Origin of the sequence: Polymorphobacter multimanifer (assembly GCF_014205635.1) — a bacterium.
GTDB classification, from domain to species: domain Bacteria; phylum Pseudomonadota; class Alphaproteobacteria; order Sphingomonadales; family Sphingomonadaceae; genus Sandarakinorhabdus; species Sandarakinorhabdus multimanifer.
Genome location: NZ_JACIIV010000013.1, coordinates 56,466 through 111,731 on the forward strand (window position 1 = coordinate 56,466; position 55,266 = coordinate 111,731).

Consider the following 55,266-nt stretch of genomic DNA (forward strand, 5'->3'; position numbering starts at 1 on the left):
GGGTGGGGGTCCAGTCGGTGCCGCCGAAGACTGCCGGCCAGGCGGGAGCGGCCCAGCCGCGCGCGTGGAGCTTGCGCTGCCAGGCGAGGGCAAGGGGCGGCGGTGCATAGACGCTGGTCATCCGCTGCACGGCGTCGCGGGTGGCTGGGTCGAGCTCGGCGTCGAGGAAGGCGGCGACCTCATCGGCAAAGGCCTTGTCGGCGTCGCTCCAGCGGAGAGTCATCGGGGTGTCGGGCATCGGCATTGTCCTCGGTCTGGGCAGTCTGGCACAGTTTTGCAGCGGCCGACGCTGTCAAAAGCCGGAGCGCTTGCGCGCGCCCCCGGGTTGGGCTTTGCTGCGGTGATGACTGTCGATCGCCATACCGCCGAGGGCGGCTGCCACTGCGGCGCCGTGCGCTTTCGCGTGACCTTCGACAGCCCGCCCGAGCTGCTCGATTGCAACTGCTCGATCTGCAGCAAGACGGGGTTCCTGCATCTGATCGCGGCGGCGTCCGACTTCGCGCTGTTACGGGGAAGCGATGTGCTCTCCGACTATCGCTGGGGCACCGGCACCGCGCGGCATCTGTTCTGTGCGCTTTGCGGGATCAAGAGCTTCTACGTGCCGCGCTCGCACCCGGACGGGTTTTCGGTGAATTGGCGGGCGCTCGACGGGGTGGAGGCGGTGGTGCCGGTGATCAGGGAGTACGACGGGCGCGATTGGGAGGCGGCGCGGGCGGATCTGGGGTGATTTTCGGAGAATCCTTGATTCCGCCTCCTGTTTGTGCATTATAAGTTACATGTTTGAGATCCGTCGAACAGCAGAATTTGCCGCGTGGTTGACAGCTTTGCGGGACATTCAGGCCAAGGCGCGGATCGCAAAGCGCATCGATCGGCTTGCAGACGGCAATTTTGGCGATTCAAAGTCGATCGGTGAGGGTGTCGGCGAGCTGAGGTTCACCTTCGGGCCGGGGTACAGGGTTTACTACACAGTGCGTGGGCAATTGGTGGTGATCCTTTTGTGCGGTGGCGACAAGGGATCGCAGCAACGGGACATCGAGCGCGCCATTTCCATTGCGAAAGAGGTTTGACGATGACGATCGAAACCAAGCCCTGGGACGCGGCGGAGGTGTTGAATACGCCGGCCGACATCGCCGCGTACCTTGATGCCTATCTGGAAGATGGCACGCCGGAAGAATTGCTTGGCGCGCTTCGCACCGTTGCGCGGGCGCGGGGCATGGCTGAGCTGGCGCGGCAGACCGGGGTCAGTCGCGAGGCGCTGTATCGGGCCTTGAGCGAGAGCGGCAATCCGACACTCGATACGCTGGTGCGCGTGCTGAAGGCGCTCGGTGTGCGACTGGCTGTAGCGGCTTAGACCGACTACCGCCCCGTCTGGCCCCGGTGCATCAGCGCCGCATCGGCGAGGACCAGCGCGACCATCGCTTCCATAACCGGGGCGGCGCGGATTCCCACACAGGGATCGTGGCGGCCCTTGGTGAGGATTTCGGTGGCTTCGCCGGCGCGATCGATGGTCTCGACCGGGGTGAGGATCGAGCTGGTGGGCTTAAGCGCCATGCGGACGACGATGGGCTGGCCAGTGCTGATTCCGCCGGCGGTGCCGCCGCTGTGATTGCTGAGGAACTGCGGGCCGTCTGCACCGGGGCGCATGCGGTCGGCGTTCGTTTCGCCGGTGAGGCGGGCGGCGGCGAAGCCGTCGCCGATTTCCACGCCCTTGACGGCGTTGATGCCCATGCAGGCACTCGCAAGCTGGCTGTCGAGCTTCATGTAGAGCGGGCTGCCCCAGCCGGCGGGGACGCCGGAGGCCGTGCATTCGACGATGGCGCCGAGCGACGAGCCGGCTTTCCGTGCAGCGTCGAGGGTCTCCGCCCAACGCTCCGCAGTCTGCGCATCGGGGCAGAAGAAGGGGTTGCGGTCGATTTCGGCGTCGTCGAAGCGGCTGCGGTCGACGGCGATGCCGCCAAGCTCCACGAGACAGGCGCGGATGCGGACTTGCGGAATGACCAGCCGCGCGACGGCGCCGGCGGCGACGCGGCTGGCGGTTTCGCGGGCGCTCGAACGGCCGCCGCCGCGCGGATCGCGCAGGCCGTATTTGGCATCATAGGCATAGTCGGCATGACCGGGGCGATAGGCGCGCGCCACGTCGGAATAGTCCTTCGAGCGCTGATCGACATTCTCGATCATCAGGCTGATCGGGGTGCCGGTGGTCTGGCCCTCATGCACCCCCGAGAGGATGCGGACCTGGTCGGGTTCCTGCCGCTGGGTGGTGTATTTCGACTGGCCCGGGCGGCGCTTGTCGAGCCAGGGCTGGATGTCGGCTTCGGAGAGCGACAGCCCCGGCGGGCAGCCGTCGACCACGGCACCGATGGCGGGGCCGTGGCTCTCCCCCCAGGTGGTGAAGCGCAGGAGATGTCCGAAGCTGTTGTGGCTCATGCCACGCTGATATCCGGCGCGTCTTCGGCCTTCATGCCGATCACATTGTAGCCGGCGTCGACATGGTGGATTTCGCCGGTGACGCCCATCGCAAGGTCCGAGACGAGGTAGAGACCGGCACCGCCGACATCGTCGATGGTGACATTGCGGCGCAGCGGGCTGTTGTATTCGTTCCACTTCAGGATGTAGCGGAAATCGCCGATGCCGCTGGCTGCAAGCGTCTTGATCGGGCCGGCGCTGATCGCGTTGACGCGGACCTTCTGCGGCCCCAGGTCCATCGCGAGATATTTCACGCTGGCTTCGAGCGCGGCCTTGGCGACGCCCATCACATTGTAGTGCGGGACGACCTTTTCGGCGCCATAGTAGCTGAGGGTGAGGAGGCTGCCGCCCTCGGGCATCAGCGGCAGCGCTCGCTGGCAGACGGCGGTGAAGCTGTACACGCTGATGTTCATCGTCTGGGTGAAATTGCCTTCGCTGGTATCGACATAGCGTCCGCGAAGCTCGTTCTTGTCCGAAAAGCCGATGGCGTGTACGAGGAAATCGATTGTCGGCCAATCGGCGGCGAGGGCGGCGAACATGCTGTCCATGCTGTCGGCGTCTGCCACGTCGCATTCGTAGAGGCGGGCGGCGCCAAGGCTTTCTGCCAGCGGTCGCACGCGCTTTTCCAGCGCTTCGCCCTGGTATGAGAAGGCGATCTCGCCGCCCTGCGCTGCGATGGCCTTGGCGATACCCCAGGCGAGGCTGCGATCGTTGGCGACGCCCATGATGAGGCCGCGCTTTCCGTGCATCAATCCGGCCATGTTATCCGATCCAGCCTGTTGTTTCCGAACCCGGCTTTAGCCGGGTTTGGCCTGCTTTCGCCAGTGCTGCGTTGAAATGGGTGCCGAAGACCAGCCCCAGCCCCAGAACCCAGAAGTAGAGCAGCGTGACGATGACCCCGCCGAGCGACCCATAGGCGATCGATGCGCCCATGAACTGGGCGAAGAGAATGGGCATCGCCATTGTAGCACCCACCCACCAGGCGGTGACGAGCAGGGCGCCCGGCCAGAGCCAGTGTGGCCGGCGCAGCCGCGACGGCGTGAGGCCGAACAGCGCCAGCGCCAGCCCGGCGAACAGCAGTGCTGCGGGCAGCAGGCGGTTCAACCCCAGTTCGGCGACGCGCTCGGCGCCCATCGGCAGCAGCCGCAGCATGAAGGTCTCGATGCCGGTGAGCACCACCTGGGCGGCGAGCGCCAGCAGCATCAACAGCACGCCGCCGAGCACGACGAGCAGCGAGAGCAGCCGGTAGCGCCAGATCGGCTGGGTGGGCGCGGCGCCATGCGCGCGGCGGATGATGTCCCGCACCGCTTCGGCATAGCTGCTCACCGTCCAGAGCACGAGAAGCACGCCGAGGGTGACGACGCTGCCCGATGCGGGACGCTCGATGACTTCGCGCGCCGGCGCTTCGAGCAGCGCCGACACATCGGGCGGCAGCGCCGAGAGCACGGTGCCGACGAACCTCGCACCCATGCCGGTGCGGCCGAGCGCACCGGCGGCGGCAGCGACAAGGACGAAAAAGGGCAGCAGGGTGAGGAGCGCGAGATAGGCGAGGTTGCCGGCATGGGAAAAGCCCTCGCGCCACACCGAGCCGACGGCGGCACCCAGCGCCTGGAGGCCATCCTTCGCCCAGGCCAGCCAGAGGATGCGCCGGCTCAACTGCGCCTCGTCAGACGCCGAGGGCGGTGCGGAGCGGCCGTGGGTCGTGCCAGCTGCCGATGAAGGCCTTGAGTGCTGCATCCTCGGCAGGCACGTCGATCAGCACGGTGACGAGCTGGTCGCCCCGCGCGCCATCGGGTCGGCTGAAGCCGCGGCCCTTGAGGCGGAACACCCTGCCCGAGGCGGTGCCGGGGGGCAGCGTGAGGCTGACTGGGCCTTCCACGGTGGGCATCCGCACCTTGGCGCCCTGCACGGCTTCGACAAGGCTGATCGGAAGATCGAGCCGGATATCGTCGCCATCGCGCTTGAAGAACTTGTGTGATCCCACGTCGAGCGTGATCAGCGCGTCGCCGGGGCCGCCGGGGCCGGTTTCGCCCTTGCCGGCGAGGCGCAGTTGCACACCGGGCCTGAAGCCGGCCGGCAGGCGTATCTCCGACGTCTTGCCGTCTCGCAATGTCACCCGCTGCGGCGCCAGCGTGGCGGCATCCTCGAAGGAAATCGTGAGCTTGTAGGTGACGTCGGGTCCGCGTGCTGGCGCGCTGCGGAAGCCGCCGCCGCGCGCCCCGCCCGCCCGGCCGCCACCCAGGCCGCCGAACAGCTCAGAGAACAGATCGTCGGCACCGCCGAATTCGAAGCCGGCGGCGCGGCCGCTCGAGGCGCCGCGTGCAAAGGGATCCCCGCCGCTGCCCGAGCCGCCGCGGAAGCCGCCGGCAAACGGCGAAGTGGGATTGCCCTGGGCGTCGATCTCGCCGCGATCGAAGCGGCCGCGCTTCTCGGGATCGGAGAGGATTTCATACGCCGCACTCGCCTCCTTGAAGCGTTCGAGGGCGGCGGCATTGTCGGCATTGCGATCGGGGTGGTTTTCCTTGGCAAGCTTGCGATAGGCTTTCTTGACATCGCCTTCACTGGCGCCGCGCGCCACACCGAGCACCGAATAGGGATCTCGCATTGTCATTCCTGTGTTTGCCCTCCGCCGGTATTTGTGGTCCCGGCACCGCCACTGCAAGGCGCGTGTGACATCCATAGCACGGCGGCGGTCTCTCACCAGCCTGTCGCCATCGGGACATGGATGCGGCATAGGAATGCCCCATGCGCATGTTGTTCGCCCTGTTGATCGTTTTGACCCCGGCGCCCGTGCTGGCCTGGGGAGGTTATGCGCACAGGATGACCGCAAGCATCGCCATGGCAGCGCTCACACCCGAAGCGCGCGGCGAGGTGCGGCGGATCATGGCCGGGGCGGCCAGGGTGGAGACGCCGGAGTGCGAACTGGCGAGCATCGAGGATGCCTCGGTGTGGCCCGATTGCGTGCGCGCGCTGGGCCCTCGCTTCGCCTTTTCCGCGCCCTGGCATTATCAGAACATCAACATCTGCCGGGCGTTCGACATCGGCACCAAATGTCCTGACGGGAATTGCGTGACGGCGCAGATTCCGGTGCAGCTCGACATTCTGTCCGACCGGCGCCGCAGCCCGAAGGCGCGCGCCGAAGCGCTCGCTTATTTCGTGCATTTCATGGGCGACATGCATCAGCCGCTGCATGTGGGCGAGAAGGACGATCTCGGCGGCAACCGGGTGCTTGCAGACTATGGTGCCAAGGACATGCCGCGCATGAACCTGCATCGCATCTGGGATTCGGATCTGGCGGAACGTGCGCTGACGACGCCGCCGGCGGTGGCGCCGGTTCGGCAGGTTGCACCACCACTTGGCGGCGATGTTGCCACACAGGTGGCGGGCTGGGCGGAGGAGAGCTTCGCCATCTCGCGCGAGCTCGCCTATCCGCTGCTGGGTGGCGATGCAGCGAGCTGCGTCGTGGAGGCGGAACGCGACGTGCGGTACCGCGTTGACGAGGCCTATATCGAAAAAACCAGTGCCGCGGTGCGCCAGCAGGTGCAGCGCGCCGGGCTGCGCACGGCAGCGCTTCTCAACGCCGCTCTCGGCCAGAATATTCCAGACAAGCAGGATTGATCGCATGCGCCTCGATGACCAACGCGAAAGCTCCAATGTCGAAGACCGCCGCGGGATGGGCGGCGGCGGCGGGCGGGGCGGCGGCAATCTGCTCGGCGGGCTGATTGGTGGCCGCATGGGCATCGGCGGGCTGATTGTGGTGGGCATCATCGCGCTGGTGCTCGGCATCAACCCGCTGACCCTGCTTGGCGGTGGCGGTGGTGCGCCGGGGGGTGGTGCGCCGCGCGAGCAGATCGGCCAGCCCAACCCTGCCTCGGGCCCTGCGCTGCAGCCGGCGAGCGACATGGACCGGTTCGTTGCGCGGGTGCTCGCCACCACCGAGGACAGCTGGGGCGAGGCCTTCCCGCGGGAAGTCGGCGCGCCCTACCAGCCGCCCACGCTCGTGCTGTTCAGTGGCGGGGTCGATTCGGCGTGCGGGAGCGCCAGTTCGGCGATGGGGCCTTTCTATTGCCCGGGGGACCGCAAGGTCTATCTCGACCAGAGCTTCTTCGACCAGCTGGCGCAGCGCTTCGGAGCGCCGGGCGATTTTGCCGCCGCCTATGTGATCGCGCATGAGGTGGGGCATCATATCCAGACGATCACCGGCATTTCGGAGCAGGTGCGCGGCGCCCAGGCGCGCGCCAGCAAGACCGAGGGGAATGCGCTGCAGGTGCGGATGGAGCTGCAGGCCGATTGCCTGGCGGGCGTGTGGGCGCAGGCGCACAAGGACCTGCTCGACGAGGGCGATGTCGATGAAGCACTGGCCGCGGCCAATGCCATCGGCGACGATACGCTGCAGCGCGCGGCTCAGGGAACGGTCGTTCCAGAAAGCTTCACCCATGGCAGCAGCGCGCAGCGCAAGAGCTGGTTCATGAACGGTTTCCGTGGCGGCACGATCGCGAGCTGCGATACCTTTGCGGCGCGGCGCCTCTAGCTGTCCTCGCGGACCCGGAAAAGGCCGGCGGTTCCGCGACCCGACGGGCGTGCTGTCAGCTCGAATGCCTTGCCTTCGGTGGTGCGACCGAGGAGACGGTCACCACGTCTCTCGAAGCGCGTCCCCTTTTTACCAAACTCGCGCTCATACCAGTTGATCACGGTGCGCGGTGGCGCTGGTGCGTCGAAGCTCATCTCGACCTGCGCGCGTTTGTTATCGCCACTACGGCCGCGGCCATCCTCGAAAGCACGGACCCGCAGTCCGTTCATGCTAGCACCGGGGAACGGGCCGACTCCATCGACCTTGAACCTGTCGGCGTCGTCCATCTTTTCGTTGAAGGGCACCTTGATCCCGAAACCGCCGGGAAGGTTCAGCGCCATGCTGTTCCTGCTGCCGGCGCCGGTATCGAGCGCAAATACTGTGTTCTCTTCATCGTTCCAGGCCGGATCATCCCAGTCGATCGCAGCTGCGTCGGCGGCGGCAGCACGCGCCCGGCTGGCAGCGTCGAGCACATCGGCACGGGCGTTTGTGGCGGCATCGAGCGAATCGGCGCGCGCGTCTTCTGCCGCCTGGCGGGCATCGGCAATTGCCTCGCGGCGGGTATCTTCCATTTCGTCCATCGCGGAGCCTGATCGATCGAACAGGCGGCTCGGCACTTCGTAATAGGCTCCGGCCGCCGAAAGCCCGAGGACGACGACGACGGCAGCGGGAACCCAACGCATTCTGTGCACTCCTGTGGTATTGGTGCAATACAGCTATTCTCCGCAGGGCGTAAAGCCCTCAGTGCTGGCCGGCGGCAGATTCCCTGTTCGGAAGGAGGTGCATCGCCGCGACAATAATACCGCCGAGCAGCACGCCGAAGACCCCTGCCCCGGTCGCTCCCGCCAGCCATCCGAGGATGGGGCCGAGGACACTGCCGCCGATGCGGGTGGCCCCCACCGCCAGATCGTGGAGTGCATGACTGGGCCAGCCGAGGCCGAATGTCTCGAGCCCGTGGAGAACGATTCCGCCGCCGACCCAGAGCATGGCCGCCATGCCGATGGTGGCGAGCGCGCTGAGCATTTTCGGAACGGCCAGCACGATGGTGCGGCCGGTGCTGCGACCGAACTGGCCGGTGAAGCCGGGGTTGCGGTAAAGGGCGACGCCCATGTCGTCCGCTTTCACGATGAGCGCCACGACGCCGTAGACGAGGATAGTGATGGCCACAGCCACCACCGCCAGCACCAGTGCCTGCTGGCCGATCTCGGCATCGGCGACGGTGCCGAGCGAGATGGCCATGATCTCGGCGGACAGGATGAAATCGGTGCGGATGGCGCCAGCCACCATCATCTTCTCGCGCGCCACCGGATCGGCATCGAGTATTGCGGCCTCGCCGTCATCGTGTGGGCGGATGAGTTGCAACAGCTTCTCCGCCCCTTCGTAGCAGAGGTAGGAGCCGCCGAGCATGAGCAGCGGCGTGATCGCCCAGGGCGCGAAGGCGGACAGCGCGAGGCAGCCGGGGAGCAGGAACAGCAGCTTGTTCTTGATCGAGCCGGTCGCGATCTTGGCGACGATCGGCAGTTCGCGTGCCGCCGAAAAGCCGGTGACATAGCGCGGCGCCACGGCGGCATCGTCGACGACAACGCCGACGGCCTTGGCGCTGGCCTTGGCGGCCATGCCCGTGACGTCATCGACCGACGCCGCCGCCACCTTGGCGATGACCGCGATATCGTCCAGCAGTGCAAGCAATCCGGCGGCCATCGAACACTCCTGTTTCAACATGCCGTGTTAGGGGCGCCGGTGTCGCACGGCAAGCGGCCTGCTCTTGCCGATGGCGCCGACTCGCGGCACATCGCCGCCATGACGATGCCCGCCCTCGCCCGCCTCCTCGGCCTTGCCGGGCTCCTGCCGCTGCTTGCGCTGGTGGTGCTGCTTTCAACTGGTGCAGCGCCGGCGTGGCAGGGTGCGGCGGTTGCGCTGGGGCTGGGCTATGCGATGCTGATCCTGAGCTTTCTGGGCGGGCTGTGGTGGGGGCTGGCGGCGGCCACGCAGCGACCGGTGCCGGGATGGGTGTGGGTGGTGGCGGTGGTGCCGTCGCTCCTCTGCTGGGGGGTGATGGGGCTGGTCGGGCTGCAGGTCATCGCCGTGCAACAGGGGTTGGCGATCACCGGTGGCGGGCTGCTGCTGGCGCTGCTGGTGGACCGGGCGCTGGCGGCAGAGGGGCTGGCGCCGGCATGGTGGCTGGCGCTTCGCTATCCGCTGAGCCTGGGACTTGGCGGGTTGAGCCTGGCGGCGGCAGCGCTCGCCTAGAGGATTTTTCCGGGATTCATGATTCCGAGCGGATCGAGCGCGGCCTTGATCGCACGCATGGCGGCGAGATGGGCGGGCGGCAGCAGCCGCGCGAGATCGGCGCGCTTGAGCGTGCCGATGCCGTGCTCGGCACTGATGCTGCCGCCGGCGGCGGTGACGAGATCGTGCACCAGCCGGGTGATGGCGGCGGCCTGATCGGGATCCCAACTGCCGCCGGCGGGGGCGCGGACATTGAAGTGGAGGTTGCCATCGCCGAGATGGCCGAAGGCGATGACGCGGCTGCCGGGAATTCGCGACTCCACCTCGGCGGTTGCCGCGAGGCAGAAATCCGGCAGCCTGGCGACCGGGACCGAAATGTCGTGATGGACCGCGGGGCCATCGAGGCGCTCGGCGGGGGGCAGGTTTTCGCGCAGGCTCCACAGGGCTTCCACCTGCGCGCCCGATTCAGCGAGGGTGGCGTCGGCGATCAGCCCATCCTCGAGGGCCGCGCCGAGCGATTCGGCAAGCACCTGCTGCAGGGTGGCCGGACCGGCGAGCTCGATCAACGCATGCCAATCATGGGCGTCGGCGAGCGGCGCGCGCTGGCCGGGGATGTGCTTCAGCACCAGAGCGAGGCCGCTGCCGGGCACCAGCTCGAAGCTTTCCACCTGGCCGGCCGAGGCGGCGCGGAGCCGGGCCAGCAATGCCAGTGCCGCTTGCGGGCTCGCGAGCCCGGCCCAGGCAACGGCGCGGTGCGCCGGGGCCGGAACGAGCTTCAAGGTGACTGCGGTGACGATGCCGAGCGTGCCCTCGGCGCCGATGAGGAGCTGCTTCAGATCATAGCCGCGATTGTCCTTGGGCAGGCCGGCGAGCTGATCGAGCAGTTCGCCATCGGGAAGCACGGCCTGCAGCCCCGCCACCAGCGCGCGCATTGTGCCGTGGCGGAGAACCTGCACGCCGCCTGCGTTGGTGCTCACCAGCCCGCCGATGGTGGCGCTGCCGCGCGCTGCCAGGCTGAGGGGAAAGGCAAGGCCATGGTCGGCGGCGGCTTCATGGACCGTCTGCAGGATGGCGCCGGCCTCCACCACCATCGTCAACCCCGCCGGATCGATGCTGCGGATCGCGGCCATGCGCTTGAGGCTGAGGAGCACGCCGCTGCCGTCGGCGCTGGGGATGCCGCCGCCGACCAGCCCGGTGTTGCCGCCCTGCGGCACCAGCGGCACCCCATGGGCAGCAGCCGTCCGCACGATCGCCTGCACCTGGGCCGTGGTGCGTGGCATCAGCAACAGCGCCGAGCGGCCCTGATGCTTGCGGCGCCAATCGATCAGATGCGGTGCCAGCTCGTCGGCATCGGTGCTGCTGTTGCCGGGGCCGGCGGCAGCGGCAAGGGCTACCAACGCCTCGGGGGCTTGCGCGGTGGCGGGCGTGGAAGGGCTGATCGGCGCAGAAGCGGGCATCGGCGCAGCATAGGCACTTCCTTTGCGCGGCTCAAATCGAAGGGCATGGGGGTGGACTTGACGGGGGTGGGCATGACGCGGATGGGCTAGACGGGACGGCGCGATTTTCAAGGGGTTCAGCCCGGGTTCAAGCGGCGCGGGGCAGTCGCTCCGCTTTTGTGCAACACGAGATGGTGAATGGCTGTTCCGGCGAGGCGAATGATGGCGATGGGGGTGCCAGCGGTGGCGCTGGCCCTGCTTGCCTCCGCGCTGGCGCCGGCCCTGGCGCAGCGACCCTCGGCGCGCAGCAGCTTCCAGGCGGAACGTGGCCGGCCGGCACCGCAGCCCGCCGAGAGCTTCGACGTGCTCTCGCCCTGGGAGCGGATGAACGTGGAGCCTGGTGCCCCCCTCAATGTGCGGCCGGAACCGCCGACCGAGGGGCGCAAGACTTGCATCCGGGTCGATGGCATCGCCGGTGCACAGATGTTCGGCGACACCGCGATCGAGCTGACGATGCGCAATGGCCAGCATTGGCGGCTGTTCCTTGCCAACCAGTGCCCGGGGTTGAGCTTTTACCAGGGCTTCTATTATCGCCGCGGCAAGGCTGGGATGCTTTGTGCGGGCCGCGATACAATCGGCGCGCGTTCTGGCGGAGAATGCGCGATTGCGAGCATTGTGCGCATCGCTGGCAACTGATGCATTAATGCAACGCTGGCGTCGGATTGTCGCACTTCTGAAATAATCGCCGAGGCTCACACTTTAGCCGAGTGGACAGGCTTCGATCGCCGCAGCAGACTGACCCCCGTTGGTATGGGAGTGCCAATATCGCGACCGGGCGGAAACAACGCTGGCGTGATGAAAGGGCCAATGGGGAGGATTGATAAATGGTGCGCATTTTGGGAGCCCGAGTCCGTCTGGTTGCCGGTGTTTCGGCAATTTCGTTGATTTCATTGCCGGCTTTTGCACAGACAAGCGCGCAGGCGCCCCAGGACACGGGGATCGAGGAAATTGTCGTTACCGCGCAGCGCACAGCACAGAGCCTGCAGGATGTGCCGATTGCCGTGAGCGCCTTTTCGGCTGAAGCGTTGCAGCGACAGCAGATCAACAATCCGCTCGATATCCAGCTCACCCTGCCCAACATCACCTTCACCAAGGGCAACTTCACCGGATCGAGCTTCACCATCCGCGGCATCGGCGATCTGTGCGTGGGCGTGACGTGCGACAGTGCCACGGCCATCCATGTCGAGGGGATGCCGCTGTTCGGCACCCGGCTGTTCGAAGCCGAATTCTTCGATCTTGAGCGCGTGGAAGTGCTTCGCGGTCCACAGGGCACGCTGTTCGGCCGCAACGCCACCGGTGGCGTGGTCAACTTCGTCAACGCCAAGCCGCAGATGGATGCAATCCACGCGACGGGTGAAGTGGAATATGGCAATTACAATTCGCTGCGCGTGAAAGGCATGTTCAACCTGCCGATCGGCGACACGCTCGCCATCCGGGTGGCGGGCACCTATCTCAAGCGCGACGGCTTCACCAACAACCTGTTCGACAACAGCCGCATCGATGGCCGCGATCTTTACGCGATCCGCGGCTCGATCCGCTGGGAGCCGACGCCGAACACCACGGTCGATGCCATGGCCTATTATTTCCGCGAGGATGATGACCGCAGCCGCGTCCAGAAGCAGTTGTGCCAGCGTGATCCGACCGGCGTGCTGGGCTGCCTGCCGGGCCGATCCGAATTCGGGACGACGAATGCGAACTCGACCTTTGCGGGCACGTTGAGCAGCCGGGAATTCTTGACGAGCCAGGCCGGGCCGGCGATCGGCAGCATAGGGCTTGGCAGCCTTTATGGCCCGGACGCCTATTCGTCGGCAATCAACCCGACCGATGTTCGCACGGTCAACACCGCTTTCACGCCGAACTACTTTGCCGAGGAGCAGCAGTACATGCTGCGCATCGCGCATGATTTCGGCAGCATGAAGGTGCAGGCGACCGGCATGTACCAGAAGAATGCGGTGGACAGCCAGGTCGACTACAGCCTGGCCGTGCAGAACCGGGCAGTCTATCAACCCGGCATCAACAATCTGATCGGGCTGGCACAGGTGCTGCCGCAGTTCGCGCCGACGGTGGCGGCGATTTTGCCGAACGGCGCAAATGGCGCGATCTGCTCTTCGCAGTCGGAGTTTACCGGCACGGGTGCATTCGGTGGCAACAAGCAGTGCAGCAACGTGCCGCTGGTGTTCGACAGGTCGAACGAGGAGCGGCGCAGCTGGACGGGCGAGCTGATCCTCAATTCACAGTTCGACGGGCCGTTCAACTTTCTGCTCGGCGGCATTTATGTCGATCAGAACCTGCCTGAAAACAGCTATTTCGTGAACGGCTTCGCGATCGACTATGTTGCCGGCGTGCTGGGCGCAGCGACGGCGTTGGGCAATCCGGCGCTCGGCAACGTCTATCTGGGCACGCCGTTCTTCCGCAACAACACCGACGAATATACGTTGAAGTCCTATGGGTTGTTCGGCGAGCTTTATTACAACTTCAGCGACTCGGTGAAACTGACAGTCGGCGGTCGTTACAACAATGACAAGAAGTTCGTGCGAGCGCGCTCGACCTTGGCAAGTTTCCCGGTGCCGGCAAACGCGACCAATGCATTCGCTTCGCCTTTTGTCGGCGCGTTCGATGCCGATCCCGGCACACCGGGCAACCAGTTGTTCCAGGAGCGCCGGGTGAGCTTTTCGGAGTTTACCGGCCGTGCCGTGCTGGACTGGAAGATCAGCGACGACAGCCTGGTCTATGCCTCCTACTCGCGCGGCTACAAGTCGGGGGGCATCAACCCGCCCTTGCAGCCGATTTTTTCGGTGCCGGACAGCTTTGCACCGGAATTCGTGAATGCCTTCGAGATCGGCTCGAAGAACACCTTCCTCGACGGCGCGCTACGGGCGAACATCACGGCTTTCTATTATCAATACAAGGGCTTGCAGCTGAGCCGGATCGTGGCGCGGACCTCGGTGAACGACAATGTCGATGCGACTGTCTATGGTCTGGAAGGCGAGTTCATCGTGCAGCCGACGCGGGGCCTCGCGTTCAATTTCGGCGCCAGCTACCTCAAGACCGAAGTGAACCAGGACAAGTTCCTGTCCAACCCGCGCGATCCTTCGGGCGGGCGGTCGGATGCGGTGATCATCAAGGACATTTCGAATGGCTCGAATTGTGCGGTGATCAACAATGGCGCCGGCGGGCAGGCGGCCACTGCGGCCTTTGTGACCGGAGCCAACAATGCGATCAACGCCGGGGCTATTCCCGGGTTGCAGGCAGGAGCGGGCTTGCGTGGGCCGACCGCCTTTCCGTCTGACTCCGGCATCAATGGCGCCACGGGTGCGTTCGGGATTTGCGGGGTGTTGCAGGCGGTGGGTGCCGGGACCCAGTTCCAGACGCTGGCAGCCGGCGTCGAGACCAACCTTCGCGGCAACCAGCTGCCGCAGGCGCCGACCTACAAATTCTCGGCCGGCGCGCAATATACGGCCGAATTCGACAATGGCATGAGCATGGTGCCGCGCGTTGACCTGGCGCACACCGGCGAGAGCTTCGGCAACATCTTCAACGGGCTGATCAACCGCATCGAAGGCTATACGGTGATCAATGCGCAGGTGCAGTTGAACGGTCGGGACGACCGCTGGTATCTGCGTGGTTTCGTGCAGAACCTGACGAACAACAATGCGACCACCGGACTGTATGTGACCGACCAGTCTTCGGGGCTGTTCACCAACATCTTCACGCTCGAGCCTCGCCGCTATGGCGTGGCGGCCGGCTTCCGCTTCTGAGGTTTTTGCGGCGCGCGAATGGGGGTCTGTGGCGACGCAGGCCCCCATTTTTTGACGGGCGGCTCGCTTTCTCGCGGAAACATGGTAATGCGATTGACTTTCCCGCACTTTGGCGGGATGCGCCGTGCGACGCGCGCGGTGCGCAGGCATTGGGAAAAGCATGAATTCTACTGAACAGGGCGGCTTCGCTGAACTGGGATTGTCCGACGCGCTGATGCGCGCTGTCGAGGACAGCGGCTATACCGTGCCGACGCCGATCCAGAAGGGTGCCATCCCGTCGGTGCTGATGGGGCGCGACATCATCGGCGTAGCGCAGACCGGGACCGGCAAGACGGCCAGCTTCGTGCTGCCGATGATCGACATTCTGGCCGAGGGCCGCAGTCGCGCGCTGATGCCGCGCTCGCTCATCCTCGAGCCGACCCGCGAGCTCGCCCAGCAGGTGAGCGAGAATTTCGACAAATATGGCAAGTATCACAAGCTGAGCATGGCGCTGCTCATCGGCGGCGTTTCGATGGGGGACCAGCTGGCGGCGCTCGAAAAGGGTGTCGATGTGCTCATCGCCACGCCGGGTCGGCTGATGGACCTGTTCGGGCGCGGCAAGATCATGCTCAACCAGTGCGGGCTGCTGGTGATCGACGAGGCCGACCGGATGCTCGACATGGGGTTCATTCCCGATATCGAGACGATCTGCACCAAGCTTCCTGCCGTGCGGCAGACATTGCTGTTCTCGGCCACCATGCCGCCGCCGATCAAGAAGCTGGCGGACCGGTTCATGACCGACCCGCGCATGATCGAAGTGGCGCGGCCGGCGAGCACCAACACCTCGATCACCCAATGGGTGGTGAAGGTGGAGCCACGTGCCAAGCGCGAGACGCTGCGCGCCATGCTCCGCGACGAGGGGCTGAAGAACGCCATCATCTTCTGCAACCGCAAGCGCGACATCAAGGAACTGGTCGACAGCCTGGGACGCTCGGGCTTTGCGGTGACGCAGATCCATGGCGACATGGACCAGGGCGACCGGATCAAGCAGCTCGACCGCTTCAAGTCGGGCGAAATCAACATCATCGTCGCCTCCGATGTGGCGGCGCGTGGCCTCGATATTCCGGGCGTGAGCCATGTCGTCAATTATGACGTGCCGCACCATGCCGAGGATTATGTCCACCGCATCGGCCGCACCGGCCGAGCGGGGCGCACCGGCACCGCCTTCACGCTGATGACGGCCGATGAGGCCGAGAACCTGCATGAGGTGGAAAAACTGATCGGCCAGAAGGTGCCGGTCTGGGGCGCGGCACCGGCCAAGGCAGCACCCGCACCCGCACCCGCAGCCGCAGCCGAACCAGTGGCAGCGCCAGCGGCCAGGGCCGCGCCGCGCGCGGTGGAAGAAGATGAAGCGCGGCCCGAGAAGCGCCCGGGACGGCGCCGCGGTGGTCGTGGTCGCAGCGCCAGGCCGGATGCCGCCGCACCGGTTGCGCCGGCGCGTATCGCGCCAGCGGAACGCGAAGCACCGCGCGCCGAAACGCGGTCTCCGCCGCGGACCGAGGCGCCACGCCGGGACTATCCGCCGCTCGACACCCGTCCGCGTGACAGCCGCGGCCGGGATGACCGCAACCGCGACGGGCGACGGCGCCAGGATGACGATGGCGACCGCTTCGTCGGTTTCGGCGAGGAGGGCCTGCCCGATTTCCTCACCCGCAAGGCGACGATCGAATAGACCCGGCGCTGCGGCACGGCTCGCTTCGTACAGCATGGCCCGATACACTGGCGCCATGCCGCACAGCGCAGCCAGCCTTGCCCCGTTCCGTCGCCACCATGCCACGTTGCGCCTTGGCCTGACGCGGCTCGACATGGCGGACTGGCTCGATTCCGCGCCCGACATGGCGGCAAGACTGGCATTGCGGCGAGCGCGGCTGGCGCGGCACCCGGACGCCTTGCAGGCCCTTGCGCATGCAGGGCCGGCAGTGGCCGAGTTCGCGGCGCGTGTCGGCGCGGCGGCGCCAACGCTCGAAGCGATTGCCACCACCATCCATGAAGATGTGATGCTGCTCGAGCGACACGGCGAGCAGCATCGATTGCTGGCGGGCATCCTGCTGTTTCCATCGGACTGGCGGGTGGCGGACATGATCGGCAAGCCGGTCGCGGCGATCCATGCGCGGGTGCCGGGGTTCGGCGATCGGCTGGCGGCGCCGATCGAGCACATCCTTGGCAATCTGGACCAACCGCTGCAGCGCGCCAATTGGGCGATCACCGAAACGCCGGATCTGGTCTATGCGCCCGATCTGGCGCCCGCCCTGCGGTTCGGGCACATCACCCCGGAAAACGCCGGATCGGCGCTGGCGTTGCGGGTGGAGCGGCAGACGCTGACCAGGATGCCCGAGACCGGCAGCATCGCTTTCACCATCGGCATCCATACCGCTGCGCTGGACTCGTTGCCGCTCGATCTGCTGCCGGCGCTGCTCCACGCGCTGGGTGCCATGCCGGCAGCCGAAGCGGCGCGGCGCGCGGTCGCAGCCTTTGCGCCAGCCATTCGCGGCTGGGCGGCGCAGCGGATGAACGCTTGAGAAGTGCTCGCCAACGACTAGAGTTGTAGCATGCCAGCCATGCTCTCCCCGGCCGTTTCGGTCAGCCCGCAGATCATGCCGGAGGATTGCGCCGGTCTCGCGGCGCAAGGTTTTGCCTTCATTGTGAACAACCGGCCCGATGGCGAAGCGCCCGGCCAACCGGCCGGCGAGGCGATTGCCGCGGAGGCGGATGCGGCGGGAATGGGATATGCCTTCATCCCCATCGATCACAATGGCTTCGCGCCCGAGCAGGTGCATGCGATGGCCGACGCGCTGGCGCGGAGTCCGGGGCCGGTGCTGGCCTTTTGCCGTTCGGGCACACGGTCCTGCCACCTCTGGGCGCTTGCCGAGGCCTCGGTGGGGGCTGATGCGCGGACGCTGATCGAGGCAGCGGCGGCTGCGGGCTATGACATTGCAATGATGGCAGGAACGCTGCGCCATATTGCCCAGGGTGCTGCGGCGCGATGATCTGGACGTCGCTGCTGGGCATTTTCACGTTGGTCGGGCTTGCCTGGGCGCTTGGCTTTCGCAAGAGCGCGTCCCTGACCGATGCCGGAATGGCGGCGGCCGAGGCAGCGGTGGCGATCGCGGGCTTTGACCCGGCAGAAGCCGTGGTGTCGGACTCGGCGGATGCAGCAATCGTGGTGGCGCGCGATGGGCGGTTGGCGCTGGTGCGTTGCTTCGGAGACAGGTTCGTGGTGCGGTTGCTCAAGGGGGCGCAGGCGCGGGTGGAGGGGGGCACCTTGCACCTGCGGCTTGCCGAGCCCGGCTTTCCGGACGCGGCGCTGGTGCTTGGTGCGGATACAGCGCGATGGGGGGCGCGAGTATGACGTTTCCCGATCCGGTGCAGCTTGCCGTACCGGCTTTCATCATTGCCATGATGCTGGAAATGTTCATGATTCGCGCCGGCGTGCGTGGGGGCCAGCGCGGGCAGTACGAGTGGCGGGATACCGGCACGTCCTTGGCGATGGGGTTTGGCAACACCATGGTGGCCGTGCTTGTGGGGGGTGGAATCGTCGCCTCGATGCGCTGGCTGGCGGGGTTTGCGCTCTTCGATATTCCGCTGGTGTGGTGGGTCGTGCCGTTGTGCTTCGTGGCGGAAGACTTTGCCTATTACTGGTTTCACCGGACCGCGCACCGGGTTCGCTGGTTCTGGGCCAGCCATATCATCCACCATAGTTCGCAGCATTATAATCTGAGCACCGCCCTGCGGCAGACCTGGACGGGGTGGCTTTCGCTGAGTTTCGTCTTTCGCATGCCGTTGCTTCTGTTGGGTTTTCCGGTGGAGATGGTGCTGTTCTGCGCAGGGCTGAACCTGGTCTATCAATTCTTCATCCACACCGAAGTGATCGACAAGCTGCCGTTCGGGATGGAGGGCTGGCTCAATTCGCCGTCGCATCACCGGGTGCATCATGGCACCAACCCGCAATATCTCGATCGCAATTATGGCGGGGTTTTCATCGTGTGGGACCGGATGTTCGGCACGTTCGAGCCCGAGGTCGAGAAGCCGCGTTATGGCATCATCCACAACCTGGCCAGCTTCAATCCGCTGTGGGTGGCGGTGCATGAATGGACAGGAATTGCGCGTGACGCGGGTCGTGCGCGGTCGGTCGGGGGGCTTTTCAGGGCAGTTCTGGGTCCTCCTGGGGCAGTTTCCGGCGAAACTTCGGACACGATCCGGGCAGCTTCGGCCAGTTCCGGGGTGCGCCCGGCCGCTGTTCCGGCTGAATGAGCCTCAGCCGCCGTCAGGCGATCGGTTTGGGGGTTGGCGGGGCGGCTTCGCTGCTGGTTGCGCGCGCGGTCGACCAGGGGGTGATCCCGATCCTGGGCAGCCCGGCGCTCAAAGCCTGGGAGGACTGGAACCGTCGCCGGCATTCGGGGCCGCTGGCGCTGGTGGCGGCGGGGATCCTTTCGGCCAGCCCGCACAACACCCAGCCGTGGCGATTTGCGGTGGGGCGGCTGGGGGTCGATATCTTCGAAGTGCCCGAGCGGGCGCTGGGGGCAATGGACCCGTTCGGGCGCGAGCGGCTGGCGGGGCTTGGGGGGGCGATCCATACGATGGCGCTGGCCTCGACGGGCATCGGACGGCTGGGGACGGTGCGGCTGCTGCCCGACCCCGAGCATCCGGGTCATGTGGCGCGGATCGAGCTCGATACCGAAAGTGCCGGGGCGCCGCCGCCGCACCCGCTGCTGCCCGCCATCGGGCGGCGCCATACGCACCGGGGGGCCTGGACGGGGGCGGTGCTGACGGCGGAGGAGATTGCAGCGCTCATGGCGTTTCCGCGGCCGCCGGAGATCGGGCTGCGGCTGTTTGCGGCAACGAGTGCGGACGGGCAGCGGTTCGCGGCGGCCACGACGGCGGCGACGCAGGCGATTGCCGAGGATGCGGCGATGATGGCGGCGTCGCACCGCTGGTTCCGGCACAGCCGCAGCGAGCAGGACCGGCACAAGGACGGGCTGACGCTGGCGACTTCGGGGACGCCGCCGCTGCTGGCGGCGGCGGCCGCGATGCTGCCGGCGCCTTCGGCGGAGACCGAGGGGCGCTACTGGCTGGAGGCGACGCGCGAGGTGCATCTGCCGACCGCGTCGGTGTTCGGCGTGATCACCGCCGCCGACCCCTGGCACCGGCGGCAGGGGCTGCTGGCGGGGATGGCGTGGCAGCGGCTGCACCTCATCGCCACATCGCTCGGGCTGGTGGCGCAACCGCTAAACCAGTTGCCGGAGATGATCGACCGGGCGCGGCAGCTGGGCGTGGCGTCGCCGTTTGCGCGCGATGCCGCTTTGCTGGCGGATGCGCCGATCACGTTCGCGTTCCGGCTGGGCCGCGCGGCGGAGGCGGCGGGGGCGGCGCTGCGGCGGCCGGTTTCGGAAGTGATCGGCGCGCCGGCGCGGCTAGGGTTCGAGATCGACCGGGCGAAAGCGGAGACGGCGGTGCGCGATGCGCAGTTCGATGCGCGCTATCCGGGGCGGCGCTGATCCTGCACGTTGCGGCGGAACCAGTCTGTCAGCGCGTCTTCGGTGAGGTCTCCGGCGGCGAGGGCGAGTGTTGTCAGGATGCTGTCGGCATCGCTGCTCACCAGCTTGAAACCGTTCAGGGCCAGGAAGATTTCGGCGACGACATAGGCGGTGCGCTTGTTGCCATCGACGAAGGGATGATTGCGTGCCAGCCCGAAGGCATAGGCGGCGGCGAGCTGGCTGATGTCGGGCGTGCCATAGGCGGCCAGATTGACCGGCCGCGCCATGGCGGACTCGAAAGCGCCGGCATCGCGCACGCCGGCAGCACCGCCATGCTCGGCGAGTTGCTCATCGTGGATCGCCAGCGCGACGCCGGCGTCCACCCATGTCCAGCCGGTCATTTCGCGAGTTCGCGCAGGACAGCGCGACGCTCCTTCATGATCCGCCGCGCCACCGCCATCTGCTCCTCGAACACCGGATCATGCGGGGTGATCCGATAGCCGTCGGGCGTCTCGACGAGATAGAGCGCATCGCCCTTGTCCATCTTGAGACGCGCCAGAACCTCCTTGGGGAGGATGATGCCGGCGCTGTTGCCGATGGCGGTGATCTTGAGGTGGTGCATGGCAGCCTCGAGTGTGTTTGTACGGGCGTTATAACAATTTGCAGGGGCTGCTGCAACACGCCCCTAGAAACTTTGGGGTGCAGGGGACGAATCCCCTGCCCGCCGGAGGCGCTTTTCCTTGCCCGGCAGGTGGCGAGGGAGTTGGAGTATTGCCGGCGGGGTGTCGACCCCCTCACCCCGCTCGCCTTTGGCGAGTCGCCCTCTCCCGCGAGGGGAGAGGGTTTCGTCCCCACCCTCCCCCGCGTTGCGGGAGAGGGGGTTTTTCCGGGTTACTCGGCGGCGTCGGAGAGCGGCGGGAGGTTGTGGCCGAGGAGGCGAAGGAGGTCGGCGGCGGCTTCGACGATGTTGGTGCCGGGGCCGAAGATGGCGGCGGTGCCGACTTCGCGGAGGAAGTCGTAATCCTTGGGCGGAATGACGCCGCCGGCGATGACGCGGATGTCGGGGCGGCCGGCGTCCTTCAGTTGCTGGATGAGGGCGGGAACGAGGGTCTTGTGGCCGGCGGCGAGGCTGCTCGAGGCGACGAGATCGACATCGAGATCGAGGGCGAGCTTGCGGGCTTCCTCGGGCGTCTGGAACAGGGGGCCGACAGTGGCTTCGAAGCCGAGATCGGCAAGCGCCGAGCCCACGACCTTGGCGCCGCGATCATGACCGTCCTGCCCCATCTTGACGATGAGCACGCGCGGCTTGCGGCCCTTGCGGCGTTCGAACGCCTCCACACCTTCGGCGACGCGGGTGTAGGCGGGGTCGCCCTGATAGGCTTCGGCATAGATGCCCTTGGCCATGCGGACGATAGCGACATGGCGGCCGAACACGTCTTCGAGGGCGCTCGAGATTTCCCCCAGCGTGGCGCGGGCGCGGGCGGCTTCGACGGCGGTTTCGAGCAGATTGGCCGAGCCGGCGGCGGCCTCGCGGAGCGCCTGCAGGGTGGCATCGACGCGGGCCTGGTCGCGGTTGGCGCGCAAGGTTTCCAGCCGGGCGATCTGGCTGGCGCGGACGGCGACATTGTCGACATCGAGGATATCGAGCTTCTCCTCGCTCGATGGCTTGTATTTGTTGACGCCGACGATGACGTCTTCCTGCCGGTCGACACGCGCCTGTTTGGCGCTGGCGGCCTTTTCGATTTCGAGCTTGGGCAGGCCGGTGTCGACAGCGATGGTCATGCCGCCGATGGCTTCGACTTCGGCGATGAGCTTTTCGGCGCCTTGCACGAGCGCCTCGGTGAGGGCTTCGACATAGTGGCTGCCGCCCAAGGGATCGACGACGCGGGTGATGCCGGTTTCTTCCTGCAGCACCAGCTGCGTGTTGCGGGCGATGCGGGCGGAGAAATCGGTGGGCAGCGCGATGGCTTCGTCGAGGGCATTGGTGTGGAGCGACTGGGTGCCGCCGAGGACGGCGGCGAGCGCCTCGATGGTGGTGCGGATGACGTTGTTATAGGGGTCCTGCTCGGCGAGGCTGACGCCGCTGGTCTGGCAATGGGTGCGGAGCATGAGGCTGCGCGGGTCCTTGGCGCCCAATTGCGTCATGATCCTGGCCCAGAGGGTGCGGGCGGCGCGGAGCTTGGCGACTTCCATGAAGAAGTTCATGCCGATGCCGAAGAAGAAGCTGAGGCGGCCGGCGAAGGCATCGATATCGAGGCCCTGGGCCTGGGCGGCGCGGACATATTCCATGCCGTCCGCCAGCGTGTAGCCGAGCTCCTGCACTGCCGTCGCTCCGGCCTCGTGCATGTGATAGCCGCTGATGCTGATGCTGTTGAACTTGGGCATGTGGCGCGAGGTGTGGGCGATGATGTCGGCGACGATCCGCATGCTGGGGGCGGGCGGATAGATATAGGTGTTGCGGACCATGAACTCCTTGAGGATGTCGTTCTGAATGGTGCCGTCGAGCTTCGATTGCGGCACGCCCTGCTCTTCGGCGGCGACGATGAAGAAGGCGAGGCAGGGAATGACGGCGCCGTTCATGGTCATGCTGACCGACATCTGATCGAGCGGGATGCCATCGAAGAGGATCTTCATGTCCTCGACCGAATCGATCGCGACGCCGGCCTTGCCGACATCGCCCGAGACGCGGGGATGATCGCTGTCGTAGCCGCGGTGGGTGGCGAGATCGAAGGCGACCGAGAGGCCCTTCTGGCCGGCGGCAAGGTTGCGGCGATAAAAGGCGTTGGAGGCTTCGGCGGTGCTGAAGCCGGCATATTGGCGGATCGTCCAGGGGCGGCCGGCGTACATGCTGGCGCGGACACCGCGGGTAAAGGGGGCGAAGCCGGGGAGGCCCTCGTCGCCGGCATGATCGGCCGCGGTGTAGAGCGGCTTGATGGTGATGCCCTCGGGGCTGTGCCAATCGAGATCGGCGCCCTTCACTTCCCTGGCGGCGAGCTTCTGCCAGTCTTCATGGGTGGGGATAGTCATTGCATGGTCTCCTGCGCCAAGCTTTATGCAGCCTTGGGCGACTCGTGCAACTGCGCGCGCGCGGAACAAAGGTGCTGGCGGGCGGTTGTGCGCGTGAGCAGCAGTGAAGGATGACCATGGCCGAACAACCGATCAAGCGCACGACCGATGACGCCCGCGCTGGCGAAACCCGTGGAAACGTCCGCTGGATCCTCATCATCTCCACCCTGGTTGTGGTTGGAGTGTTCATCTGGATTGCTTTCGGGACGCCCACCGATTCCGACAATGTGGATTCCGGGCCGGCGCCGGCATCTGAAACGAACTAGGGCGCTTGCTGGCGGCGGATGTTCGATCGCATTCTCGAGTTCCTGGGCGAGGCGGGCTATCTCGGGATAGCGCTGCTGATGTTTCTGGAGAACGTGTTTCCGCCGATCCCGTCGGAGCTGATCGTGCCTTCGGCAGGCTATAGCGCGGGGCAGGGTCGACTGAACCTTGCCGGGGTAATCGCGGCGGCGACGCTGGGATCGGTGACGGGAGCGCTCTTCTGGTATTTCGTCGGCAAATGGATCGGTGACGACCGGTTGAAGGCCTGGGCGGCGCGGCATGGGCGCTGGCTGACGCTGCGGCCGCGCGATGTGGAGCGGGTGGACCGCTGGTTCGATGCGCACAGTGGGAGCGCGGTGTTCTTCGGGCGGCTGGTACCGGCGGTGCGGACGCTGATCTCGGTGCCGGCAGGCATTTTCGGGATGGGGCTGGGGCGCTTCCTGCTGTTCTCGACTTTGGGGTCGGCGCTGTGGACGACGCTGCTGGCAGTGGCGGGCTATCAGTTGCAGGGGCAGCATGCGCTGGTGGGCGAATGGCTCAACCCGGTGGCGACGCTGGTGATCGGGGCGATGGTGGTGTGGTATGTCTGGCGCGTGGCCAGCTGGCGGGCGGAGTGAGCGCTACTCTGCGGCCGCGCGTTCCGGCACTGGTGCGGCGACACTGCGCTTCAAGGTGACGCCGGCGGCGGTGAGGAGGCGTTTTTCCAGCGCGGCGAGGCGGGCGGTGTCGATGATCTTCTGGCCGGTGAGGTCGGTCAGGTAGAAGGTGTCGGTGGCGCGTTCGCCCCAGGTGGCGATATGGGCGCTGTGGATGGTGGCCTTGCCATCGAAGAGGGCGCGGGTGAGCGCATAGAGGAGTGCGGGGCGATCGGCGGCGCCGACTTCCACCACCGTGTAGCGGTTCGAGGCGAGGTTATCGAAAATCACATAGGGCTGGACCTGGAAGACCTCGGCGCGGCGGCGCGCCAGCGGGCGGGCGGCGAGGCGATCGGCGAGGCGGATGCGGCCGGTGAGGACATCGTGGATGATGCGTTCGAGGCGGGCGAGCTGCTGCGCCTCGGAAAAGGGCTGGCCGAGCGGATCGGCGATGGTGAAATTGTCGACCGCCTGGCCATCGCGGGTGGTGTGGATGCGGGCATCGAGGATGTTGGCGCCGGCGAGGCTGATGGCGCCGGCGATGCGGTAGAACAGCCCCGGGTGATCGGCGGCGTGAATGGTGACGAGGGTGGTGCCGCTGTCCGGATCGGGGCGGGTTGCGATGGCGAGCGGCTTGCCCGCGGCTTCGGCCTCGGCGATGAGGGCGGCGTTGGCGGCAAGCACATCGGGGGTTTCGGCGATCCAGTAGCTGTCGGTGAAGCGGCGGGCGTGGCGGCTGGCGGCGTCGGGCGACCAGCCCATCGCCTGAGCAAGGGCGGTCTGCCGCTCGGCGATGCGCTCCGCCCTGCCCTTCTGCTTGTGGCCGCGGCGCAGCACCTCCTCGGCGGCTTCGTAGAGCTCGCGCAGCAGCTGGCCCTTCCAGGCGTTCCATACACCCGGGCCGACGGCGCGGATATCGACGACGGTGAGGATGAGCAGCAGCCGCAGCCGCTCGGGGCTGGCGACGGCTTCGGCAAAGTCGAGGATGGTCTTGAAGTCGGCGAGATCGCGCTTGAAGGCAGTGCGGCTCATCAGGAGATGATGGCGCACCAGCCAGGCGACGGTCTCGGTCTCGGCGGCGGTCAGACCGAGGCGGGGGCAGAGCTTCATGGCGATATCGGCACCCAGCTCGCTGTGATCGCCGCCGCGGCCCTTGGCGATATCGTGGAGCAGCACCGCCACATGCAGCACGCGCCGGCTGGCGAGCTGCTGGAGCAGGGCGTGGGTGAGCTTGTGCTCGGCGCGGAGCGTGCCATCGGCGATGCGCGCGATGAGGCCGATGGCGCGGATGCTGTGCTCGTCGACGGTATAATGGTGGTACATGTCATATTGCATGCGCGCCACGATGCGGCCGAAATCGGGGATGAAACGGCCGAAAACGCCGGCTTCGTTCAGCAGGCGCAGCACCTTGTCGGGCTCCTGCCGGTTGCAGAGGATTTCGAGGAACCAGCCATTGGCGGCCTTGTCGCGCCGCACGCGATCATCGATCAGCACGCTGTCCCGCGCCGCCTGGCGCATGGCCTGGGGATGGATGGGGAGCGCCTCGCGTGCGGCCAGCGCGAACATCTCGATGAGGCGGCTCGGCTCGGCGCGGAAGAAATCGTCCGATGGCACGCCGATCTGGCCGCGGCGCAGCGTGAAGCCGTTGAGGCGGCCGGGCTTGCGGGTGAGGCCGGGGAGCCAGGCAAGGCGCGAGGTCTGCTCCTCGAGCTGGGCCAGGAAAAGCCCGGTGAGATCACCAACGGTGCGCACCATGAGGAAATAATGCCGCATGAAACGCTCGACGGCGGCGAGACCGGCACGATCGGCATAGCCCAGCCGGCGGGCGAGCTCGGGCTGGACATCGAAGGTGAGCCGCTCCTCGGCGCGACCGGCGATATCGTGGAGGTTGATGCGCACTGCCCAGAGGAAACTTTCGGCGCGGCGGAACTGGCGCGCCTCGGCGGCGGTGAGCAGGCCCTTGTCCACCAGCGCCGAGACGTTTTCGGCATCATGGACGTAGCGGCCGATCCAGCCCAGCGTGTGCAGGTCGCGCAGCGCGCCCTTGCCCTCCTTGAGGTTGGGCTCGACGAGATAGCGGCTGTCCCCCATCCGCTGGTGGCGGGTGTCGCGCTCGGCAAGCTTGGCGGTGATGAAGGCGCGCGCGGTGCCGGAAACGACCTCGCGGCGGAAGCGCGCGACGGCCTCTTCGTAAAGGGGCTGGTCGCCCCAGACGAAGCGGGCTTCGAGGAACGCGGTGCGGGTGCTGACATCCTCGCGGACGAAGCGGATGAGCTCGTCGATCGAGCGGGTGGCATGGCCGACCTTGAGCCCCAGATCCCAGAGCAGATAGAGCATCGTCTCGATGATCTGCTCGCCCCAGCCGGTGCGCTTCCAGGGGGTGAGGAAGAGCAGGTCGATGTCGGAGAAGGGCGCCATCTGGCCGCGGCCATAGCCGCCGACGGCGATCAGCGCGATGCGTTCAGCCGAGGTGCGGTTGGATGCTGGATAGAGGCGGGTGGTGATGGCATCGAAGGCGATGCGGATGAGCTGATCGATCAGGAAGGCGCGGGCACCGGCGAGTTCAAGCCCCTTGGCGGGGTTTTCATGCAGACGACGGGTGATTTCGGCACTGCCCAGCGCGAGCGCCTCGATGAGCGTTGCGGTGAGGGCGGCGCGGCGGGAGGTATAATCGGGGAGTGCGGCAAGCGTTGTATCGAGGCCATCGGCCAGCGCGCGACGATCGATGATCGCGCGGCGCGTGGTGACGGCCATCAAGGCCGGGGAGACTGCACGACTTGCCATTGCTCCCCGCAGATAGGGCCTGCCGGACACTGTGGAAAGGGCTGTCGCTCGCACGGCAATTGTCACCATCAATCGAGGTTATCGATAAGCTTCACCAATATAATTGAATTTCCTGATATCCCGAGCTGACATACATTGGACCCATCGTGACATTCATCATGATTTGGGGAGCCCGAAAATGACCAGAACCATGATTTCCTTGTTTGCGCTTGCTGTTGCGTCGGTGGCGCTGCTGGGCAGTGCAGCGATGGCCGCCGATACTGTTGCCGGAGTTGACAATACCTCCAACCGTTTCTGGTGGCCGGAGCAGATCAACCTGGCCCCGCTTCGCGCGCATGGCGTGCAGTCCAACCCGATGGGGGCGGGCTTCGATTATGCCGCCGAATTCAAGTCGCTCGATCTGGCGGCGGTGAAGCGCGACATCAACGAGGCGCTGACGACCTCGCAGCCGTGGTGGCCCGCCGATTATGGCAATTATGGCCCGTTCTTCATCCGCATGGCGTGGCACAGCGCGGGTACCTATCGTATCGCCGATGGGCGTGGCGGCGCCGGCGGTGGCCAGCAGCGCTTCGAACCGCTCAACAGCTGGCCGGACAATGCCAACCTCGACAAGGCGCGGCGCCTGCTGTGGCCGGTGAAGGCGAAATATGGCCGCAAGATCTCCTGGGCCGATCTGATGGTGCTGACCGGGAATGTTGCACTGGAGAATATGGGCGTCAAGACCTTCGGCTATGGCGGCGGCCGCACCGATGATTGGGAGGCCGATCTCGTCTATTGGGGGCCTGAGCAAAAGATGCTCGACGACAAGCGCTATTCGGGTGATCGCACGCTCGCCAAGCCGCTGGCGGCGGTGCAGATGGGGCTGATCTATGTGAACCCCGAAGGCCCCAACGGCGTGCCCGATCCGCTCGCTTCGGCGAGGGACATTCGCGAGACCTTCGGCCGCATGGCGATGAACGACGAAGAGACGGTGGCGCTGATCGCCGGTGGCCATACCTTCGGCAAGGCGCATGGTGCGAAATCTCCGGAAGGGTGCGTTGGCAAGGAGCCGGCGGCCAATCCGACCGAGCGACAGGGCATGGGCTGGGACAACAAGTGCGGCACCGGCAGCGGTGCGGATACGATCACCAGCGGGCTCGAGGGTGCCTGGACCGCAAGCCCGGTGGCCTGGTCGATGATGTATCTGGAGAATCTGTTCCAGTTCGATTGGGAGAAGACCAAGAGCCCGGCGGGGGCCACCCAGTGGATTCCGGCGAATGGCCAGGCGGCCGGCACGGTGCCGGACGCGCATGTCGAGGGCAAGTTCAACACCCCGATCATGTTCACCACCGATCTGGCGCTGAAGGAGGACCCGGCGTACCGCAAGGTGTCGCAGGCGTTCCTGAAGGACCCGAAGAAGTTCGAGCAGGCGTTTGCCAAGGCGTGGTTCAAGCTGACCCACCGCGACATGGGTCCGCGCGGCCGCTATATCGGCAATGAGGTGCCCAAGGAGTCATTGATCTGGCAGGATCCGGTGCCGGCAGTCGATCATCCGCTCGTGACGGCGGCGGACGTGGCCTCGCTCAAGGGCAAGGTGCTTGCCTCGGGGCTGACGACGCAGGAGCTGGTGCGCACGGCCTGGGCGTCGGCGGCGTCGTTCCGCGGCACCGACATGCGCGGTGGTGCCAATGGCGCCCGCGTGCGGCTGGCGCCGATGAAGGATTGGGCGGCGAACAACCCGGCCGAACTGACGAAGGTGCTGGGACGGCTCGAAGCGATCCAGGCAGACTTCAACAAGTCTGCGTCGGGTGGCCGCAAGATCTCGCTGGCCGACATGATCGTGCTGGCGGGTGGGGCCGCGATCGAGGATGCGGCGAAGAAGGCCGGGCATTCGGTGAGCGTGCCGTTCACGCCGGGGCGCACCGATGCGACCGTGGCGCAGACCGATGCGGAATCCTTCGCAGCGCTCGAGCCCAAGGCCGATGGCTTCCGGAACTTCTACACCGCGGACAGCGTCTACTCGCCGGTGGAAGCGCTCGTGGACCGCGCCAATCTGCTGACGCTGACGGTGCCGGAAATGACGGCGCTGGTCGGCGGGCTGCGGGCGCTCGATGCCAATGTCGGCGGCGGCAAGCATGGCGTGTTCACCGACAAGCCAGGCCAGCTTACCAACGACTATTTCGTCAATCTGCTCGGCATGGAGACGATGTGGCGCAAGGGCGGGACCGAAGGCCTTTACGAGGGCGTCGATCGCACCTCGGGCAAGGTGAAGTGGACCGCGACGCCGGTCGACCTGGCGTTCGGCAGCCATGCCGAGCTTCGCGCCGTGTCCGAAATCTATGGCGCCAATGACGGGGCGGACAAGTTCGTCGCCGACTTTGTGAAGGCGTGGGACAAGGTGATGTCGCTGGGCAATTTCAAGGGCTGATCGACGCGCCCGGGTTGAGGAACGGCGGTGCCTGCGGGTGCCGCCGTTTTTCTGTCAGCCGCCTTCGGCAAGCCAGCTGGCGAAATCCCGTTTTTCGTGCAGCAGACGCCAGATGACGATCTGGTCATCCTGCTCCATGTAAAAGGCGAGAAACGGGAAACTCGGGATGCGGCGGGCGCGCAATCCGGGAATGCCCAGATCATAGCCGATATGCGCCGATCCGATCCCCGGCGCTTCGGCAATCGCTGCATAACAGGCTGCAAGGCTAGCGAGAAATCGCTGCGCAATATCGGTGCCGACCTCATTCGCGTAATAGGCAAGTGCGCTACGTGCGTCGGCCGTCGCCAACTGGCTGCGGACGACAGGCTTCAACGTCAGCGCTTGATAATTGTGGCTTCGAGATCAGCGAAATAGGCCGCGTCGGCAGGGCCATCGATTGGCGAGCGGGCGCCAGCGAGCAACAGTGCCCGCAATTGCTCGCGATCCTGCTCCTTGCGGATCAGCGAGCGGACATACTCACTGCTGGTGCCGAAGCCGTGATCTTCGACCTGTGCGTCGACGAAGCGCTTCATTGTGTCGGGAAGCGAGATGTTCATCGTGGTCATGGTGTCGAAAATAGCAGTTTGGCAAAATTTGGCAAGATCATCCCCAAAGCTCGGGCGATGGTGGCCAGACGTCGGAGTGTTCGAAGCGCAGGCCGCCGGGGCGGTCTTCGATGAGCAGTGGCCCGTCAAGGTCGGCGAACTCACTCTGGACGGCGATGTGGAAGGCGGGGGCAATGGCGAGCGAGGAGCCGAGCATGCAGCCGGTCATCACGCCGAGGCCGCGCTGGCGGGCGGCGTGGACGAGTGCATGCGCTTCGGTGAGGCCGCCGGATTTGTCGAGCTTGATGTTGATGAAGCGGTAGCGGCCGATGATGGCATCGAGGCTGGCGCGATCGTGGCAGCTTTCATCGGCGCAGAGCGGCACGGGGCTGTTGACGCCATCGAGCTGCGCATCCTGGCCGGCGGGGACGGGCTGTTCGATCAGCTCGACATTGAGCGCGGCAAGCGCCGCGGCGGTGCAGGCGATGTCGGTGCCGCCCCAGGCTTCGTTGGCATCGACGATGAAGCGCGCATCGGGAGCGGCGGCGCGGACGGCGGCCATGCGCTCGATATCGGCCGCCGGGCCGCCCTCGCCACCGAGCTTGACCTTGATGAGCTCGCGGCCGCGCACGGCGGCGGCCGCATCGGCCATGGCGGCGGGGGTGCCGAGGCTGATGGTGAAGGCGGTGAGCAACGGCCGGAACGCCGGCAGCCCGAGCAGCTCGCGGACGCTGGTGGCGGCGGCCTTGGCCTCCAGATCCCAGAGCGCGCAATCAAGGGCATTGCGCGCGGCACCCGGCGGCATCAGCGCGAGCAGATCGGCACGCGACGCGCCCGACGCGATGGCATCGGCCTGGGCGCTGGCGGCGGCGGCGACGCTCTCGGCGGTTTCGCCATGGTAATAGATGGCGGTGGCTTCGCCGCGTCCGCTGTTGGGGCCTTGCGCGATGGTGGCGGTGACGACATCGACATGGGTTTTCGCACCCCGGGCGATGATGAAGGCGCCGCGCACGGGCAGGCGATCGATGGCGACATGAAGGCTGCGCATGGTGGCTGGTTTGGCGGGTTTTTTGGCGCCGTGAAAGCCCCCTTCCCTTTCGGGCTCGCATGCATACACTCGGGTGGATGAGTGACGAGCGTGATGTCGAGCTGGATGCAGTGGCCGCGGTGGCGCGGATAACAGCACTTGAGATGCTGGTGCGGCAGATGATGATCGTGCAGCTTCGGATTCTCGACAAGATGGGCGAGATCAAGCTCGATGGCGATTACATCAAGGGCATGGCGGCCGCCTATTCGGAGAAGGTGGACGAAAGTCCGATCATCGAATCGAATTGGCCCGAGGTGAATTACGAATTCAAGGCGAATGTGCTGCACAATCTCGAGCGGTTTTTCGATGAGCTTGAGGGGCATATAAGAGAACACCCCTGAAGCGGTTGCCAGCCCTCACCCTCCCACCCGCTGAAAGAGCGGGCGGGCCCCTCCCTCTCCCGCGATGCGGGAGAGGGGAAGGGTTTGCGCTACATGCAATCGCTTGTATAACCGAACCAACAATATCCGGGGAGAAGCGCCATGGTCTATGTGCTGGGCGGGTGGCAGAGCGATTTTGCGGCGAACTGGGACCGGCAGGGCATGGAGATTGCCGATGCCTTTGCAGTGACGCTGCGCGAGGGGATGGACGCGGCGAAGCTCGATGCGAGCGAGATCGAGACCGGGCATGTCGGCAATTTCGTGGCCGAACTGTTTGCGCGGCAGGGGCTGCTTGGCGGGTTTTTCGGCCAGGTCGATCCGGCGTTCGATGGGCTGCCGACGTCGCGGCATGAAGCAGCCTGCGCTTCGGGGAGCATCGCCATATTGGCGGCGGCGGCGGAGATCGAGGCCGGGCGCTATGGGCTGGCGGCGGTGATCGGGCTTGAGCAGATGCGCAATGTGCCGGGGCAGCAGGCGGCCGAGCATCTGGGCGCTGCGGCCTGGACGGGGCATGAATTCAGCGAAGCGCGCTATGTGTGGCCGCGAGCGTTTTCGGACCTGGCCGATGAATATGACCGGCGCTACGGGCTCGATTACAAGCATCTGATGGGCATTTCGGAGATCAACTTCGGCAATGCCAAGCGCAACCCCAATGCGCAGTCGCGCGCCTGGGCGTTCACGCCGGAAAGCTTCACGGCGAATGACGACGCCAACCCGGTGGTGGAGGGGCGCACGCGCAAGATGGATTGCGGGCAGGTGACCGATGGGACGGCGGTGGTGTTCCTGGCTTCGGCCGAGCGCGCGGCGGAATATGCGGCGAAGCGGGGCCTGAGCCTTGAGGACCTGCCGCGCATTTCGGGCTGGGGGCATCGCTCGGCGCCGATCTCGCAGTCGACCAAGATGCGCGCCAGTGCGGGCGAGGATTATGTGTTTCCGCAGGTGCGGCGTGCCGTGCTGGAGGCGCGGGCGCGGGCCGGGGTGGAGCTCGACGGCATCGACGCGGTGGAGACGCATGATTGCTTCACGGTGACCGAATATATGGCGATCGACCATCTCGGGCTGACCGCGCCCGGCGAGGCGTGGAAGGCGGTGGAGGACGGCACGATTGCCATGGGTGGGCGCTGCCCGGTGAACCCCTCGGGCGGGCTGATCGGGCTTGGGCATCCGGTGGGGGCGACGGGCGTGCGGATGGTGCTCGATGCCGCCAAGCAGGTGACAGGCACCGCCGGCGATTACCAGGTGGAGGGGGCGCAGCGGATGCAGACGCTCAACATTGGCGGCTCGACGACGACGACGGTGAGCTTTGTCGTGGAGCGGGGGGCGTGAAGTTTTTTGCGGCGGCAATCGCTTTACTGATGGCAACGAGTGCGGGAGCGCAGGACATGAAGCGGTATGAGCAGTTCAAGGCGGTGATCGATGCCTGGGGCAAGAAGGACAAGGCTTTCGTGCTTTCGAAGATGGATGACGACATCGTCTGGCACATGGCGGCGACCGCCAAGCCGCCGCTGATGGGCAAGGCGGCGGCGTCGAAGTTTCTCGATGCGTTTGGTGCCAATATTTCGGACAAGCCGGGAAGCGTGCGCTGGCGGATCATCCACCATTCCGAAACGGCCGACCGGCTGTTTGTCGAGGGCGTGGATGAGTATGATGATGTGAGCGGCAAGACGATCACCGCACCTTATGTGGGGGTGATCGAGTTCAAGGGCGATCTGATCACCGGCTGGCGGGATTATGTCGACTATGGGACGATCGACCGGCAGCGGCTGGGTGAGCCGCTGCCGGCGCATGTGAAGGCGCTGGCGGAAAGGTGAGCGACGTTCCTTTTCGTGAGGCGAAGTTCATGCCCGTGGACCTCGATGTCCGGCGGGAGGGGGGCATTGTCTGGCTGAAGAGCCGCGTGCCGCTGCCGCCGCACGAGGCCAATCTGGCGGCGGCGCTGATGGCGCGCGCCGAGACCCAGGGCGAGGCGGCGGCGTTGCGCTTCCGCGATGGAGACGGCTGGACTTCGGTGAGCTATGCCACGTTTGCCGGGCTGGTGTGCGCTGCAACCCAATATCTGATCGCCAACAAGATGGCGGGGCGGCCGCTGATCGTGATGGCGGGGAACACGCTGCCCGCCGCGGTCTGGGTGTTCGCCTGTTATGCCAGCGGGGCGATCCACACGCCGGTGGGGCTGGCCTATGGGCTGGCGGGGGGTGACTTTGCGCGGCTGAAGCATGTGATCGCCAAGACCGGGGCGGCGATGATCTATGCCGATCCGCACCCGGCCCTGCAGGCCGCGGTGGCGGCGTGCCGGACCCCCGACATGCTGGTGGCGGATTTTGGCGAGGCGGTGACCTGCGAGCCGACCGCGATGGTGGATTTGAGCATCGAGGCCCGCGACGTGGAAGCGGTGGCGAGCTATATGCTGACTTCGGGCTCGACCGGGCTGCCCAAGGTGGTGCCGCAGACGCTGGCGATGATCGCGGCGGGCGGCGCGCAGGCGATTGCCAGCATCGGACAGGCGGCGAACTGGGGGGGCACGATGCTCGACTGGCTGCCCTGGCACCATGCCGCCGGTGCTTCGGTGCTGCGGTGCACGCTGCTTGAAGGCGGCACGCTGCATGTCGATGATGGCAAGCCGATGCCGGGGCTGTTCGACACGACGATCCGCAATCTGCGCGAGGTGTCGGTGGCCTATTTCAACAATGTGCCGAGCGGCTATGCGATGCTGGTCGATGCGCTCGACGTTGATCCGGTGCTGCGGAAGAGCTTTTTCAAGGACATGCGGCTGATGCTCTATGGCGGCGCGGGGCTGCCGCAGGCGGTGTATGATCGCCTGCAGGCGCATGCCATCGCCGAGACGGGCCACCGCATCCACATGACCACCGGCTATGGCATGACCGAGACGGTGACGGGGTGCATGGTGATCCACTTCCCCACGACCAAGGTCGGCATCGGGCTGCCGGCCCCCGGTCTCGAGGTGAAGCTGGTGCCGCATGATGCGCGCTATGAGGTGCGGCTGCGCGGGCCCAATGTGATGAAGGGCTATCTCGATGACCCGGTGAAGAATGCAGCGGTATTCGATGACGAGGGCTATTATCGGACCGGCGATCTGGCGGTGTTCCATGATGATGCCGACCCCGGGCAGGGGCTGGCTTTTGCCGGGCGGCTGGCGGAGGAGTTCAAGCTTGCGTCGGGGGCCTGGGTTTATGGTGGGCAGCTCCGCGAGCAGTTGCTGGGGGCACTCGACGGGCTGGTGAGCGACCTTGTACTCGCCGATGACAACCGGCCGTATCTGGCTGTTCTTGCATGGCCCAAGGGCGGGGCGACGATGGAGATGGTGCTGGAGCGGGTGCGGGGCTTCAACGCGGCGGCGCATGGTGGCAGCTCGCGGATTGCGCGGGTGTTGCTGCTGGAACGGCCGCCGAGCGTCGATGCGCATGAGGTGAGCGACAAGGGCAGCATCAACCGCCGCGCGGTGCTCGATGGCCGGGTGGCGGAGGTGGAGCGGCTGTTTGCCGAGCCTGTAGGCGTTGGGGTTGGCGTGGCGTAGAATGGGAACCGCACCGGCGTCTGCCGGGGGGGAAATGCCATGGTTGCCACCGAACAGGCGAGGATTGCCCCTGCCAGGGTATCGCATGATCTGCAATTGGCGGACCTGCGAGCCGCCCTTGCCGCCGGCTGGCGCGATTACCGCGCGCACCCCGGCTATGGGCTGTTCTTTGCCGGAATCCATGTGGTGTCGGGGCTGCTGATCGGCTTTGTGCTGGTGACGCGCGGTGAGCTTTCGTGGCTGGCATCGGCGGCGGCGGGTTTTCCGATCCTCGCACCCTTTGCGGCAGTGGGGCTGTATGAGGTGAGCCGGCGCCGCGAACTGGGGCTGCCGCTCGGCTGGGGGGTGGTGCTGGGCGCCGTCCGCGGGCGCGGCGACGAGCAGATCCTGTCGATGGGAGTGATCCTGTTCGTGGCGTTCGCCTTCTGGCTGATGGTGGCGCACGGCATCTTCGCGGTGTTCATGGCCGATGCGGCTGTGGGCGGTGATTTGCTGGCGGCGTTGGGCACGCGGGCGGGCGCAATGATGCTGGCGTTCGGCGGCGGGGTGGGGGCGCTGATGGCGCTGGGCTTTTACGCGATCACCGTGATGAGCCTGCCGATGCTCGTCGACCGCGAGGTGGACTTCATCACCGCGATCATCATGAGCCTTGCGACGGTGCGCGCGAACCCCGCAGTGATGCTCGGCTGGGCGGTGGTGATCGCGGTGCTGCTGGTGGTGGCGATGCTGCCGCTGCTGCTGGGGCTGTTCGTGGTGCTGCCGGTGCTTGGCCATGCCACCTGGCATCTGTATCGGCGCGTGGTGCGCTGACCGGCGGACGCGCTTCGCGATTTGCATTCGGTTTCGGCAGCGGGCATGTGGCGGCGTTGCTTGTTGCAAGAGTATCGGCGTTGAGTGTTTCGCAGAAAATTGCGCGGTTCCGGGCGATTGCACGCGATGAAGGCAGTGATGAAGCCTGGGCGGCAATGCGCTTCTGGCTGCGAATGCAGCTGGGACTGCGGGTGCATGATCCGGTCGAGGATCGGCGGGTGGTGCTCGCCCGCCGGATCGAGCGCATTTTCGGTTCGACCGTTGCGCATGGGCCGTTTGCGGGGCTGAAGCTGGCCGGCGACAGCTGGTGGGGTGGTGCCGACCGCGCGGCGATGCTGCTGGGGCTTTACGAGCAGGATCTGTTGCACGCGCTGATAGCGGTGCCCGATCGCTATCGGCTGTTCGTCGATCTGGGTGCGGCCGATGGCTATTACGGGATCGGCATGCTGCTGAACGGGCGCTTCGACACATCATGGTGCTTCGAGATCAACCCCAAGGGCCGCGAGGTGATTGCCCGCAATGCCGCCCTCAACGGCGTGGCGGAGCGGGTGGTGATCGAGGGCGAGGCGCTGCCCGATTTCCACACCCGGCTGAGCGATGCCGAGCGCGCGCAAACCGTGCTGCTGGTCGATATCGAGGGGGGCGAGTTCGGGCTGCTCACCGCCGACGTGTTCCGGGCTTTCTCTGGCGCGATGATCTTCATCGAGGTGCATGATTGGGCCGTGAAGGATGGTGCGCGAAAGCTGGCCGGATTGCGTGCCGATGCCGCGCAAACGCATGATATCAAGGTGATCCGCACGGGTGCTCGCGATCTTTCGGGCTTTGCCGAACTGCAGGGCTGGACCGATACCGACCGCTGGCTGCTCTGCTCGGAAGGCCGGCCGGAGCTGATGCAGTGGCTGCAGCTGACGCCGAGGACCGGCGCCTAGCGCCTGAACAGCTTCGCTTTCGCCACAGAGACGGCCAGCGCTGCATCATACTCGCGGACAAGCTGGTCGGCGATCATGGCCAGTGGCTCGGTGCCGTGGATGGCGTGGAGGCCCTGGCCGGCGGACCAGACGTCTTTCCACCGCTTCTGGACGTCGCCGCCATAATCGCGCGCGATGGGTGCGGACAGGTTTTCAAGATCATAGCCGGCAGCCTTGAGGCTGGGCTTGAGCCAGCTTGCCGCGGTGCCGGTGACGGCCGGGCTGACGACGAGATCGTCGATCGCGCAATCGGCGAGCATGGCCTTGTAGGCGGGCTGGGCGAGGCTTTCTTCGGCCGCGATGAAGCGCGTGCCCATGTAGACGAGATCGGCGCCTGCTGCGGTGGCGCCGAGGATGCCGGCACCATCGGCGATGCCGCCGCCGACGCAGACCGGTCCGTGGAAGAACTGGCGCAGCGCCGATACGAAGGCGAAGGGCGAGAGCTGGCCGGTGTGGCCCCCTGCCCCCGCACTCACGCACACCAGGCCATCGGCGCCGACCACCGCCGCCTTGCGCGCGAGGCTGATGGTGGTGACATCGGCGAACACCAGCCCGCCATAGCCGTGCACGACCTCGATTGCGGGCTTCGGGCTGCCGAGTGCCGTGATGACCATCGGCGGCTTGTGCTTGGCGACGAGTGCGAGATCCTCGGAGAGCCGCGGATTGCTGGCGTGGGTGACGAGGTTGGCAGCCCAGGGGGCATCGCCGACGGCGGCGGTGATCTGCGCCATCCAGCCATCGAGCTCGGCCGCGGTGCGGGCATTGGGGGCGGGGAAGCTGCCGATGAGCCCGGCCTTGCATGCGGCGATGACCATCTCCGGGCCGGAGACGAGGAACATGGGTGCGACGACCACAGGCAGCCGCAGGCGGTGGAGAATATTGCGGAGCATCAGAGCCTTTCCCCGAGGCGTTCAACGATCATCGCGACGCCGACGCCCTGCGCGCCGCTGGCCACCACCAGCCCGTAGCGACCATCGACATGATCGAGCGCATCGAGCAGCGTTGCGGTGAGGATGGCGCCGGTGGCGCCCATCGGGTGGCCGCGCGCGACATGGCCGCCGGCGATGTTCACCCGCGCCGGATCGACCGGAAAATCGCGCAGGAATTTGGCTTGCGTCACGGCAAAGGCCTCCATGAACTCGGTGGCGTCCATCTGTTCGAGGGTAAGGCCGGTGCGGGCGAGGACGCGCTCCATGGCGGTGAAGCCGGCGGTGAGCGAGGCGCGGACATCGCCGCCGGCCTCGGCAAAGGCCAGGATGCGGGCGCGGGGAGGCGGCAGCGCGGCGTCGGCGGGGCCGATGAGGGCGACGGCGGCGCCATCGGCGAGCGGTGGCGCATGGCCCATGGTGTGGCGATGATCGATGGGCGCATCGCCGAGGATCGACCGATATTGCGCGGCGAGGCCGGGGAAGGCGGGCGGCAGCGCGGCCAGCGATGCGGCGCTGGTGGTGCGCGGGGTTTCGTCGGCGGTGAGGCCGGCCATCGGGACCACCGAGGCGTTCATTGCAGCGGGGGCGGCGGCGGCGCGGGACTGGCTGGTGAGAGCGACGGCATCGAGCTCGGCACGGGTGATGCCCTCGGCTTGCGCCAGCAGGTCGGCGGCGAGGGCGACGGGGATGTAGCGACTGAGGTCGGGAAGATCGGTGGCGGTATAATGGGCGGCATTGTCGGCCATGAAGGGCACGCGGCTGAGCATTTCCACACCGCCGGCGAGGCTGTGGATGCTCTGGCCGCTGTCGGCGGCGGCATGGGCGATGCCGATGGCGGTGAGGCCACCGGCGCAGAAATTGTTGAGGCTCTGCGCGGCGGTGGTGGCGGGGAGCCCGGCCTTGAGCTTGGCGACCATGGCGATATGGCCGCCCTGGGCTGCCACCTGGCCAACGCAGGAGAGGATGAGCCGCTCGGCACGCGCGCGGACCGGACGGCCGCGGGCTTCGAGATGATCGATGCAGGCGGCGACAAGCTCCTCGGGCATCATGCCGGCGAGGGCGCCGCCGGGCTTGCCCTTGCCGCGCGGGGTGCGGACGGCATCGTGGATGAAGATTTCGGTCATGCGAAACGGCCCTTCCAGGGCGAGGCGGGCATGTGCGCGAACAGCCCGGGCGGGGCGGCGAGCACATCGGGAATGGCGTTGAGGGCGACCGCGATGGTGGCATCGGAGAGGGCGCGGCTGGGCGGGGCAGCGGGATCGGCCTCGGAAATGTCGAGCGTCATGTGCACATCGGGGCGGCCCTTGATGGTGATGGTCCAGTGGCCGGGGGCAGTGTCGCCGTGGAGGGCGCGGTCGGCGGTCCAGAGGATCGACATGGTGAGGGCAATGCCGTTGCCGTAGTGGCCGGTCCAGCGCCAGCGGGTGGCAGCGACGGTGCCTTGCGCGATGCGGCCGGCGGCGATGGCCATGTCGTGCGGGGCAAGGGTGAGCTCGTGATCGGGATCGAGCCGGTCGAGCGAGGTGCCGAGGGCGGCGGCGGCGTGGTGGAAGACCTCGCTGAACAGCGCCGTGTAGAGCGTGGCGAGCGGGCCTTGGCGAATGTCTCCGGCGGCGGGATCGGAGCCGAGGCCCATCAGATCGAAGACGAAGGCGGGGCTCGCCATCGCGCTGGCGTCGACGGTTTCCTGCATGGTGATGCTTTCGACATGGCTGCAGAGTGCCGTGGCGCCGAGCGCCAGCCGCTCGACGACGAAGCCGGGGGAGACGCCGATGCCCGCCAGGGTGACACCGCCTTCGATGGCGGCGGCCTTGAGCTTGTCGGCATAAGCCGCACCTTGGGCGGCGGGCCAGTGGAATCCCGCGGTGCTGATGACGTTCTTGCCCGAGGCGAGCAGGCGGCAGACATCCTCGGCGAGCGCATCATAGGGCAGCGTGATGCGCGGGGTGTGGATGACGATGTCGGCCGGGGTGGCGAGCGTGGCTTCGATGTCGCTGGTCGCGAGCACGCCGGTGAGCGGGCGGCGGGCAATGGTGCCGGCATCGACACCGGCCTTGGCGGCGCCATAGACATGGACGCCGACGAGCTCGATATCCGGGGCGTCGATGAGGCGGCGAAGCGATGTGCGGCCGAGCGCGCCGGTGGCCCATTGGATGGCGCGAATCATTCTTTGCCCCTCATGGTTGCACCTTGCATTGTCTGCCCGAGTGAGTCGACTTATGAAAGTGGCGGGGAGAGAGCAGCATGTATCTGACGTCGAAAACGCGGATTGCCGACTATGAAGCGCGCGGCTGGTGGCAGGGCCGGTCGGTCGATGCGCTGTTCCAGCAGGTCGGGCTGACCGGCGGTGACGAGCTGGCGCTGTGCGATCCGCTTAACCGCGAGGCGCTCGATGGCCGGCCGGCGGAGCGGCTGAGCTGGGCGGCGCTGCATGACCGGGTGGAGCGGGTGGCGGGGAGCCTGCTGGGCGCCGGGTTGGCCAAGGACGATGTGGTGGTGGCGCAGCTGCCCAACACGGTGGATGCGGTGGCGCTGGTGCTGGCGTGCGCGCGGCTGGGGGTGATCATCTCGCCGGTGGTGATGCAATATCGCGCGCATGAGCTGGGGCATATCGTCGGCAAGACGCGCCCCAAGGCGTTCGTGACGGTTGAGCGGTTCGGCGGGCATGACCATGCGGCGATGGCGGCGGCGCTGGGCGTGCGCGTGCTGCTGGCGCATGAGCTGGCGGCGGGCGATCCCGCGCCGGTTGTCGACTATGTGATGGCACACCCGACCGAGGGCGGCGAGGTGATGACGATCTGCTGGACGAGCGGCACCGAGAGTGCCCCCAAGGGCGTGCCGCGCGACCATAACCACTGGATATTGAACGCGCAGGTGGTGGCGGAAGCGGCGGGGATGGCGGACGGCGATGTGATCCTCAACCCCTTCCCGCTGGTGAACATCGCTTCCATCGGCGGAATGATGCTGCCCTGGCTGTGGCTCAGGGGACGGATGGTGCTGCATCATCCTTTCGATCTGCCGCTGTTTTTACAGCAGATTGCCGCCGAGCGGGTGACTTACACGATTGCGCCGCCGGCGGTGCTGACGGCGTTGCTGATGCAGCCGGCGATTTTGGCGGCGACCGATATTTCCAGCTTGCGGGCAATCGGCTCGGGGTCGGCGCCGCTCTCGCCGTTCCTGATCGGCGGGTGGCGGGACAAGCATGGGATCGAGATCTGCAACATCTTCGGGTCGAACGAGGGGTGTTCGCTGTTCTGCGGGCCGGTCGATGTGCCCGACCCGGAGCTGCGCGCGCGCTATTTCGTCCACACGGGCCAGAAGGGCATTACCGGCGAGGTGGTGCACACGCGGCTGGTCGACGCGGCAACCGAGGCGGAGATCACGGCGCCGGGGCAGGTCGGCGAGTTGCGGCTGGCGGGGGGCAATGTGTTCTCGGGCTATTGGGAAGACACCGAGCTCAACGCCCGCGCCTTTGACGACAAGGGCTATTTCCGCACCGGGGACCTGTTCGAGATTGCCGGCGAAGGTGAGCTGGCGCGCTTCTACCGCTTTGTGGGCCGCTCGAAGGAGATCATCGTGCGCGGCGGGGTGAACATCTCGCCGGCCGAAATCGACGATCTGCTGGTGGGGGCGCCCGACCTGCTCGAAGCGGCGACAGTGGGCATTCCCGACGAGGTGCTCGGCGAGCGCGTGGCGGTGGCGGTGGTGCCGCGCGAGGGGGCGACGCCGTCGATCGCGTCACTCGGCGCCTGGCTGGAGGGCAAGGGCTGCGCGATCTTCAAGCGCCCCGAACGGCTCGTGGTGGTGGAAAAACTGCCGCGCAATGCGATGAACAAGGTGGTGCGCGATGTGCTGCGGGCGGAGGTGGTCAAGCGGATGGGGTGAGTGCGGCTGGCTGTGCAACGCTTCTGTCATGTTTGGCAGACCAGATGGCGGCGTTTTCAAAAGGAGGCAGACCATGCCCTATGTGACCGCAAGCACCGACAAAACGCAGATCCATTATGTCGAGCAGGGCGAAGGCCGGCCGGTGGTGCTGGTGCATGGCTGGCCGCTGAGCCACCGGATGTGGGAGGCGCAGATCGCAGCCCTCGTCGATGCGGGATATCGCGTGATCGCCTATAATCGCCGCGGCTTCGGCGACTCGGGCAAGCCCGGCGGCGGCTATGATTATGACGTGTTCGCGGCCGATCTCGACGATCTTGTGACAGCACTCGACCTGCACGACCTGGCGCTGGTCGGCTTCTCGATGGGGGGCGGCGAGGTGGCGCGCTACATCGGAAGGTATGGAACCGGCCGCCTTGCCAGGGCAGCGTTGCTCGGCGCGGTGCCGCCCTTCCTTCTCCAGACCGACGACAATCCGCATGGCGCGCCGCGCGAAATGTTCGAGGGCATGGTGGCGGGGCTGAAGGCGGATCGGATCGGCTTTCTCGACCAGTTCTTTCCCAATTTCTACAACAGCGACGCCGGCTATCCGGGGCATGGAGCCGACCTCATCGCGTTCAGCAAGTGGATCGCCTGGGCGGCCTCCCCGCTGGCGACACAGGCTTGCGTGATGGCGTTCGGCACGACCGACTTCCGCGCCGATCTTGCGCGGTTCGACGTGCCGACGCTGATCGCGCATGGCGATGCCGACCGGATCGTGCCGATCGAGGGGTCGGCGCTGCTTTCACACGCGCTCATCCCGGGCAGCCGGCTGGAGGTTCTGGAGGGAGCGCCGCATGGGTTTGCCGCGACGCATGCGGGGGCGCTGAATGCGCTGCTGATCGACTTCTTGCGCGATTGAGGGCGCTGCTTTTGGCTTGGGGAACGGCTTGGCGGGAGTGGTGGATAAAAGCGGGATGGATGATTTTCGGAGGTCGATGCAAGCGAAGCGGACGCAGTTTGGCGATATCGGTAATGACCGAAAGCGACCAAATTGCGAACATGCGCGAGCTAGTCGCAAATGTGGATGGTCACTCGCCCCCCTGAGGAGGGTTCATCTGCTTCGGCCAGATAACCTGACCAGGACTTTCCGATCCAGGGAATTGAAAGCCAAGGGAAGTCACCGTATCGAGGACATCGCAAGCAAGGCCCACAACGGCCTTGCGGGTAGCACGAAGAAAGTCAATGTCGACCAAGGTCTCGAAGACTGCCAGCTTACGATTGACGAACTTAGGCAACGTCTTTCCTTGATCATCAGGCTTTCCCCAAGAACCATGACAAAGGACGTTCCGAATGTCTTTCGCATTCATCAAGTTATCGATGAGGCCTTCGTAGTCCTGCCCCTTAGTTTTGTCGTTCTCGGCGAGCGCTTTCTTATATGCGAAGAGGAGACCTCCAAGCTGATCGGTCAGCGTCTTTTCAAGCGTCTTGATCCATTCGCTCAAAGCATCGGGGTCTGCGTCGGGATCGAACTCCTTCATACCCGTGAGCGCAAATATCGCCTTGCCAAGCATCTCTTCTAGGAAGCCAAAAACTGCCACCGTGCGGCCCAATTCCTCCCAAAACTGCGCACTGTGAGCGTTCGTGGGATAATCGTCCGGTAGCTTTTCTCGGGCGATGATATGCCCGCGATGTTGTTCTACGTGTGGCATCTTTGACCTCCGTCGCCTCCACAAATCAACTAACTATCGAACCATGACTTTTCGTATACATAGATACAACCGTCTGGACCAATGCTACTCTTCGCGATGTCAGCTTTACCCAAATTCGGCCATCGAGTTTCTAATCAGTCTCGTCCGCTTTAAGGTTGAAGGCCCGCTGCCGCCCGTCCGTCGGCCAGCTCCTGCCACCATCCAGCCCGCGCTCTGGAGCCGTCGACCCTGCCCAGAGCGGAGTGCAACAGAAGCAAGAACCACCGTCTTCGCCTGATTGACGCGGGGTACCGCTTTGCTTGGGGAGCAAATCGATCGGGATGCGATCTAATGCATTGCAGCGTTGGAGAAGCGGGGCCCCGGATCAAGTCCGGGGCGACGGGTGGGTGATTACCTTGCGCGGTGTAGACCGCCACGCCTGCGGGATGCCTGTCATCAGCGGGGCCGGGTGGCGGATGAGGTCGGGGGTCCAGGCGAAATCGGTGTCGATGGTGACGTGGACGTGGGCGATGGCGGGGATGGCGAGCAGGGCTTCGCGGGCGGCTTGGGCGAAGTGGGGGGCCATGGTGCAGCCGGCGAAGGTGACGGCGAGGTGGAGGTGGAGGGTGCCGGCGGCGTAGCTCCAGCCGCGGACGAGGCCCATGTCGGGGAGCGAAAGGGGGCGGCCGGCGGCGACGCTGCAGGGATCGTGGATGCGGGCAAGCGTGGCTTCGATGGCGGGGCGGAGGCTCATGCGGCGGTCCAGATCGACCATGGGGCTTTGAGGGGGGCACCTGTATCGAAGGCGTCACCGGCCTGGGCGGCGGCGAGGGTGGCGGTGGTGAGCCCAAGCATCCGCGCGTAATTTTCGCCGAGGATCATGCGCTTGACCGCGTCGGTGATCGGCGGAATGCCGTGGCGGTCCTGCGTTTGCGCGCTGAACGCGAACGCCCACATGAGCTCGATGAGGTGCTGGGGGTGGGTGACGGTGCAGCCGGTGCCCCAAAGCAACTTCTCAGGCCCGCCCCATTGCATGAGCAGCGCCAGGGCGGCTTCGAAGCGGCCGGGGGCCTGCCAGAGGAGGGCCGTGGTGGTTTCCAGATTGGCATAGACGTTGGGGAAGCGGCTGATGGCGAGGGCCGTCTCCTCGATGAAAGCCATGCCCGAGTGGACGATTTCGAACGCCATGCCGGGGAAATTGTCGGCCGCGGTCTCGAAATCCTCGCCGATGCGGTAGGGGGCGAGCGGCACCGAGCCGTTGGGGAGCGCCTTGTGGATGGCGACCGACTTCAGCCCGAGCGCCTGGGCGCGCGCGATGACGGCGCTCGCCACTTCGCCATCGGTGCGCCAGGGGCGATAGGGGTCCATCTGGTGCGGGTAGAGCTTGACGCCGACCGCGCTTGGCAGGGCGGCGACCTGGGCTTCGAGATCGTCGAGGACAGCGTTTTTCTCGCCGCTGGGGTCGACGCCGACATAGCCGAGGACGCGGCTGGGCCAGCCGCGCACCATCGCCTCGGTCTTGTGGCGGGCGGCGAAGCCATCCTTGAACCAGCTGTCGAGCGTGAGGGTGTGGGTGGCGACCATGCGCGTGGCGCTCTCCTCGAACATGGTGCGGACGAGCGTTTCGGGGGCCATATCGGTCATGTAGGTGGCCTGGGGGACGTGACGATCGGGCGGGGTCATCATGCAATGCAGGCCGTAGCTCATCTGCCAGAGCTGCTCGCCGTAGCGCGAGGCGATGTTGGCGGGATCGAGGTTGAGCGCATGGACCACGGCATCGATGACGAACAGGTCGGCCGGCAGCGGCGGGAGATTGTCGAGAGCAGCGGGCATGGGTGTCTCCGGGGTGTGGAACCATAGTGCGCGGGCGGGGGGGCTGCCGCCAAGCCCCTTGGCGCCCGGCCCGATAACCGGAATGCATGGGGGCAAGGGTCGGGGCGATTAGCCGGGCCGGGCGGCGTGCTTATGGTCGGCGGCATGGCGACCTTGCTCAATTCTCCCCCCCGCTTGGACCCTTCGGCGCTGGTGCGGCCGGGGCGGGTGCATCGCTCGGTTTATACCGACGCCGAGATCTTCCGGCTGGAGATGGAGCGCATCTTTTCGCGCGCCTGGATTTATCTGGCGCATGAGAGCGAGATGCCGGCGGCGGGCGATTATGTTCGGCGGCATATCGGCAGCCGCCAGGTAATCCTGACGCGGGACCGCGACGGGGCGGTGCATGCGATTCCCAACCGCTGCTCGCACCGGGGAACCACGCTGTGCGCCTTCGATCGCGGCTCGGCGCCCGGCGGGCACAGCTGCCCCTATCATGGCTGGAACTTTGCCGCCGATGGCCGGCTGCGCGGGGTGCCGCAGCGGAGCAATTATGAGGGCGTGCTGGAACTGGGCGACTATGACCTGCAGCCGGTGCGGGTGGCGGCGTATCGCGGCTTTCTGTTCGGGACGCTCGACGCCGAGGCGGTGCCGCTGGTGGAGTTTCTCGGGCATATGGCGACGTCGATCGATGATCTGGTCGATCGCTCGCCTTCGGGCGAGGTGGTGTGTTCGCCGCATGTGCTGCGCCACCATTATCGCGGCAACTGGAAGCTGAGCTTCGAGAACCTCAATGACACCATCCATCCGGGCTTTGCGCATTCGGCCTCGGTGGTCTCGGCCAAGGCGGTGGCGGCGGGGCTGGAGGAGGGCGAGCCACTGGCGGCGTCGCTGGGGATGATGCTCGCCAACGGCAAGCCGATCCAGTTTTTCCAGGATCTTGACATGGTGACCACGCCGCGCGGCCACAGCTATATCGGCGGGCATATGGGGGCCAGTTACACGGCGGACACGCAGAGCGCCTATGCGCAGGCGCTGATCGCGCATCATGGGCCCGACAAGGCGGCGCGGGTGCTGGGCACCGACCGGCATCTGATGCTGCTCTACCCGAGCTCGACCTGGCATGCGCGTTACCAGACGGTGCGGATCGTGCGGCCGGTGCGGCACGATCTGACCGAGATCATCGGCTATACCTTCCGGCTGCCGGGGGCGCCGGAGGAGACGTATCGCAACGCGGTGGAATATTGCACCGGCGCCAACAGTGCGGCGTCGCCGGTGATTGCCGATGATCTTGAAGTTTATGAGCGGATCATGGACGGCAACGGGTTTGACGCGCGCGAATGGGTGCCGATGAGCCGGGGGTTGCGCGAGGACCGCGAGGCAGTGCCGGGGTTGACGCGCAGCCCGGCGACCTCGGAGGCGTTCATCCGCAACCAGTTTGCGGCATGGGCCGATTATATGGGCGCTGCGGCATGAGCGACGCGGGTTTGCGCGAGCGGGTTCGTGCGCTGATCGAGGATGAGGCGCGGCTGCTCGATGACCAGGATTTCGAGGCCTGGCTGGCGCTGTTCACGCCCGATTGCCGCTATTGGGTGCCGGTAAGCCTGGACCAGACGACGCCGGGGGACGGGGTGGCGCACTTCAATGATGACAAGCAGTTGATGGCGGCGCGCACGCACCGGCTGCTCAACCCGCGGGCCTTTGGGGCGGAGCCCTCCCCGCGCACGGCGCATGTGGTTTCGGGGGTGCGGATCGATGCGGTGGATGACGACGGGACGGTGCATGCCAGCTCGTCGCAGATCATCCTCGAATATCGGCGGCGCGACCGTTTCGAGGAGGATAGCCGGGTGTTTGGCGGGCGGGTGCGGCATGTGCTGCGGGCGACCGGGAGCGGGCTGCGGATTGCCTTGAAGCGCGTCGATCTGGTGAACGCCGAAGGCTCGATGAACGCGCTGGCGGCGCCGTTTTGAACGCGTTTCTGCCTTATGGGGCGTGGTGGTCGACGCCGTTCGCGCGCTGGCAGGGGCCGCTGGCGCATCTGCATTCGCTGCGCTTTGCGGCGTTCACGGCGCGGGGTGCCTTGGCGGCGCGGGGGATTGGCGCCGACGCGCTCGATTTCGGGGTGCTGGGGTTCACTGTCCCGCAGCCGGGGAGTTTTTACGGGCTGCCGTGGGTGGCGGCGGAAGCGGGGGCGGCGCATCTGGCGGGGCCGAGCATCATGCAGGCGTGTGCCACCTCGGCGCGGTGCTTGCAGGTGGCGGCGGCCGAGGTTGCGGGCGGCGGGGCAACGGCGGCGCTGGTGCTGGCGGCGGACCGGGTGTCGAACGGGCCGACGCTGGTTTACCCGCGGTCCGATGGGCCGGGCGGGGCGGCGCAGGTGGAGAATTGGGTGCTCGACAATTTTGCCGCTGACCCCTGGGCGAAGTGCGCGATGGTGCAGACGGCGGAGAATGTGGCGGCGAAATGGGGGCTGCAGCGCGAGGCACAGGATGACCTCGTGCTGATGCGGCTGGCGCAATATCATGGCGCCCGCGAGCGGGGGTTTCATGGCAGCTTCCTGATGACCGCGCTTCCGGAGGGGCATCTGGAGGGTGATTTCGGGGTGCAGCCGGTCAATGCGGGCAAGGTGCGGGGGCTGCGGCCGGTGCAGCCGGGGGGCATCGTGACCTATGCGGGGCAGACGCACCCTGCCGATGGCAATGCGGGGGCGATTGTGGCGACGCGCGATGCGGCGCGGGCGCTGAGCCGGCGGCCGGAGATCGAGGTGGCGCTGCTCGGCTTTGGCACGGCGCGGGTGGAGGCGGCGATGATGCCGGCCGCACCCGTACCCGCAACGGCGCGTGCGCTGAAAGCGGCGGGGCTTGAAATGGCGGCGGTGGATGCGGTGACGAGCCACAATCCGTTTGCGGTGAATGATCTGGTGTTTGCGCATGAGACGGGGTTTCCGCTCGAGCGGATGAATGTGAACGGGTGCAGCCTCGTGTTCGGGCATCCGCAGGGGCCGACGGGGTTGCGCTGCACGATCGAGCTGATCGAGACGCTGGCCGAGCGCGGGGGGGGCGTGGGGCTGTTCCAGGGGTGTGCGGCGGGGGATACGGCGATGGCGCTGGTGCTCGAGGTGCGCGATGCACGGCACTGAGGCGCTGCCGAGCCCGTTGGCGCTGCTGGCGCGCGCGGCGGCGCAGGCGCCCGAGGCGCTGGCGCTGGCGGCGGGGGCGGTGCGGCTGAATTATCGCTGCTATGCTGCCGCCGTGGCGAGCCTGGCGGCGCAGCTGGTGGCGGCGGGGGCGCGCGGGCGGGCAGTCGTGCTGCTGCTGCGGAACGGTGTGGAACTGCCGATCGGGATTTTCGGCGCACAGGCGGCGGGAGGGCAGGCTTGTGCGCTCAACCCCGATTATACCGAGCGCGAGCTGGCGGAGATGCTGGCGGTGGCGCGGACGGCGGTGGCGATTACCCATGTCGATCTGGCCGAGCGGTTGCGGGCCGCACTTGGGGCGGAGTTCCACGGCACGTTGCTGGTGTTGCCCGATGATGCGGCGGCCTGGGTGGCGAGTTTGCAGGGGGTGGCGCCCGCCCTGCCGGCGCCCGATCCGGACAGCATTGCGACGCTGCAGTTTACCGGCGGCACCGCCGGGGTTCCCAAGGCGGTGATGCTGAGCCACCGCGCGATTGCCGCCAATGTGGCGCAGCGCGAGGCGGTGCTGCCGACACTTTGGCAGGATGAGCGGGTGATCTGCATGATGCCGCTGTTCCACAGCTTTGCTGCCGCCATGGGGCTGCATCTGGCGGCGAATTGCGCGGGGAGCTTGCACATCCTGCCGCGCTACCGGCCCGACTGGGTGGTGGAGACGATTGCCGCCGAGCGCATCACAAGGTTGCCGGCGGGGCCGACGGTGTTCAACAGCCTGCTCGCGTATGACGGGCTGGCGGGGGCGGATCTTGCGTCGTTGCGGAGCGCCTGGTCGGGATCGGCGCCGCTGTCGGCCGAAACGCTGCGGCGGTGGCAGGCGCAGACCGGGGTGCCGGTTCTTGAAGGCTATGGCCAGTCTGAGGCGGGGCCGATCCTGACGTATCACGGTCCGGGGATGGTGCAGAAGCTCGGGAGTGTGGGGCCGGCGGTGCCGGGGACCGAGGTGCAGATCGTCGATGTCGAGACGGGGGTGCGGGTGCTGGGGCCGGGCGACCTCGGCGAGGTGCGGGTGCGGGGACCGCAGATCATGGCGGGGTATCTGGACGATGCGGCAGCGACGGCTGAGGCGCTGCGGGATGGGTGGCTGCATACCGGCGATATTGGACGGCTCGATGGGGATGGCTGGCTGTTCATCGAGGATCGCAAGAAGGATATGGCGATCATCGGCGGCTACAATGTCTATCCCCGCGAGGTGGATGAGGTGCTGATGGCGTGCCCCGGCGTAGGCGAGGCGGCGGCGGTGGGGGTGCCCGATGCGTATCGGGGTGAGCTGCTCTGGGCGTTTTACAGTGCCGATGCGGAGCTGCCGCTGGCGGAGTGGGTGGCGGCGCGGCTGGTGAAGTACAAGCATCCGGCGCGGTTCGTGCGGCTGGACGCACTGCCGAAGACGGCGGTGGGGAAGATCGACAAGCAGGCGCTGAAAGCGCTGGCGGCGGCCGGCTGATGTCACTGGCGCAGGTCGAGGCGTTGCGGGCGATGTTGGCGGGGCGGCCGAAGGATGCGCCGCTCGCAGCCCGGCGCGCCGGGTTCGAGGCGATGATGGCGCGGGATGTGCCGCCGAAGGAGACGCGGGTGGAGACGGTGGCGATCGGCCCTGCCCTGTCCGGCGAGTTGGTGATGGCGGCGGGGGCGGACCCTGGGCGGCTGCTGGTGTGGTTGCATGGCGGGCAGTTCGCGCTCGGGTCGGCGGCGAGCTACCGGGCGTTTGCCGCGCGGGTTTCGGCGGCTAACGGCTGTGCGGTGCTGACGCCGGATTATCGGCTGGCGCCCGAGCATCGCTATCCCGCCGCGCATGACGATGCGGAAGCGGCGCTGCGCTGGGGGCTGGCAAATGCTGGGCGGGTGGCGATTGGCGGGGATTCGGCGGGGGCCAATCTGGCGCTGGCGGCGGCGCAGCGGGTGGCAGGGGCGGCGGCTTTGTGGCTGCTTTCGCCGTATCTCGATCTGACACACACAGCACCGAGCATAAACGCACGGAGTCCGCGCGATCCGTTCGTCGATCCGGCGGAGATGGATGCGGTGGCGGCGCGCTATCTGGGGGATGCCGACCCGGCCGGCACGCGTGCATCGCCGCTGTTGGGGCCGCTGGACGCACTGCCACCGGTGCTGGTGCAAGTGGGCTCGGATGAGGCGCTGTTCGATGATGCGGCGCGACTGGCGGCGCTGGTGCCGGGGACGGTGTTCCAGGAGTGGGTCGGGATGATTCATGTCTGGCCGCTGTTTGCAGCGCAGATCGACGAGGGGGCGCAGGCGATTGCGCAGGCGGGGGCCTTCCTGCAGCGGGCGATGGTTGAAGCCTGAAACATATGCCTTGCAATCATTCCTGATTGGAATGACACTCAAGCCATGGAACTGCGCCAGCTTCGCCATTTTCAGGAGATCGTCCGCTGCTCGAGCTTCGGCCAGGCGGCGGAGAAGCTGAACATCACCCAGCCGGCGCTTTCGAAAAGCATCCGCAATCTGGAGCGGTCGCTGGGGTGCCAGCTGCTCGAGCGGCATCCATCGGGGGTGACGCCGACCGAATATGGTCTGGTGTTCCTCGATTATGCCGCCCTTGTCATTTCCGAGCTCGAGCGCGCGGTGGAGGAGCTGAATGCGCTGCGCGGGCGCGGGCGCGGTGTGGTGCGGGTGGGGGCCGGCTCGACGATGATGCGCTATCTGCTGCCGCAGGCGGTGCGGCGCTTCATGGCGCAGGCCGAGGGCAATTCGGTGAGCTTTCGCCAGGGGCTGAAGGACGAGCTGATGGCCTCGCTGCGGCGTGGGGACATCGACATCATGGTGGGCAGCACCAACCCCGACCAGCTTCCCGACGACATGCGCCATGAGGCGGTGCTGCAGGACCGGATCGTGGTGGTGGCCGATGCCAAGCACCCGCTGGTAGCCGAGCGCCGGATCGCGTTGGCGGCGCTGGCGGCATGCCAATGGGTGCTGCCCGAAGGCAATGAGCCCGAGGGCGAGCGGCTGGTGCGCAGCCTGCGCCGCGAAGGGCTGGCACCGCCGCGCGTGGCGGTGCGGACTGGAAGCTCGGTGTTCATGGCGGCGCTTCTGAAGGACAGCAGCTATTTGAGCTATCTGCCGGCCGCGCTGATTTCGCTCGATCCCGACTTTGCGCATCTGGTCCCGCTCGATCTGGCCGAGCCGATCTGGCCGCCGGTGCTGGTGGGGGTGACCTATCGCCGGCGCGGGGTGATGCTGGCCCCGGTGCGGCGCTTCATCAACCGGCTCAAGGATGTCGCAGGCGAGGTGCCGGCGAACTGACCGGTTGGCGCGGGACGATATTTCAACTATAAAATGTCCAAGTTGAAACTATCGAGTCGCTGATGCCCGAGGCTGCTTCTCCCCGCCATGCGCTGATCACCGGTGGTGGCACCGGCATCGGTGCTGCGATTGCGACGGCCCTTGCCGCCGAGGGTTGCCGGGTGACGCTGCTGGGGCGCCGCGAGGGGCCGCTGCGGGCGGTGGCGGAGGGATTGCCCGACGCCGGTTTTGTGACGGGCGATGTGACCTGCCCCGAGAGCATCGACACCGCCTTTTGCGCGGCGCGGGCGGCGCGGGGGCCGATCGACATCCTGGTGGCCAATGCGGGGGCGGCGGAGAGCGGGCGCTTCGCGGCGCAAGGCCGGGCGGTGTGGCGACGGATGATGGCGGTCAACCTCGATGCCGTGCATGATTGCGCACAGGCCGCCCTCCCCGACCTGCTGGCGAGCCCGGCAGGGCGTCTGGTGGTGGTGGCGAGCACCGCGGGACTGAAGGGCTATGGTTTTTCGGTGGCCTATAGTGCCGCCAAGCATGGCGCCATCGGGCTGGTGCGGTCGCTGGCGATGGAACTGGCGGGGACGAAGGTGACGGTGAATGCCGTATGCCCGGGCTTTACCGATACCGACATCGTGGCCGAGGCGGTGGCGACGATCAGCGGCAAGACCGGGCGGTCGGCGCAAGCGGCACGCGCCGAGCTGGCGCGGTTCAACCCGCAGGGACGGCTGATCGACCCTTTGGAGGTGGCGCGCGCGGTGGCGTGGCTGGCGTGCACGGACAGTCGCAGCATCACCGGACAAAGCATTATCGTGGCAGGCGGAGAGATCATGTGACCGATAGCATTGTGACGTTCCGCGAAAAGCATGATGGCGAATTGGGGGATGCAGCACTCGATTCCGAGACGCGCGAGGCGGTGCGGCTTTGGCTGCGGCTGCTCAGTTGCACGATGGTGATCGAGAAGCGGGTGCGGCGCGGGCTGGCGGAGCAGTTTCAGACGACGCTGCCGCGCTTTGACATATTGGCCGCGCTCGACCGTGCCGAACAGGGCCTCAGTATGGGCGCGCTTGGTCGGGCGCTGCTGGTGTCCAACGGCAACATCACCGGGCTGGTACAGACGCTCGTGCGCGATGGCGACGTGCGGCTGTCGAATGCACCGGGGGACCGGCGGACGGCGATCGTGCAGTTGACGCCCGAGGGCCGTGAGCGGTTCCGGGCGATGGCAGCGACGCATCATGGCTGGATTGCCGAGTTGCTGGGGGGGCTGACCGGGCCCGACAGGGCCGCCCTGCTCAAGCAATTGGGCGGGCTGCAGGCGTCGATTGCGGCGGCGGGCACGGAGTTCGACCAGTGAGTGCGGCGGATTTTTCGCCGCGGCATTTTGGCTGGGGGCTGGCGGACGGCGTGGCGACGATCACGCTGAACCGGCCCGAGCGCAAGAACCCGCTGACCTTCGAGAGCTATGCCGAGCTGCGCGACCTGTTCCGGGCGCTGGTCTATTGGCCGGAGGTGAAGGCGGTGGTGCTGACCGGGGCGGGCGGCAATTTTTCGAGCGGTGGCGATGTGTTCGAGATCATCGGGCCGCTGACGAAGATGGCGATGCCCGAGCTGCTGGCGTTCACGCGGATGACCGGCGATCTCGTCAAGGCGATGCGCGGCTGCCCGCAGCCGATCGTCGCGGCACTGGACGGCGTGTGCGTGGGAGCCGGCGCGATCATGGCAATGGCCTCCGACCTGCGGCTGGCGACGGAGCGCACGAAGACGGCGTTCCTGTTCACCCGCGTCGGGCTGGCAGGATGCGACATGGGGGCGTGTGCAATCCTGCCGCGGATCATCGGCCAGGGGCGTGCGTCCGAGCTGCTGTTCACCGGGCGGACGATGAGTGCCGAGGAAGGCGAGCGCTGGGGGTTTCACAACCGGCTGGTGGCGGCTGACGCGTTGATTGACGAGGCGCAGGCGCTGGCAGCGAGCCTCGCGGCGGGGCCGGGCTTTGCGCATGGGATCACCAAGACGCAGCTCAATATGGAATGGGCGGTGAGCCTTGATGTGGCGATCGAGATGGAGGCGCAGGCGCAGGCGATCTGCATGAAGACGCAGGATTTTGTTCGCGCGTTCGAGGCGTTTGCGGCGAAGCGGTCGCCGGTGTTCGAGGGCAATTGACATGGCCGACCGCAGCTTTCTCGACTGGCCGTTTCTGGGCGCGCAGCATCAGGACCTGGCCTGTGCGCTGGAGGATTGGTGCGCGCGGGTGCTGGGGCCCCTGCCCCACTCGGACGATGATATCGATGGGCAATGCCGGGTGCTGCTGGGGCTGTTGGGGGATGGTGGATGGCTGCGCCATGCCGTGCCGGCGGCCTATGGTGGGGCACATGAGGGCTTTGACGTGCGGTCGCTGTGCCTGATCCGCGAGACGCTGGCGCGCTGGTCGGGGCTCGCCGATTTCGTGTTTGCGATGCAGGGGCTGGGATCGGGGACGATCAGCCTGTTCGGCAGCGAGGCGCAGAAAGCTTTGGTGCTTCCGGGCATCGCCTCGGGTGCGCGGATGGGGGCGTTTGCGCTGACCGAGCCCGAGAGCGGCTCGGATGTGGCGGCGATGACGACGATGGCGCGGCGCGACGGCGATGAGTGGATTATCGACGGCGCCAAGACCTATATCTCGAACGGCGGAATCGCATCGCAATATGTGCTGTTCGCGCGGACCGGCGAGGCGCCGGGGGCCAAGGGGATTTCGGCGTTTCTGGTGCCGGCCGACACGCCGGGGCTGGAGATTGCCGCACGCATCCGGGTGATGGCGCCGCATCCGCTGGCGACTTTGCGCTTCGACGGGATGCGGCTGCCCGGCGATGCGCTGATCGGCGAGGCGGGGCGCGGCTTCCAGCAGGCGATGGCGACGCTCGACATCTTCCGCACGACCGTGGGGGCGGCCGCACTTGGGTTTGCGCGCCGCGCGCTCGACGAGGCGACGGCGCGGGTGCAGGCGCGCACCCTGCAGGGCCGGCCGCTGGCGGAGAATGCGGTGGTGCAGGCGCAGCTGGCGGACATGGCATTGGATGTCGATACCTCGGCGCTGCTCATTTATCGCGCGGCGTGGCTGCGCGATGTGATGGGGCAGCGCAACACGCGGGAAGCGGCGATGGCGAAGCTGCATGCGACCGATGCGGCGCAGCAGGTGATCGACAAGGCGGTGCAGCTGCATGGCGGGCTGGGGGTGGAGCATGGGCATATCGTCGAAAGCCTGTTCCGCGAGGTGCGGGCGCTGCGGATTTATGAGGGCGCTTCGGAGGTGCAGCGGATGGTGATTGCGCGCGAGCATCTGGCGCAGGCGAAGGGAGGCAATCGGTGAAGATCGAGGTTATCGGCGCCCGCGCGCGCAGGCGCGCAAACAGGGAAACCGCCGCCCGTCATGGAGCTGGAGCATGAAGATCGAAATTATCGGCGGCGGCCCGGGTGGATTGTATCTGGCCATCCTGACCAAGAAGGCGCGGCCCGATTGGCAGGTGGCGGTGCATGAGCAGAACCGCGAGGGGGATACGTTCGGCTTTGGCGTGGTGTTTTCGGATGACACGCTCGACGAGTTCCTGAGCCGTGATCCGGAATCCTATGCGATGATCCGCGACCGCTTTGCCTATTGGGACGATATTCGGATCGTGCGGAGCGGGACGGAAGTGCGCTGCGGGGGCAATGGCTTTGCCGGCTGTGCGCGGCTGGCGCTGCTCGAGGTGCTGTTTGCGCGGTGCCGGCAGCTTGGGGTGGCGCTGTCCTTCGGCGAGGTGATCGATCCTGCGGAGCTTTCCACCCGCTTTGCCGATGCCGATGTGATCGTGGCGTCGGACGGGATCAACAGCCGCATCCGGACGCATTTTGCGCAAGCGTTCCAGCCCGAAGTGCGGCTGATGGCGAACCAGTTCACCTGGATGGGGAGCACGCGGCCGCTGACCGACTTCACCTATTTCTTCCGCGAAACGCCGCACGGGATCAT

57 protein-coding genes (2 of these 57 running past the window's edge) are annotated in these 55,266 nt (G+C 66.7%); 36 read left to right on the forward strand and 21 right to left on the reverse strand.

Annotated elements, in window-relative coordinates; genetic code table 11:
• A protein-coding gene (locus FHS79_RS10035; RefSeq protein ID WP_243452807.1) for an acyl-CoA dehydrogenase family protein crosses the window boundary here: on the reverse strand, positions 1–238 show its 5' portion. The gene continues 971 nt to the left of window position 1, outside the view; the window shows 238 of its 1,209 coding nt (coding positions 1–238); its start codon is at positions 236–238; its stop codon lies beyond the left edge, outside the window.
• Positions 239–343: 105 nt separating this feature from the next.
• On the opposite strand from FHS79_RS10035, the gene FHS79_RS10040 reads away from it, so the two are divergent.
• Genes FHS79_RS10040 through FHS79_RS10050 form a run of 3 tightly spaced genes read left to right on the forward strand, consistent with a single transcriptional unit; the run spans position 344 to position 1,351 of the window.
• Positions 344–727 carry a GFA family protein gene (locus FHS79_RS10040; RefSeq protein WP_184199140.1) on the forward strand — a complete coding sequence of 128 codons (384 nt, stop codon included), beginning with the start codon at positions 344–346 and terminating at the stop codon, positions 725–727.
• Positions 728–776: 49 nt separating this feature from the next.
• Positions 777–1,067: a type II toxin-antitoxin system RelE/ParE family toxin gene (locus FHS79_RS10045; RefSeq protein ID WP_184199142.1), complete on the forward strand. Its 291-nt coding sequence runs from the start codon at positions 777–779 to the stop codon at positions 1,065–1,067.
• Between the two features lie 2 nt (positions 1,068–1,069).
• Entirely contained in the window at positions 1,070–1,351 is a 282-nt protein-coding gene (locus FHS79_RS10050; RefSeq protein WP_184199144.1) for an addiction module antidote protein, read from the forward strand.
• Positions 1,352–1,356: 5 nt separating this feature from the next.
• Here the strand turns inward: FHS79_RS10050 and aroC are convergent, their stop codons facing one another.
• The 4 genes from aroC to FHS79_RS10070 are packed head-to-tail and all read right to left on the reverse strand — an operon-like array spanning position 1,357 to position 5,071.
• A complete protein-coding gene (gene aroC, locus FHS79_RS10055; RefSeq protein ID WP_184199147.1) occupies positions 1,357–2,427 on the reverse strand; it encodes a chorismate synthase in 1,071 nt (356 codons plus the stop codon).
• Positions 2,424–3,227: an enoyl-ACP reductase FabI gene (fabI, locus tag FHS79_RS10060; RefSeq protein WP_184199150.1), complete on the reverse strand. Its 804-nt coding sequence runs from the start codon at positions 3,225–3,227 to the stop codon at positions 2,424–2,426. Before fabI ends, aroC begins: the two co-directional genes overlap by 4 nt.
• 1 nt (position 3,228) lies before the next feature.
• A complete protein-coding gene (locus tag FHS79_RS10065; protein ID WP_184199153.1) occupies positions 3,229–4,122 on the reverse strand; it encodes a YhjD/YihY/BrkB family envelope integrity protein in 894 nt (297 codons plus the stop codon).
• A gap of 10 nt (positions 4,123–4,132) precedes the next feature.
• Positions 4,133–5,071 (reverse strand): DnaJ C-terminal domain-containing protein, encoded by a 939-nt coding sequence (locus tag FHS79_RS10070; protein ID WP_184199157.1) that lies wholly within the window; start codon positions 5,069–5,071, stop codon positions 4,133–4,135.
• Positions 5,072–5,211: 140 nt separating this feature from the next.
• Between FHS79_RS10070 and FHS79_RS10075 the strand changes: the two genes are divergently transcribed.
• Together FHS79_RS10075 and ypfJ are read left to right on the forward strand one after the other, a co-directional pair.
• Complete coding sequence (locus FHS79_RS10075; protein ID WP_184199160.1) at positions 5,212–6,084, forward strand: S1/P1 nuclease; 873 nt, start codon at positions 5,212–5,214, stop codon at positions 6,082–6,084.
• A 4-nt stretch (positions 6,085–6,088) separates the two neighbouring features.
• Positions 6,089–6,997, forward strand: coding sequence for a KPN_02809 family neutral zinc metallopeptidase (ypfJ, locus tag FHS79_RS10080; RefSeq protein WP_184199161.1), 909 nt, complete (start codon positions 6,089–6,091; stop codon positions 6,995–6,997).
• On the opposite strand, the gene FHS79_RS10085 is transcribed toward ypfJ, so the two are convergent.
• Together FHS79_RS10085 and FHS79_RS10090 are read right to left on the reverse strand one after the other, a co-directional pair.
• Positions 6,994–7,719: a hypothetical protein gene (locus FHS79_RS10085; RefSeq protein WP_184199163.1), complete on the reverse strand. Its 726-nt coding sequence runs from the start codon at positions 7,717–7,719 to the stop codon at positions 6,994–6,996. The two genes, ypfJ and FHS79_RS10085, sit on opposite strands and share 4 nt — an antisense overlap.
• Positions 7,720–7,777: 58 nt before the next feature.
• Complete coding sequence (locus FHS79_RS10090; RefSeq protein WP_184199165.1) at positions 7,778–8,737, reverse strand: DUF808 domain-containing protein; 960 nt, start codon at positions 8,735–8,737, stop codon at positions 7,778–7,780.
• A gap of 99 nt (positions 8,738–8,836) precedes the next feature.
• Here FHS79_RS10090 and FHS79_RS10095 point away from each other — a divergent pair, with 99 nt between their 5' ends.
• Positions 8,837–9,286, forward strand: coding sequence for a DUF3429 domain-containing protein (locus FHS79_RS10095; RefSeq protein ID WP_184199167.1), 450 nt, complete (start codon positions 8,837–8,839; stop codon positions 9,284–9,286).
• On the opposite strand, the gene FHS79_RS10100 is transcribed toward FHS79_RS10095, so the two are convergent.
• Positions 9,283–10,722, reverse strand: coding sequence for an FAD-binding oxidoreductase (locus FHS79_RS10100; protein WP_184199169.1), 1,440 nt, complete (start codon positions 10,720–10,722; stop codon positions 9,283–9,285). The genes FHS79_RS10095 and FHS79_RS10100 overlap by 4 nt on opposite strands.
• Before the next feature lie 177 nt (positions 10,723–10,899).
• Between FHS79_RS10100 and FHS79_RS10105 the strand changes: the two genes are divergently transcribed.
• The 8 genes from FHS79_RS10105 (at position 10,900) to FHS79_RS10140 (ending at position 20,053) form a co-directional block, all read left to right on the forward strand.
• Positions 10,900–11,397 carry a DUF6491 family protein gene (locus tag FHS79_RS10105; RefSeq protein WP_184199171.1) on the forward strand — a complete coding sequence of 166 codons (498 nt, stop codon included), beginning with the start codon at positions 10,900–10,902 and terminating at the stop codon, positions 11,395–11,397.
• Between the two features lie 188 nt (positions 11,398–11,585).
• On the forward strand, positions 11,586–14,519 hold the full coding sequence (locus FHS79_RS10110; RefSeq protein ID WP_184199173.1) for a TonB-dependent receptor: 2,934 nt from the start codon (positions 11,586–11,588) through the stop codon (positions 14,517–14,519).
• A gap of 160 nt (positions 14,520–14,679) precedes the next feature.
• The gene (locus FHS79_RS10115; protein ID WP_184199176.1) at positions 14,680–16,230 is read left to right on the forward strand and encodes a DEAD/DEAH box helicase; all 1,551 of its coding nucleotides are present in this window, start codon (positions 14,680–14,682) and stop codon (positions 16,228–16,230) included.
• A gap of 34 nt (positions 16,231–16,264) precedes the next feature.
• Positions 16,265–17,077: a heme-dependent oxidative N-demethylase subunit alpha family protein gene (locus FHS79_RS10120; RefSeq protein ID WP_184199179.1), complete on the forward strand. Its 813-nt coding sequence runs from the start codon at positions 16,265–16,267 to the stop codon at positions 17,075–17,077.
• 30 nt (positions 17,078–17,107) lie between these two features.
• The gene (locus FHS79_RS10125) at positions 17,108–17,545 is read left to right on the forward strand and encodes a protein tyrosine phosphatase family protein (RefSeq protein ID WP_184199182.1); all 438 of its coding nucleotides are present in this window, start codon (positions 17,108–17,110) and stop codon (positions 17,543–17,545) included.
• Positions 17,542–17,907: a hypothetical protein gene (locus FHS79_RS10130; protein ID WP_184199186.1), complete on the forward strand. Its 366-nt coding sequence runs from the start codon at positions 17,542–17,544 to the stop codon at positions 17,905–17,907. Before FHS79_RS10125 ends, FHS79_RS10130 begins: the two co-directional genes overlap by 4 nt.
• Positions 17,904–18,809, forward strand: a complete 906-nt coding sequence (locus tag FHS79_RS10135; protein WP_184199189.1) for a sterol desaturase family protein — start codon at positions 17,904–17,906, stop codon at positions 18,807–18,809. Before FHS79_RS10130 ends, FHS79_RS10135 begins: the two co-directional genes overlap by 4 nt.
• Positions 18,806–20,053: a hypothetical protein gene (locus FHS79_RS10140; protein ID WP_184199192.1), complete on the forward strand. Its 1,248-nt coding sequence runs from the start codon at positions 18,806–18,808 to the stop codon at positions 20,051–20,053. Before FHS79_RS10135 ends, FHS79_RS10140 begins: the two co-directional genes overlap by 4 nt.
• Here FHS79_RS10140 and FHS79_RS10145 read toward each other — a convergent pair.
• The 3 genes from FHS79_RS10145 to scpA form a co-directional block, all read right to left on the reverse strand.
• Positions 20,035–20,433, reverse strand: coding sequence for a type II toxin-antitoxin system death-on-curing family toxin (locus FHS79_RS10145; protein WP_184199194.1), 399 nt, complete (start codon positions 20,431–20,433; stop codon positions 20,035–20,037). The genes FHS79_RS10140 and FHS79_RS10145 overlap by 19 nt on opposite strands.
• Complete coding sequence (locus FHS79_RS10150) at positions 20,430–20,654, reverse strand: AbrB/MazE/SpoVT family DNA-binding domain-containing protein (protein WP_184199196.1); 225 nt, start codon at positions 20,652–20,654, stop codon at positions 20,430–20,432. The genes FHS79_RS10145 and FHS79_RS10150 overlap by 4 nt, the downstream gene beginning before the upstream one ends.
• A 269-nt stretch (positions 20,655–20,923) precedes the next feature.
• The gene (gene scpA / locus FHS79_RS10155) at positions 20,924–23,059 is read right to left on the reverse strand and encodes a methylmalonyl-CoA mutase (protein WP_184199198.1); all 2,136 of its coding nucleotides are present in this window, start codon (positions 23,057–23,059) and stop codon (positions 20,924–20,926) included.
• A 110-nt stretch (positions 23,060–23,169) separates the two neighbouring features.
• Here scpA and FHS79_RS10160 point away from each other — a divergent pair, with 110 nt between their 5' ends.
• Positions 23,170–23,364, forward strand: a complete 195-nt coding sequence (locus FHS79_RS10160; protein WP_184199199.1) for a hypothetical protein — start codon at positions 23,170–23,172, stop codon at positions 23,362–23,364.
• A gap of 18 nt (positions 23,365–23,382) precedes the next feature.
• Positions 23,383–23,979 (forward strand): DedA family protein, encoded by a 597-nt coding sequence (locus tag FHS79_RS10165; protein WP_184199201.1) that lies wholly within the window; start codon positions 23,383–23,385, stop codon positions 23,977–23,979.
• 3 nt (positions 23,980–23,982) lie between these two features.
• Here FHS79_RS10165 and FHS79_RS10170 read toward each other — a convergent pair whose 3' ends face one another.
• Positions 23,983–26,781 carry a [protein-PII] uridylyltransferase gene (locus FHS79_RS10170; protein WP_184199203.1) on the reverse strand — a complete coding sequence of 933 codons (2,799 nt, stop codon included), beginning with the start codon at positions 26,779–26,781 and terminating at the stop codon, positions 23,983–23,985.
• Positions 26,782–26,959: 178 nt separating this feature from the next.
• Between FHS79_RS10170 and katG the strand changes: the two genes are divergently transcribed.
• Positions 26,960–29,188 carry a catalase/peroxidase HPI gene (katG, locus tag FHS79_RS10175; RefSeq protein ID WP_184199205.1) on the forward strand — a complete coding sequence of 743 codons (2,229 nt, stop codon included), beginning with the start codon at positions 26,960–26,962 and terminating at the stop codon, positions 29,186–29,188.
• 54 nt (positions 29,189–29,242) lie between these two features.
• Here katG and FHS79_RS10180 read toward each other — a convergent pair whose 3' ends face one another.
• Genes FHS79_RS10180 through dgcA form a run of 3 tightly spaced genes read right to left on the reverse strand, consistent with a single transcriptional unit; the run spans position 29,243 to position 30,820 of the window.
• Entirely contained in the window at positions 29,243–29,560 is a 318-nt protein-coding gene (locus tag FHS79_RS10180) for a type II toxin-antitoxin system RelE/ParE family toxin (protein ID WP_184199207.1), read from the reverse strand.
• A 2-nt stretch (positions 29,561–29,562) separates the two neighbouring features.
• Positions 29,563–29,793: a ribbon-helix-helix domain-containing protein gene (locus FHS79_RS10185; protein ID WP_184199210.1), complete on the reverse strand. Its 231-nt coding sequence runs from the start codon at positions 29,791–29,793 to the stop codon at positions 29,563–29,565.
• 37 nt (positions 29,794–29,830) lie between these two features.
• Complete coding sequence (gene dgcA / locus FHS79_RS10190; protein ID WP_184199213.1) at positions 29,831–30,820, reverse strand: N-acetyl-D-Glu racemase DgcA; 990 nt, start codon at positions 30,818–30,820, stop codon at positions 29,831–29,833.
• 77 nt (positions 30,821–30,897) lie between these two features.
• Between dgcA and FHS79_RS10195 the strand changes: the two genes are divergently transcribed.
• The 6 genes from FHS79_RS10195 to FHS79_RS10220 all read left to right on the forward strand — a co-directional run bounded on the left by FHS79_RS10195 (position 30,898) and on the right by FHS79_RS10220 (position 36,513).
• Positions 30,898–31,200, forward strand: a complete 303-nt coding sequence (locus tag FHS79_RS10195; RefSeq protein WP_184199216.1) for a hypothetical protein — start codon at positions 30,898–30,900, stop codon at positions 31,198–31,200.
• 141 nt (positions 31,201–31,341) lie between these two features.
• On the forward strand, positions 31,342–32,565 hold the full coding sequence (locus FHS79_RS10200) for an acetyl-CoA acetyltransferase (RefSeq protein ID WP_184199219.1): 1,224 nt from the start codon (positions 31,342–31,344) through the stop codon (positions 32,563–32,565).
• Positions 32,562–33,050 (forward strand): nuclear transport factor 2 family protein, encoded by a 489-nt coding sequence (locus tag FHS79_RS10205; protein ID WP_341534438.1) that lies wholly within the window; start codon positions 32,562–32,564, stop codon positions 33,048–33,050. Before FHS79_RS10200 ends, FHS79_RS10205 begins: the two co-directional genes overlap by 4 nt.
• Before the next feature lie 29 nt (positions 33,051–33,079).
• On the forward strand, positions 33,080–34,774 hold the full coding sequence (locus FHS79_RS10210; protein WP_184199222.1) for an AMP-binding protein: 1,695 nt from the start codon (positions 33,080–33,082) through the stop codon (positions 34,772–34,774).
• Between the two features lie 39 nt (positions 34,775–34,813).
• On the forward strand, positions 34,814–35,584 hold the full coding sequence (locus tag FHS79_RS10215; protein ID WP_184199225.1) for a DUF2189 domain-containing protein: 771 nt from the start codon (positions 34,814–34,816) through the stop codon (positions 35,582–35,584).
• Between the two features lie 80 nt (positions 35,585–35,664).
• Positions 35,665–36,513, forward strand: a complete 849-nt coding sequence (locus FHS79_RS10220) for a hypothetical protein (protein WP_184199228.1) — start codon at positions 35,665–35,667, stop codon at positions 36,511–36,513.
• Here the strand turns inward: FHS79_RS10220 and FHS79_RS10225 are convergent.
• Genes FHS79_RS10225 through FHS79_RS10235 form a run of 3 tightly spaced genes read right to left on the reverse strand, consistent with a single transcriptional unit; the run spans position 36,510 to position 39,648 of the window.
• The gene (locus FHS79_RS10225) at positions 36,510–37,442 is read right to left on the reverse strand and encodes an NAD(P)H-dependent flavin oxidoreductase (RefSeq protein ID WP_184199231.1); all 933 of its coding nucleotides are present in this window, start codon (positions 37,440–37,442) and stop codon (positions 36,510–36,512) included. The two genes, FHS79_RS10220 and FHS79_RS10225, sit on opposite strands and share 4 nt — an antisense overlap.
• A complete protein-coding gene (locus tag FHS79_RS10230) occupies positions 37,442–38,605 on the reverse strand; it encodes a thiolase family protein (protein ID WP_184199234.1) in 1,164 nt (387 codons plus the stop codon). Before FHS79_RS10230 ends, FHS79_RS10225 begins: the two co-directional genes overlap by 1 nt.
• On the reverse strand, positions 38,602–39,648 hold the full coding sequence (locus FHS79_RS10235) for an NAD(P)H-dependent amine dehydrogenase family protein (RefSeq protein ID WP_184199237.1): 1,047 nt from the start codon (positions 39,646–39,648) through the stop codon (positions 38,602–38,604). The genes FHS79_RS10230 and FHS79_RS10235 overlap by 4 nt, the downstream gene beginning before the upstream one ends.
• 77 nt (positions 39,649–39,725) lie before the next feature.
• Between FHS79_RS10235 and FHS79_RS10240 the strand changes: the two genes are divergently transcribed.
• Both FHS79_RS10240 and FHS79_RS10245 read left to right on the forward strand, forming a co-directional pair.
• The gene (locus FHS79_RS10240) at positions 39,726–41,366 is read left to right on the forward strand and encodes a class I adenylate-forming enzyme family protein (protein WP_184199240.1); all 1,641 of its coding nucleotides are present in this window, start codon (positions 39,726–39,728) and stop codon (positions 41,364–41,366) included.
• Positions 41,367–41,439: 73 nt separating this feature from the next.
• Positions 41,440–42,264, forward strand: coding sequence for an alpha/beta fold hydrolase (locus tag FHS79_RS10245; protein ID WP_184199243.1), 825 nt, complete (start codon positions 41,440–41,442; stop codon positions 42,262–42,264).
• 169 nt (positions 42,265–42,433) lie between these two features.
• Here the strand turns inward: FHS79_RS10245 and FHS79_RS10250 are convergent, their stop codons facing one another.
• The 3 genes from FHS79_RS10250 to FHS79_RS10260 form a co-directional block, all read right to left on the reverse strand.
• Positions 42,434–43,054, reverse strand: a complete 621-nt coding sequence (locus FHS79_RS10250; RefSeq protein WP_184199247.1) for a hypothetical protein — start codon at positions 43,052–43,054, stop codon at positions 42,434–42,436.
• Positions 43,055–43,418: 364 nt separating this feature from the next.
• The gene (locus FHS79_RS10255; protein ID WP_184199250.1) at positions 43,419–43,787 is read right to left on the reverse strand and encodes a metal-sulfur cluster assembly factor; all 369 of its coding nucleotides are present in this window, start codon (positions 43,785–43,787) and stop codon (positions 43,419–43,421) included.
• Positions 43,784–44,866, reverse strand: a complete 1,083-nt coding sequence (locus tag FHS79_RS10260; RefSeq protein ID WP_184199253.1) for an amidohydrolase family protein — start codon at positions 44,864–44,866, stop codon at positions 43,784–43,786. Before FHS79_RS10260 ends, FHS79_RS10255 begins: the two co-directional genes overlap by 4 nt.
• Before the next feature lie 144 nt (positions 44,867–45,010).
• Here FHS79_RS10260 and FHS79_RS10265 point away from each other — a divergent pair, with 144 nt between their 5' ends.
• From FHS79_RS10265 to FHS79_RS10315, 11 genes are all read left to right on the forward strand, one after another.
• Positions 45,011–46,321 (forward strand): aromatic ring-hydroxylating oxygenase subunit alpha, encoded by a 1,311-nt coding sequence (locus FHS79_RS10265; RefSeq protein WP_184199256.1) that lies wholly within the window; start codon positions 45,011–45,013, stop codon positions 46,319–46,321.
• A complete protein-coding gene (locus FHS79_RS10270) occupies positions 46,318–46,815 on the forward strand; it encodes an aromatic-ring-hydroxylating dioxygenase subunit beta (protein WP_184199259.1) in 498 nt (165 codons plus the stop codon). Before FHS79_RS10265 ends, FHS79_RS10270 begins: the two co-directional genes overlap by 4 nt.
• On the forward strand, positions 46,812–47,984 hold the full coding sequence (locus tag FHS79_RS10275) for a thiolase family protein (RefSeq protein WP_184199262.1): 1,173 nt from the start codon (positions 46,812–46,814) through the stop codon (positions 47,982–47,984). The genes FHS79_RS10270 and FHS79_RS10275 overlap by 4 nt, the downstream gene beginning before the upstream one ends.
• Entirely contained in the window at positions 47,971–49,479 is a 1,509-nt protein-coding gene (locus tag FHS79_RS10280) for an AMP-binding protein (RefSeq protein WP_184199265.1), read from the forward strand. The genes FHS79_RS10275 and FHS79_RS10280 overlap by 14 nt, the downstream gene beginning before the upstream one ends.
• Entirely contained in the window at positions 49,479–50,336 is an 858-nt protein-coding gene (locus FHS79_RS10285) for an alpha/beta hydrolase fold domain-containing protein (protein ID WP_184199268.1), read from the forward strand. The genes FHS79_RS10280 and FHS79_RS10285 overlap by 1 nt, the downstream gene beginning before the upstream one ends.
• A gap of 45 nt (positions 50,337–50,381) precedes the next feature.
• Entirely contained in the window at positions 50,382–51,293 is a 912-nt protein-coding gene (locus FHS79_RS10290; RefSeq protein WP_184199271.1) for a LysR family transcriptional regulator, read from the forward strand.
• Between the two features lie 62 nt (positions 51,294–51,355).
• A complete protein-coding gene (locus FHS79_RS10295; protein ID WP_184199274.1) occupies positions 51,356–52,123 on the forward strand; it encodes an SDR family NAD(P)-dependent oxidoreductase in 768 nt (255 codons plus the stop codon).
• Positions 52,120–52,641, forward strand: a complete 522-nt coding sequence (locus tag FHS79_RS10300) for a MarR family winged helix-turn-helix transcriptional regulator (RefSeq protein ID WP_243453468.1) — start codon at positions 52,120–52,122, stop codon at positions 52,639–52,641. The genes FHS79_RS10295 and FHS79_RS10300 overlap by 4 nt, the downstream gene beginning before the upstream one ends.
• The gene (locus FHS79_RS10305; protein WP_184199277.1) at positions 52,638–53,447 is read left to right on the forward strand and encodes an enoyl-CoA hydratase family protein; all 810 of its coding nucleotides are present in this window, start codon (positions 52,638–52,640) and stop codon (positions 53,445–53,447) included. The genes FHS79_RS10300 and FHS79_RS10305 overlap by 4 nt, the downstream gene beginning before the upstream one ends.
• A 1-nt stretch (position 53,448) precedes the next feature.
• The gene (locus FHS79_RS10310) at positions 53,449–54,630 is read left to right on the forward strand and encodes an acyl-CoA dehydrogenase family protein (RefSeq protein WP_184199280.1); all 1,182 of its coding nucleotides are present in this window, start codon (positions 53,449–53,451) and stop codon (positions 54,628–54,630) included.
• A 73-nt stretch (positions 54,631–54,703) separates the two neighbouring features.
• Positions 54,704–55,266: the start of an oxidoreductase gene (locus FHS79_RS10315; protein ID WP_184199283.1), read on the forward strand. It continues 1,825 nt past the right edge of the window; only the first 563 of its 2,388 coding nucleotides appear in the window; it begins with the start codon at positions 54,704–54,706; its stop codon lies beyond the right edge, outside the window.

Coding starts and splice junctions, on each gene's coding strand:
- FHS79_RS10115 (WP_184199176.1), top strand. CDS start 14,680: ATGAATTCTACTGAACAGGGCGGCTTCGCTGAACTGGGATTGTCCGAC.
- FHS79_RS10135 (WP_184199189.1), top strand. CDS start 17,904: ATGACGTTTCCCGATCCGGTGCAGCTTGCCGTACCGGCTTTCATCATT.
- FHS79_RS10120 (WP_184199179.1), top strand. CDS start 16,265: ATGGCCCGATACACTGGCGCCATGCCGCACAGCGCAGCCAGCCTTGCC.
- FHS79_RS10200 (WP_184199219.1), top strand. CDS start 31,342: ATGGTCTATGTGCTGGGCGGGTGGCAGAGCGATTTTGCGGCGAACTGG.
- FHS79_RS10295 (WP_184199274.1), top strand. CDS start 51,356: ATGCCCGAGGCTGCTTCTCCCCGCCATGCGCTGATCACCGGTGGTGGC.
- FHS79_RS10185 (WP_184199210.1), bottom strand. CDS start 29,793: ATGACCACGATGAACATCTCGCTTCCCGACACAATGAAGCGCTTCGTC.
- FHS79_RS10165 (WP_184199201.1), top strand. CDS start 23,383: ATGTTCGATCGCATTCTCGAGTTCCTGGGCGAGGCGGGCTATCTCGGG.
- FHS79_RS10040 (WP_184199140.1), top strand. CDS start 344: ATGACTGTCGATCGCCATACCGCCGAGGGCGGCTGCCACTGCGGCGCC.
- FHS79_RS10245 (WP_184199243.1), top strand. CDS start 41,440: ATGCCCTATGTGACCGCAAGCACCGACAAAACGCAGATCCATTATGTC.
- FHS79_RS10045 (WP_184199142.1), top strand. CDS start 777: ATGTTTGAGATCCGTCGAACAGCAGAATTTGCCGCGTGGTTGACAGCT.
- FHS79_RS10170 (WP_184199203.1), bottom strand. CDS start 26,781: ATGGCAAGTCGTGCAGTCTCCCCGGCCTTGATGGCCGTCACCACGCGC.
- FHS79_RS10150 (WP_184199196.1), bottom strand. CDS start 20,654: ATGCACCACCTCAAGATCACCGCCATCGGCAACAGCGCCGGCATCATC.
- scpA (WP_184199198.1), bottom strand. CDS start 23,059: ATGACTATCCCCACCCATGAAGACTGGCAGAAGCTCGCCGCCAGGGAA.
- FHS79_RS10265 (WP_184199256.1), top strand. CDS start 45,011: ATGGCGACCTTGCTCAATTCTCCCCCCCGCTTGGACCCTTCGGCGCTG.
- FHS79_RS10085 (WP_184199163.1), bottom strand. CDS start 7,719: ATGCGTTGGGTTCCCGCTGCCGTCGTCGTCGTCCTCGGGCTTTCGGCG.
- FHS79_RS10270 (WP_184199259.1), top strand. CDS start 46,318: ATGAGCGACGCGGGTTTGCGCGAGCGGGTTCGTGCGCTGATCGAGGAT.
- FHS79_RS10195 (WP_184199216.1), top strand. CDS start 30,898: ATGAGTGACGAGCGTGATGTCGAGCTGGATGCAGTGGCCGCGGTGGCG.
- FHS79_RS10095 (WP_184199167.1), top strand. CDS start 8,837: ATGACGATGCCCGCCCTCGCCCGCCTCCTCGGCCTTGCCGGGCTCCTG.
- FHS79_RS10090 (WP_184199165.1), bottom strand. CDS start 8,737: ATGGCCGCCGGATTGCTTGCACTGCTGGACGATATCGCGGTCATCGCC.
- FHS79_RS10210 (WP_184199222.1), top strand. CDS start 33,080: ATGCCCGTGGACCTCGATGTCCGGCGGGAGGGGGGCATTGTCTGGCTG.
- FHS79_RS10310 (WP_184199280.1), top strand. CDS start 53,449: ATGGCCGACCGCAGCTTTCTCGACTGGCCGTTTCTGGGCGCGCAGCAT.
- FHS79_RS10100 (WP_184199169.1), bottom strand. CDS start 10,722: ATGCCCGCTTCTGCGCCGATCAGCCCTTCCACGCCCGCCACCGCGCAA.
- FHS79_RS10140 (WP_184199192.1), top strand. CDS start 18,806: ATGAGCCTCAGCCGCCGTCAGGCGATCGGTTTGGGGGTTGGCGGGGCG.
- ypfJ (WP_184199161.1), top strand. CDS start 6,089: ATGCGCCTCGATGACCAACGCGAAAGCTCCAATGTCGAAGACCGCCGC.
- FHS79_RS10290 (WP_184199271.1), top strand. CDS start 50,382: ATGGAACTGCGCCAGCTTCGCCATTTTCAGGAGATCGTCCGCTGCTCG.
- FHS79_RS10240 (WP_184199240.1), top strand. CDS start 39,726: ATGTATCTGACGTCGAAAACGCGGATTGCCGACTATGAAGCGCGCGGC.
- fabI (WP_184199150.1), bottom strand. CDS start 3,227: ATGGCCGGATTGATGCACGGAAAGCGCGGCCTCATCATGGGCGTCGCC.
- FHS79_RS10160 (WP_184199199.1), top strand. CDS start 23,170: ATGACCATGGCCGAACAACCGATCAAGCGCACGACCGATGACGCCCGC.
- FHS79_RS10235 (WP_184199237.1), bottom strand. CDS start 39,648: ATGATTCGCGCCATCCAATGGGCCACCGGCGCGCTCGGCCGCACATCG.
- FHS79_RS10225 (WP_184199231.1), bottom strand. CDS start 37,442: ATGCTCCGCAATATTCTCCACCGCCTGCGGCTGCCTGTGGTCGTCGCA.
- FHS79_RS10215 (WP_184199225.1), top strand. CDS start 34,814: ATGGTTGCCACCGAACAGGCGAGGATTGCCCCTGCCAGGGTATCGCAT.
- aroC (WP_184199147.1), bottom strand. CDS start 2,427: ATGAGCCACAACAGCTTCGGACATCTCCTGCGCTTCACCACCTGGGGG.
- FHS79_RS10105 (WP_184199171.1), top strand. CDS start 10,900: ATGGCTGTTCCGGCGAGGCGAATGATGGCGATGGGGGTGCCAGCGGTG.
- FHS79_RS10230 (WP_184199234.1), bottom strand. CDS start 38,605: ATGACCGAAATCTTCATCCACGATGCCGTCCGCACCCCGCGCGGCAAG.
- FHS79_RS10050 (WP_184199144.1), top strand. CDS start 1,070: ATGACGATCGAAACCAAGCCCTGGGACGCGGCGGAGGTGTTGAATACG.
- FHS79_RS10110 (WP_184199173.1), top strand. CDS start 11,586: ATGGTGCGCATTTTGGGAGCCCGAGTCCGTCTGGTTGCCGGTGTTTCG.
- FHS79_RS10145 (WP_184199194.1), bottom strand. CDS start 20,433: ATGACCGGCTGGACATGGGTGGACGCCGGCGTCGCGCTGGCGATCCAC.
- FHS79_RS10285 (WP_184199268.1), top strand. CDS start 49,479: ATGTCACTGGCGCAGGTCGAGGCGTTGCGGGCGATGTTGGCGGGGCGG.
- FHS79_RS10280 (WP_184199265.1), top strand. CDS start 47,971: ATGCACGGCACTGAGGCGCTGCCGAGCCCGTTGGCGCTGCTGGCGCGC.
- FHS79_RS10250 (WP_184199247.1), bottom strand. CDS start 43,054: ATGCCACACGTAGAACAACATCGCGGGCATATCATCGCCCGAGAAAAG.
- katG (WP_184199205.1), top strand. CDS start 26,960: ATGACCAGAACCATGATTTCCTTGTTTGCGCTTGCTGTTGCGTCGGTG.
- FHS79_RS10255 (WP_184199250.1), bottom strand. CDS start 43,787: ATGAGCCTCCGCCCCGCCATCGAAGCCACGCTTGCCCGCATCCACGAT.
- dgcA (WP_184199213.1), bottom strand. CDS start 30,820: ATGCGCAGCCTTCATGTCGCCATCGATCGCCTGCCCGTGCGCGGCGCC.
- FHS79_RS10125 (WP_184199182.1), top strand. CDS start 17,108: ATGCCAGCCATGCTCTCCCCGGCCGTTTCGGTCAGCCCGCAGATCATG.
- FHS79_RS10130 (WP_184199186.1), top strand. CDS start 17,542: ATGATCTGGACGTCGCTGCTGGGCATTTTCACGTTGGTCGGGCTTGCC.
- FHS79_RS10070 (WP_184199157.1), bottom strand. CDS start 5,071: ATGCGAGATCCCTATTCGGTGCTCGGTGTGGCGCGCGGCGCCAGTGAA.
- FHS79_RS10260 (WP_184199253.1), bottom strand. CDS start 44,866: ATGCCCGCTGCTCTCGACAATCTCCCGCCGCTGCCGGCCGACCTGTTC.
- FHS79_RS10075 (WP_184199160.1), top strand. CDS start 5,212: ATGCGCATGTTGTTCGCCCTGTTGATCGTTTTGACCCCGGCGCCCGTG.